At 66.2% G+C, this 56468-nt stretch carries 55 protein-coding genes and 1 tRNA gene (2 of these 56 only partly in view); 25 read left to right on the top strand and 31 right to left on the bottom strand.

Features of this window, described 5'->3' with window-relative positions:
* Positions 1-1471 carry the 5' end (the start) of a DNA-directed RNA polymerase subunit beta' gene (locus tag ACNQPB_RS02875; RefSeq protein ID WP_498748935.1) on the bottom strand. 2429 nt of this gene lie to the left of the window's left edge, so 1471 of the gene's 3900 nt are visible here — the first part of the coding sequence; its start codon is at positions 1469-1471; the stop codon falls past the left edge of the window.
* Positions 1472-1568: 97 nt separating this feature from the next.
* Positions 1569-5090 carry a DNA-directed RNA polymerase subunit beta gene (rpoB, locus tag ACNQPB_RS02870; protein WP_498748934.1) on the bottom strand — a complete coding sequence of 1174 codons (3522 nt, stop codon included), beginning with the start codon at positions 5088-5090 and terminating at the stop codon, positions 1569-1571.
* A gap of 405 nt (positions 5091-5495) precedes the next feature.
* Here rpoB and ACNQPB_RS02865 point away from each other — a divergent pair, with 405 nt between their 5' ends.
* Complete coding sequence (locus ACNQPB_RS02865; protein WP_498748933.1) at positions 5496-6695, top strand: acetyl-CoA C-acetyltransferase; 1200 nt, start codon at positions 5496-5498, stop codon at positions 6693-6695.
* A gap of 49 nt (positions 6696-6744) precedes the next feature.
* A complete protein-coding gene (locus ACNQPB_RS02860; RefSeq protein ID WP_498748931.1) occupies positions 6745-7212 on the top strand; it encodes an aminoacyl-tRNA deacylase in 468 nt (155 codons plus the stop codon).
* 68 nt (positions 7213-7280) lie between these two features.
* Here ACNQPB_RS02860 and rplL read toward each other — a convergent pair whose 3' ends face one another.
* The 9 genes from rplL to ACNQPB_RS02815 all read right to left on the bottom strand — a co-directional run bounded on the left by rplL (position 7281) and on the right by ACNQPB_RS02815 (position 13710).
* The gene (gene rplL / locus ACNQPB_RS02855; protein ID WP_133202388.1) at positions 7281-7658 is read right to left on the bottom strand and encodes a 50S ribosomal protein L7/L12; all 378 of its coding nucleotides are present in this window, start codon (positions 7656-7658) and stop codon (positions 7281-7283) included.
* Between the two features lie 77 nt (positions 7659-7735).
* Positions 7736-8329 carry a 50S ribosomal protein L10 gene (rplJ, locus tag ACNQPB_RS02850; RefSeq protein WP_498748929.1) on the bottom strand — a complete coding sequence of 198 codons (594 nt, stop codon included), beginning with the start codon at positions 8327-8329 and terminating at the stop codon, positions 7736-7738.
* Between the two features lie 312 nt (positions 8330-8641).
* Positions 8642-9784, bottom strand: a complete 1143-nt coding sequence (locus ACNQPB_RS02845) for a GNAT family N-acetyltransferase (protein WP_498748927.1) — start codon at positions 9782-9784, stop codon at positions 8642-8644.
* Entirely contained in the window at positions 9763-10842 is a 1080-nt protein-coding gene (locus ACNQPB_RS02840) for a GNAT family N-acetyltransferase (RefSeq protein ID WP_498748925.1), read from the bottom strand. Before ACNQPB_RS02840 ends, ACNQPB_RS02845 begins: the two co-directional genes overlap by 22 nt.
* A 150-nt stretch (positions 10843-10992) precedes the next feature.
* Positions 10993-11700: a 50S ribosomal protein L1 gene (gene rplA, locus ACNQPB_RS02835; protein ID WP_074587835.1), complete on the bottom strand. Its 708-nt coding sequence runs from the start codon at positions 11698-11700 to the stop codon at positions 10993-10995.
* Between the two features lie 142 nt (positions 11701-11842).
* A complete protein-coding gene (gene rplK, locus ACNQPB_RS02830) occupies positions 11843-12274 on the bottom strand; it encodes a 50S ribosomal protein L11 (protein ID WP_003803853.1) in 432 nt (143 codons plus the stop codon).
* 129 nt (positions 12275-12403) lie between these two features.
* Entirely contained in the window at positions 12404-13165 is a 762-nt protein-coding gene (gene nusG / locus ACNQPB_RS02825; RefSeq protein ID WP_498748923.1) for a transcription termination/antitermination protein NusG, read from the bottom strand.
* Positions 13166-13281: 116 nt separating this feature from the next.
* A complete protein-coding gene (gene secE, locus ACNQPB_RS02820; protein WP_498748921.1) occupies positions 13282-13563 on the bottom strand; it encodes a preprotein translocase subunit SecE in 282 nt (93 codons plus the stop codon).
* Positions 13564-13637: 74 nt separating this feature from the next.
* Positions 13638-13710 (bottom strand) — tRNA-Trp (locus ACNQPB_RS02815).
* A 254-nt stretch (positions 13711-13964) separates the two neighbouring features.
* On the opposite strand from ACNQPB_RS02815, the gene ACNQPB_RS02810 reads away from it, so the two are divergent.
* Positions 13965-15194, top strand: a complete 1230-nt coding sequence (locus tag ACNQPB_RS02810) for a pyridoxal phosphate-dependent aminotransferase (protein WP_498748919.1) — start codon at positions 13965-13967, stop codon at positions 15192-15194.
* 70 nt (positions 15195-15264) lie between these two features.
* On the opposite strand, the gene ACNQPB_RS02805 is transcribed toward ACNQPB_RS02810, so the two are convergent.
* Positions 15265-15930 carry a LuxR C-terminal-related transcriptional regulator gene (locus tag ACNQPB_RS02805; RefSeq protein ID WP_498748918.1) on the bottom strand — a complete coding sequence of 222 codons (666 nt, stop codon included), beginning with the start codon at positions 15928-15930 and terminating at the stop codon, positions 15265-15267.
* A complete protein-coding gene (locus ACNQPB_RS02800) occupies positions 15927-17249 on the bottom strand; it encodes an ATP-binding protein (protein ID WP_498748917.1) in 1323 nt (440 codons plus the stop codon). The genes ACNQPB_RS02805 and ACNQPB_RS02800 overlap by 4 nt, the downstream gene beginning before the upstream one ends.
* 126 nt (positions 17250-17375) lie before the next feature.
* Here ACNQPB_RS02800 and ACNQPB_RS02795 point away from each other — a divergent pair, with 126 nt between their 5' ends.
* The 5 genes from ACNQPB_RS02795 (at position 17376) to ACNQPB_RS02775 (ending at position 21442) form a co-directional block, all read left to right on the top strand.
* Positions 17376-18737 carry a PspC domain-containing protein gene (locus ACNQPB_RS02795; RefSeq protein ID WP_498748915.1) on the top strand — a complete coding sequence of 454 codons (1362 nt, stop codon included), beginning with the start codon at positions 17376-17378 and terminating at the stop codon, positions 18735-18737.
* Between the two features lies 1 nt (position 18738).
* Positions 18739-19032 (top strand): hypothetical protein, encoded by a 294-nt coding sequence (locus ACNQPB_RS02790; RefSeq protein WP_498748913.1) that lies wholly within the window; start codon positions 18739-18741, stop codon positions 19030-19032.
* A gap of 85 nt (positions 19033-19117) precedes the next feature.
* Entirely contained in the window at positions 19118-19375 is a 258-nt protein-coding gene (locus ACNQPB_RS02785; protein WP_498748912.1) for a PspC domain-containing protein, read from the top strand.
* A 190-nt stretch (positions 19376-19565) separates the two neighbouring features.
* On the top strand, positions 19566-20591 hold the full coding sequence (locus ACNQPB_RS02780) for a 6-phosphofructokinase (RefSeq protein WP_498748910.1): 1026 nt from the start codon (positions 19566-19568) through the stop codon (positions 20589-20591).
* Between the two features lie 119 nt (positions 20592-20710).
* Positions 20711-21442, top strand: coding sequence for a GNAT family N-acetyltransferase (locus ACNQPB_RS02775; RefSeq protein WP_498748909.1), 732 nt, complete (start codon positions 20711-20713; stop codon positions 21440-21442).
* Here the strand turns inward: ACNQPB_RS02775 and ACNQPB_RS02770 are convergent.
* The 7 genes from ACNQPB_RS02770 to ACNQPB_RS02740 form a co-directional block, all read right to left on the bottom strand.
* Positions 21420-22949: a DHA2 family efflux MFS transporter permease subunit gene (locus tag ACNQPB_RS02770; RefSeq protein ID WP_498748908.1), complete on the bottom strand. Its 1530-nt coding sequence runs from the start codon at positions 22947-22949 to the stop codon at positions 21420-21422. The two genes, ACNQPB_RS02775 and ACNQPB_RS02770, sit on opposite strands and share 23 nt — an antisense overlap.
* Before the next feature lie 8 nt (positions 22950-22957).
* On the bottom strand, positions 22958-23557 hold the full coding sequence (locus ACNQPB_RS02765; RefSeq protein ID WP_498748906.1) for a PadR family transcriptional regulator: 600 nt from the start codon (positions 23555-23557) through the stop codon (positions 22958-22960).
* A 114-nt stretch (positions 23558-23671) separates the two neighbouring features.
* The gene (locus ACNQPB_RS02760; protein ID WP_498748904.1) at positions 23672-24073 is read right to left on the bottom strand and encodes an ankyrin repeat domain-containing protein; all 402 of its coding nucleotides are present in this window, start codon (positions 24071-24073) and stop codon (positions 23672-23674) included.
* Complete coding sequence (ygfZ, locus tag ACNQPB_RS02755; RefSeq protein WP_498748902.1) at positions 24070-25155, bottom strand: CAF17-like 4Fe-4S cluster assembly/insertion protein YgfZ; 1086 nt, start codon at positions 25153-25155, stop codon at positions 24070-24072. The genes ACNQPB_RS02760 and ygfZ overlap by 4 nt, the downstream gene beginning before the upstream one ends.
* A 22-nt stretch (positions 25156-25177) precedes the next feature.
* A complete protein-coding gene (locus ACNQPB_RS02750) occupies positions 25178-25900 on the bottom strand; it encodes a flavodoxin family protein (protein ID WP_498748900.1) in 723 nt (240 codons plus the stop codon).
* Between the two features lie 118 nt (positions 25901-26018).
* Positions 26019-26618: a nitrobindin family protein gene (locus tag ACNQPB_RS02745; protein WP_498748898.1), complete on the bottom strand. Its 600-nt coding sequence runs from the start codon at positions 26616-26618 to the stop codon at positions 26019-26021.
* Between the two features lie 165 nt (positions 26619-26783).
* Positions 26784-27518, bottom strand: a complete 735-nt coding sequence (locus tag ACNQPB_RS02740; protein WP_498748896.1) for a permease — start codon at positions 27516-27518, stop codon at positions 26784-26786.
* Positions 27519-27810: 292 nt separating this feature from the next.
* On the opposite strand from ACNQPB_RS02740, the gene ACNQPB_RS02735 reads away from it, so the two are divergent.
* The 4 genes from ACNQPB_RS02735 to ACNQPB_RS02720 all read left to right on the top strand — a co-directional run bounded on the left by ACNQPB_RS02735 (position 27811) and on the right by ACNQPB_RS02720 (position 33083).
* Complete coding sequence (locus ACNQPB_RS02735; protein WP_498748895.1) at positions 27811-28509, top strand: winged helix-turn-helix transcriptional regulator; 699 nt, start codon at positions 27811-27813, stop codon at positions 28507-28509.
* Positions 28510-28765: 256 nt separating this feature from the next.
* Positions 28766-29737: a mycothiol synthase gene (gene mshD, locus ACNQPB_RS02730; RefSeq protein ID WP_498748893.1), complete on the top strand. Its 972-nt coding sequence runs from the start codon at positions 28766-28768 to the stop codon at positions 29735-29737.
* Positions 29738-29840: 103 nt separating this feature from the next.
* Positions 29841-32090, top strand: coding sequence for an RNA degradosome polyphosphate kinase (locus ACNQPB_RS02725; RefSeq protein WP_498748891.1), 2250 nt, complete (start codon positions 29841-29843; stop codon positions 32088-32090).
* 9 nt (positions 32091-32099) lie between these two features.
* The gene (locus ACNQPB_RS02720; RefSeq protein WP_498748889.1) at positions 32100-33083 is read left to right on the top strand and encodes an NUDIX hydrolase; all 984 of its coding nucleotides are present in this window, start codon (positions 32100-32102) and stop codon (positions 33081-33083) included.
* A 76-nt stretch (positions 33084-33159) separates the two neighbouring features.
* On the opposite strand, the gene ACNQPB_RS02715 is transcribed toward ACNQPB_RS02720, so the two are convergent.
* Entirely contained in the window at positions 33160-33669 is a 510-nt protein-coding gene (locus tag ACNQPB_RS02715; RefSeq protein WP_498748888.1) for a hypothetical protein, read from the bottom strand.
* Between the two features lie 384 nt (positions 33670-34053).
* On the opposite strand from ACNQPB_RS02715, the gene ACNQPB_RS02710 reads away from it, so the two are divergent.
* The 7 genes from ACNQPB_RS02710 (at position 34054) to asd (ending at position 39124) form a co-directional block, all read left to right on the top strand.
* Positions 34054-35688, top strand: a complete 1635-nt coding sequence (locus tag ACNQPB_RS02710; RefSeq protein ID WP_498748886.1) for a hypothetical protein — start codon at positions 34054-34056, stop codon at positions 35686-35688.
* Positions 35685-36077: a GntR family transcriptional regulator gene (locus tag ACNQPB_RS02705; protein WP_498748885.1), complete on the top strand. Its 393-nt coding sequence runs from the start codon at positions 35685-35687 to the stop codon at positions 36075-36077. Before ACNQPB_RS02710 ends, ACNQPB_RS02705 begins: the two co-directional genes overlap by 4 nt.
* A 9-nt stretch (positions 36078-36086) precedes the next feature.
* Positions 36087-36890 (top strand): thymidylate synthase, encoded by an 804-nt coding sequence (locus tag ACNQPB_RS02700; protein ID WP_498748883.1) that lies wholly within the window; start codon positions 36087-36089, stop codon positions 36888-36890.
* Positions 36887-37450, top strand: coding sequence for a dihydrofolate reductase (locus ACNQPB_RS02695; protein WP_498748882.1), 564 nt, complete (start codon positions 36887-36889; stop codon positions 37448-37450). Before ACNQPB_RS02700 ends, ACNQPB_RS02695 begins: the two co-directional genes overlap by 4 nt.
* A 3-nt stretch (positions 37451-37453) precedes the next feature.
* On the top strand, positions 37454-37678 hold the full coding sequence (locus ACNQPB_RS02690; RefSeq protein WP_498748880.1) for an NF038396 family protein: 225 nt from the start codon (positions 37454-37456) through the stop codon (positions 37676-37678).
* A 40-nt stretch (positions 37679-37718) separates the two neighbouring features.
* Positions 37719-37910, top strand: coding sequence for a hypothetical protein (locus ACNQPB_RS02685; protein WP_498748879.1), 192 nt, complete (start codon positions 37719-37721; stop codon positions 37908-37910).
* Between the two features lie 71 nt (positions 37911-37981).
* Positions 37982-39124, top strand: a complete 1143-nt coding sequence (gene asd / locus ACNQPB_RS02680; RefSeq protein ID WP_498748877.1) for an aspartate-semialdehyde dehydrogenase — start codon at positions 37982-37984, stop codon at positions 39122-39124.
* Positions 39125-39209: 85 nt separating this feature from the next.
* Here asd and ACNQPB_RS02675 read toward each other — a convergent pair whose 3' ends face one another.
* Positions 39210-40346 (bottom strand): winged helix DNA-binding domain-containing protein, encoded by a 1137-nt coding sequence (locus ACNQPB_RS02675; protein WP_498748875.1) that lies wholly within the window; start codon positions 40344-40346, stop codon positions 39210-39212.
* A gap of 71 nt (positions 40347-40417) precedes the next feature.
* On the opposite strand from ACNQPB_RS02675, the gene ACNQPB_RS02670 reads away from it, so the two are divergent.
* Complete coding sequence (locus ACNQPB_RS02670) at positions 40418-40906, top strand: hypothetical protein (protein WP_498748873.1); 489 nt, start codon at positions 40418-40420, stop codon at positions 40904-40906.
* On the opposite strand, the gene ACNQPB_RS02665 is transcribed toward ACNQPB_RS02670, so the two are convergent.
* Positions 40868-41794 carry a LysR family transcriptional regulator gene (locus tag ACNQPB_RS02665; protein WP_498748871.1) on the bottom strand — a complete coding sequence of 309 codons (927 nt, stop codon included), beginning with the start codon at positions 41792-41794 and terminating at the stop codon, positions 40868-40870. The two genes, ACNQPB_RS02670 and ACNQPB_RS02665, sit on opposite strands and share 39 nt — an antisense overlap.
* A 174-nt stretch (positions 41795-41968) precedes the next feature.
* Here ACNQPB_RS02665 and ACNQPB_RS02660 point away from each other — a divergent pair, with 174 nt between their 5' ends.
* Positions 41969-43270: an MFS transporter gene (locus tag ACNQPB_RS02660; protein ID WP_498748869.1), complete on the top strand. Its 1302-nt coding sequence runs from the start codon at positions 41969-41971 to the stop codon at positions 43268-43270.
* Positions 43271-43281: 11 nt separating this feature from the next.
* The gene (locus ACNQPB_RS02655; protein ID WP_498748867.1) at positions 43282-44742 is read left to right on the top strand and encodes an amidase; all 1461 of its coding nucleotides are present in this window, start codon (positions 43282-43284) and stop codon (positions 44740-44742) included.
* An 83-nt stretch (positions 44743-44825) separates the two neighbouring features.
* Here the strand turns inward: ACNQPB_RS02655 and ACNQPB_RS02650 are convergent, their stop codons facing one another.
* The 8 genes from ACNQPB_RS02650 to ACNQPB_RS02615 form a co-directional block, all read right to left on the bottom strand.
* On the bottom strand, positions 44826-45893 hold the full coding sequence (locus ACNQPB_RS02650) for a UDP-N-acetylmuramate dehydrogenase (protein ID WP_498748865.1): 1068 nt from the start codon (positions 45891-45893) through the stop codon (positions 44826-44828).
* 9 nt (positions 45894-45902) lie between these two features.
* Positions 45903-47159: an MFS transporter gene (locus ACNQPB_RS02645; RefSeq protein ID WP_498749088.1), complete on the bottom strand. Its 1257-nt coding sequence runs from the start codon at positions 47157-47159 to the stop codon at positions 45903-45905.
* Positions 47160-47224: 65 nt separating this feature from the next.
* Complete coding sequence (locus tag ACNQPB_RS02640) at positions 47225-47680, bottom strand: MaoC family dehydratase (protein WP_498748863.1); 456 nt, start codon at positions 47678-47680, stop codon at positions 47225-47227.
* A gap of 2 nt (positions 47681-47682) precedes the next feature.
* On the bottom strand, positions 47683-48144 hold the full coding sequence (locus ACNQPB_RS02635) for an FAS1-like dehydratase domain-containing protein (protein ID WP_498748861.1): 462 nt from the start codon (positions 48142-48144) through the stop codon (positions 47683-47685).
* Between the two features lie 45 nt (positions 48145-48189).
* Positions 48190-48414 (bottom strand): DUF3188 domain-containing protein, encoded by a 225-nt coding sequence (locus tag ACNQPB_RS02630; RefSeq protein WP_498748859.1) that lies wholly within the window; start codon positions 48412-48414, stop codon positions 48190-48192.
* Between the two features lie 82 nt (positions 48415-48496).
* Positions 48497-49441: a DUF2797 domain-containing protein gene (locus tag ACNQPB_RS02625; protein WP_498748858.1), complete on the bottom strand. Its 945-nt coding sequence runs from the start codon at positions 49439-49441 to the stop codon at positions 48497-48499.
* A gap of 2 nt (positions 49442-49443) precedes the next feature.
* Positions 49444-50307 carry an HpcH/HpaI aldolase/citrate lyase family protein gene (locus tag ACNQPB_RS02620; protein WP_498748856.1) on the bottom strand — a complete coding sequence of 288 codons (864 nt, stop codon included), beginning with the start codon at positions 50305-50307 and terminating at the stop codon, positions 49444-49446.
* A 104-nt stretch (positions 50308-50411) separates the two neighbouring features.
* Positions 50412-53396 (bottom strand): hypothetical protein, encoded by a 2985-nt coding sequence (locus tag ACNQPB_RS02615; RefSeq protein ID WP_498748854.1) that lies wholly within the window; start codon positions 53394-53396, stop codon positions 50412-50414.
* 368 nt (positions 53397-53764) lie between these two features.
* On the opposite strand from ACNQPB_RS02615, the gene ACNQPB_RS02610 reads away from it, so the two are divergent.
* The 3 genes in view from ACNQPB_RS02610 to ACNQPB_RS02600 are tightly spaced (each overlapping or abutting the next) and all read left to right on the top strand, a layout consistent with a single transcriptional unit that may run on beyond the window.
* Complete coding sequence (locus ACNQPB_RS02610; RefSeq protein WP_498748852.1) at positions 53765-54796, top strand: ABC transporter substrate-binding protein; 1032 nt, start codon at positions 53765-53767, stop codon at positions 54794-54796.
* A complete protein-coding gene (locus tag ACNQPB_RS02605; protein ID WP_498748851.1) occupies positions 54793-55692 on the top strand; it encodes an ABC transporter ATP-binding protein in 900 nt (299 codons plus the stop codon). The genes ACNQPB_RS02610 and ACNQPB_RS02605 overlap by 4 nt, the downstream gene beginning before the upstream one ends.
* A protein-coding gene (locus ACNQPB_RS02600) for an ABC transporter permease (RefSeq protein ID WP_498748850.1) crosses the window boundary here: on the top strand, positions 55692-56468 show its 5' portion. 135 nt of this gene lie beyond the right edge of the window; only the first 777 of its 912 coding nucleotides appear in the window; its start codon is at positions 55692-55694; the stop codon falls past the right edge of the window. The genes ACNQPB_RS02605 and ACNQPB_RS02600 overlap by 1 nt, the downstream gene beginning before the upstream one ends.

Here is a 56468-nt window from a genome sequence, read left to right as displayed (position 1 = left end):
TGATCTCTTCCAGCACGTCCCAGACCTGCGGACGGTAACGCTCGACCATGCGCTTGGCCGACTTGATGTTCTGGGCGTGGTTGAGGTCAACCAGGCGCTTCATCACGAACGGCTTGAAGAGCTCCAGAGCCATCTGCTTGGGCAGACCGCACTGGTGCAGCTTCAGCTGCGGGCCGACGACGATGACCGAACGGCCGGAGTAGTCGACGCGCTTGCCGAGCAGGTTCTGGCGGAAACGGCCCTGCTTGCCCTTGAGCATGTCGCTCAGGGACTTCAGCGGACGGTTGCCCGGACCCGTGACCGGACGGCCGCGGCGGCCGTTGTCGAAGAGGCTGTCAACAGCTTCCTGAAGCATGCGCTTCTCGTTGTTGACGATGATCTCCGGGGCACCGAGGTCAAGCAGTCGCTTGAGTCGGTTGTTGCGGTTGATCACGCGGCGGTAGAGGTCGTTGAGGTCGGAGGTCGCGAAGCGGCCACCGTCCAGCTGGACCATCGGGCGCAGTTCCGGCGGGATCACCGGGACGGCGTCCAGCACCATGCCGAGCGGGCTGTTGTTGGTGGTCAGGAACGCGTTGACGACCTTCAGGCGCTTCAGGGCGCGGGTCTTGCGCTGGCCCTTGCCGTTCTGGATGGTGTCGCGCAGCGACTCAGCCTCTGCCTGCATGTCGAAGTTCTCAAGGCGCTTCTTGATGGCTTCGGCACCCATGGAGCCTTCGAAGTACATGCCGTAGCGGTCACGCAGTTCGCGGTACAGGGCCTCGTCACCTTCAAGGTCGGCGACCTTCAGGTTCTTGAAGCGGTCCCAGACCTGCTCGAGGCGCTCGATCTCGGCGTCGGCACGCTTGCGCACGTTCGCCATCTGGCGGTCGGCGGAGTCGCGGGCCTTCTTCTTGTCGGCGGCCTTGGCGCCTTCGCCCTCGAGGCGGGCAAGCTCGTCCTCAAGGTCGCGGGCGATCGTGGCGATGTCGCTGTCGCGGTTGTCGACGAGCTGCTTCTTCTCGAGGTCGTGCTCCACCTGGAGGTTCGGCAGTTCCGCGTGGCGGCTCTCGGTGTCAACGCTGGTGATCATGTACGCGGCGAAGTAGATGACCTTTTCGAGGTCCTTCGGCGCGAGGTCAAGGAGGTAGCCCAGGCGGGAGGGAACACCCTTGAAGTACCAGATGTGGGTTACAGGCGCGGCCAGTTCGATGTGGCCCATGCGCTCACGGCGCACCTTGGCGCGGGTGACTTCGACGCCACAACGCTCACAGATGATGCCCTTGAAGCGGACGCGCTTGTACTTGCCGCAGTAGCATTCCCAGTCGCGGGACGGGCCGAAGATCTTCTCGCAGAAGAGGCCGTCCTTCTCGGGCTTGAGCGTGCGGTAGTTGATGGTTTCCGGCTTCTTAACCTCGCCGTAAGACCAGCCACGGATGTCTTCCGCGGTGGCGAGGCCGATCTGCATGAGGCCGAAGGAGGATTCGCTGGACATATGGTCCCTGTTCTCTCTTGTTCTCTAAATTCTGAAGTCTTGGTTTACGGAAAGAGGAGGAGCGCGACGGCGGCGGGAGGCCGCCGTCGCCGGCTCGCTAGACCTCTTCTACGGAGCTGGGCTCTGCACGAGACAGATCGATGCCCAGTTCTTCCGCAGCCGTAAAGACTGCGTCATCAGAGTCACGCATTTCGATCGTCGTGCCGTCGGTGGAAAGGACTTCCACGTTCAGGCACAGCGACTGCATTTCCTTGATCAAGACCTTGAAGGATTCCGGAACGCCAGGCTCGGGGATGTTCTCGCCCTTGACGATGGCTTCGTAGACCTTCACGCGGCCGTGGATGTCATCCGACTTGATCGTGAGCAGTTCCTGGAGCGTGTAGGCAGCGCCATAGGCCTCAAGGGCCCACACTTCCATTTCACCGAAGCGCTGGCCACCGAACTGAGCCTTACCACCAAGCGGCTGCTGGGTGATCATGGAGTACGGGCCGGTGGAGCGGGCGTGGATCTTGTCGTCCACCAGGTGGTGGAGCTTCAGGATGTACATGTAGCCGACGGAGATCGGGTCCGGGAACGGCTCGCCGGAGCGGCCGTCGAACAGACGGGTCTTACCGGAGGAGTCGATCAGGCGGTCGCCGTCGCGGGTCACGTTGGTCGAATCCAGCAGGCCCGTGATTTCCTCTTCGCGGGCACCATCGAACACCGGGGTGGCGAGGGTCTGGTTCGCGGAAGTCTCGCGCGGCAGGTTCGGCAGGTTCTTGACCCACTCCGGCTCGCCTTCGATCTTCCAACCGGTCTTGGCAACCCAACCGAGGTGGGTTTCCAGGACCTGGCCGACGTTCATACGGCCCGGAACACCCAGCGGGTTCAGGACGATGTCCACCGGGGTGCCGTCGGCGAGGAACGGCATGTCCTCGACCGGCAGGATCTTGGAGATGACACCCTTGTTGCCGTGGCGGCCGGCGAGCTTGTCACCGTCGGTGATCTTGCGCTTGGCGGCGACGTAGACGCGGACCAGCTGGTTCACGCCCGGGGGCAGCTCGTCGTCGTTGTCGCGGTCGAAGACGCGGACGCCGATGACGGTACCGGACTCGCCGTGGGGCACCTTCAGGGAGGTGTCACGCACTTCGCGGGACTTCTCGCCGAAGATGGCGCGCAGCAGGCGCTCTTCCGGAGTCAGTTCGGTTTCACCCTTCGGGGTGACCTTGCCGACCAGGATGTCGCCGGCCTCGACCTCGGCACCGATGTGGATGATGCCTCGCTCGTCCAGGCCCGCCAGGACTTCCTCGGACACGTTCGGGATGTCACGGGTGATTTCCTCGGCACCAAGCTTGGTGTCGCGGGCATCGATCTCGTGCTCCTCGATGTGGATGGAGGACAGGACGTCCTCGGCCACGATGCGCTGGGACAGGATGATGGCGTCTTCGAAGTTGTGGCCTTCCCATGACATGAATGCCACGAGCAGGTTCTTGCCGAGGGCGAGTTCACCCTGGTCCGTTGCCGGGCCGTCGGCGATGATGCCGCCGACTTCCAAGCGCTGGCCTTCGCTCACCAGGACGCGGTGGTTGTAGCAGTTGCCCTGGTTGGAACGGGCGAACTTACTGATCCGGTAGCTGGACTCGGTGCCGTCGTCGTTGAGCATGGTGACGAGGTCGGCGGAAACTTCGCCCACCACACCGGCCTTCTTGGCGATCACAACGTCGCCGGCGTCAACGGCTGCCGCGCGCTCCATGCCGGTACCCACGAACGGGGCCTCGGAACGGACCAGCGGCACTGCCTGGCGCTGCATGTTCGCACCCATGAGGGCGCGGTTGGCGTCGTCGTGCTCGAGGAATGGAATCAGGGCCGTAGCCACGGACACCATCTGGCGCGGGGAAACGTCCATGAACTGGACGTCGTCGGCGGGAACGAGCACGGGCTCGCCTCCACCACCACGGGCACGGACAAGCACGGTCTCTTCGGAGAACTTGTTGTTCGGGTCCAAGGGTGCGTTGGCCTGGGCGATCAGCACCTCGGCTTCGTCGTCGGCCGTCAGGTACTGGACCTCGTCGGAGACAACACCGTTGGCAACCAGGCGGTACGGAGTTTCGATGAAACCGAAGGGGTTGATGCGGCCGTACGACGCCAGCGAACCGATCAGGCCGATGTTCGGGCCTTCAGGGGTTTCGATGGGGCACATACGTCCGTAGTGCGACGGGTGGACGTCACGGACTTCCATGCCGGCGCGGTCACGGGACAGACCACCCGGGCCAAGGGCCGACAGGCGGCGCTTGTGGGTCAGGCCCGAAAGCGGGTTGTTCTGGTCCATGAACTGGGACAGCTGGGAGGTTCCGAAGAACTCCTTGATGGCTGCTACCACCGGGCGGATGTTGATCAGGGTCTGCGGCGTGATGGCCTCGACGTCCTGCGTGGTCATGCGTTCGCGGACGACGCGCTCCATGCGGGACAGGCCCGTGCGGACCTGGTTCTCGATCAGTTCGCCGACGGCGCGGATGCGACGGTTGCCGAAGTGGTCGATGTCGTCGATCTCGACGCGGATCTCGTGGTCTTCGCCGTCGCGCTTGCCGATGATGGTCTTCTCGCCGGCGTGCAGCGCGACGAGGAACTTGATCATGGCAACGATGTCTTCAACGTGCAGGACCGAAGCTTCCTTGTCGCCAAGGGAGCGGTCGATGCCGAGCTTGCGGTTGATCTTGTACCGGCCGACCTTCGCAAGGTCGTAGCGCTTGGGCTCGAAGTAGAGGTTGCGCAGCAGGGCCTCGGCAGCTTCGACAGTGGGCGGCTCGCCCGGGCGCAGCTTGCGGTAGATGTCCAGGAGCGCGTCTTCGCGGGTTTCGGTGGTGTCCTTCTCCAGCGTTGCACGCATGGAGTCGTACTGGCCGAACTCTTCGAGGATCTGGCCGTCGGTCCAGCCGAGGGCCTTCAGCAGCACGGTGACGGACTGCTTGCGCTTGCGGTCGAGGCGGACGCCGACCTGGTCGCGCTTGTCGATCTCGAGCTCGAACCATGCACCGCGGGACGGGATGATGCGCGCGGTGAAGATGTCCTTGTCACTGGTCTTGTCCGCGGCACGCTCGAAGTAGGCGCCCGGGGAACGGACCAGCTGGGAAACGACGACACGCTCGGTGCCGTTGACGACGAAGGTGCCCTTCTCCGTCATGAGGGGGAAGTCGCCCATGAACACGGTCTGCTGCTTGATTTCGCCCGTGTTGTTGTTCATGAACTCGGCCTTGACGTACAGCGGCGCCGAGTAGGTGGCGTCGCGGTCCTTGCACTCGGCCATGGTGTACTTGGGGTCAGCGAACTCCGGCTCGGAGAAGCTCAGGGACATGGTGCCCTGGAAATCTTCGATCGGGGAGATCTCTTCGAAGATGTCGGCAAGTCCGGACGTGGTGGCGACGCTCAGGTCGCCTTCCTCGACGGCCTTCGCAACCCGCGCCTGCCAGCGTTCGTTTCCGACGAGCCAGTCAAAGCTGTCCGTCTGCAGAGCGAGAAGATTCGGAACATCAAGCGGTTCGTGAATCTTTGCGAATGAGAGCCGGCGAGTGGCACCGTCGGTGCTGTCGGCATTGATAGCGGTTCCTGCGTTATTTACATTAGAGGTGCTCGAGGCGACCAAGAGGGATCCTTCCACAGACCTTCAGGCGTTTTCAGATCTCCCCCGTTTTGTTTCCCGCGGGCACAAAGTCCGCAGGGCACCAGTCCGGTTCCGCTATATGACCCGGGCCCCTGCCGGCCGTGATTTGCCTGGTGAAAGGCACGTCAATGGCGCAGCTGAGAGGTAAAGCCCACCGCTATATGAAGGCTGAAGGTTAACAGGGAAGACGCAAATATCCACAATACGGCAAATGGGGCTACGTGTCTACCCCACTTGCCCGCCGATTGCAAGCAAGGTTGCCGCAGGCACCTACCGGGCATCCCCGCTTGTCCGCTGGAATGCCCCGACCGCTCCGGACGTTGACATTGTGAGGCACACCATGCGTTGTAGCCTTGGCTCACTGGTTTCCTGAACGGAAGAGAGAAAATGAGCAACGCAAAAGGCAACAATGACGTTGTCATCCTGGCCGCGGCACGCACCCCACAGGGGCGGCTGAACGGCCAGCTGGCAGGATTCACCGCCGTCGAGCTCGGTGCGCACGCGATTTCTGCGGCCATCGCGGCCAGCGGAGTCGCCGCCGGCGAAGTCGACGCCGTCATCATGGGGCAGGTCCTGCAGGCAGGCGCCGGCCAGAACCCCGCCCGGCAAAGCGCGATCGCAGCCGGTGTCGGCTGGGACATTCCGGCGGTCACGATCAACAAGGTCTGCCTGTCGGGACTCACCGCGGTGATCGATGCGGCCCGGTTGATCCGCAGCGGAGACGCCGCGGTGGTGGTCGCAGGCGGCCAGGAATCCATGACCCGGGCACCGCATCTGCTCCCCGGCTCACGGCAAGGCTGGACCTACGGGGCCATCCAAGCCCTGGACGTCGCCGCCCACGACGGCCTCACCGATGCCTTCGACGGCCAGTCGATGGGCTTGTCCACCGAAACCCGGAATGTCACCCTCGGCATCGACCGCAAGTCCCAGGACGAAGTGGCGGCGGCCTCCCACCGGCGCGCCGGCGTCGCCGTAAAGGAAGGCGTGTTCGACGACGAAATCGCCCCCATCAGTGTGAAGCAGCGCAAGGGGGAACCGGTGGTGGTGACCGAGGACGAGGGGATCCGTCCTGACACGACGCTGGATACCCTGGCGCCGCTCCGGCCTGCGTTCGCCAGCGACGGCACCATCACTGCGGGCAACTCCTCTCCCCTGTCCGACGGCGCCTCCGCACTTGTGCTGTGCAGCCGCGCCTATGCGGAGGAGAAGGGTTTGGAGTACCTCGCGGTCGTCGGCAAGCCCGGCCAGGTGGCCGGCCCGGACAACTCGCTGCACTCCCAGCCGTCAAACGCCATCAAGCGGGCCCTCGCGAATGCGGGCTGGGAGGCCGAAGACCTGGACTTCATCGAAATCAACGAGGCGTTCGGCTCGGTGGCCGTACAGTCGCTGAAGGAACTGTCCTACCCGCTGGAAAAGTGCAACATCCACGGCGGAGCGATTGCCCTGGGCCACCCGATCGGGGCTTCCGGCGCCCGGCTTGCACTGCACGCGGCCCACGAGCTCAAGCGGCGCGGATCGGGCAAGGCGGCAGTGTCGCTCTGCGGCGGCGGCGGGCAGGGCGAAGCGCTCCTGCTCTACCGCGACTGAAACTGCCGGAAATCCATGCGGGCCGGCAGGGCCCGTGGAAGGAAGAAACGTGAACGGTACCGACCGGTTCCTCGCCGATGCCCAGGCCCGCGGGCTGGACGTCCAGCTTGTGGAGCGTCAGGCCGCCCGAAGCCTGGAGGAGGCAGCCGGGATCCTCGGGATCACCCCGGCGGACATCGTGAAGTCGCTGGTGGTCAAGCACCGCGACGGCAGTTTCCTGTTCGCTCTGATTCCCGGAGACCGGCAGATTTCCTGGCCGAAGCTGCGGGCCTTGCTGGGAGTCAACAAGCTCTCGCTGCCGCATGCCGACGTCGCGCTGGAAGCCACCGGCTACGAGCGCGGAACCATCACCCCATTGGGCAGCACCACCGCCTGGCCCGTCTACGCGGACGCCAGCATTGCCGGCAGGCGGGTCTCAATGGGCGCGGGCGCCCACGGCTACAGCGCCTTCGTGGATGCCGATGCACTGGTGGCCGCGCTGGGTGCGGTGCTGGCGGACATCAGCGAACCCAACTAACTGGCAGTTGGGTTAACGCAGGAAGCCCCGCCCGGCGAACCGGACGGGGCTTCCACGAGCAAAACGAGTTACTTGATGGTAACCGTTGCGCCAGCTTCTTCGAGCTGAGCCTTGGCCTTCTCGGCAGCTTCCTTGTTGGCGCCTTCGAGGACAGCCTTCGGAGCACCGTCAACCAGGTCCTTGGCTTCCTTGAGGCCGAGGGAGGTGATGGCGCGGACTTCCTTGATCACTGCGATCTTCTTGTCGCCAGCGGCTTCGAGGATGACGTCGAATTCGGTCTTCTCTTCAGCCTCTTCAGCGGCGCCGCCAGCGGCGGGGCCTGCAACTGCAACAGCAGCAGCGGTAACTTCGAAGGTCTCTTCGAAGAGCTTGACGAACTCGGAGAGCTCGATGATGGTCAGTTCCTTGAAAGCTTCAATGAGCTCTTCGTTGCTGAGCTTCGCCATGGTTGGCGTCCTTCCTTTAGGTGGTGCCTGCGCGGGCCGTGCCCGTTGCTGCACCGGAGTTTGATTGGGGGGAGAACTTAGTTCTCTTCGCTTGCAGCTTCGGCCTCGGCCGGAGCGGCAGCTTCTTCTGCAGCCGGAGCTTCTTCAGCGGCCGGAGCTTCTTCAGCGGCCGGTGCCGGAGCGCCGCCCTCTTCTTCAAGCTTGAGGCGCAGAGCGTCGATGATGCGTGCAGCGGCGGCGGCAGGAGCCTTGAGGACACCGGCAACCTTGGCGAGCTGCAGCTCACGGGACTCGAGAGCTGCCAGGGCGGCAACTTCGCTTGCGTTCAGAGCCTTGCCCTCGAAGTAGCCGGTCTTGATGATCAGCTGCTTGTTGGTCTTGGCAAAGTCCGTCAGGCTCTTGGCGGCGGCAACCGCGTCACCCTTGATGAACGCAATTGCGGTGGGGCCTGCAAGCTGGCCGTCGAATGCTTCGACACCGGCTTCCTTGGCAGCAATCGCGGTCAGGGTGTTCTTGACGACCGAGAACTTGGTGTCCTGGCCGAGAGAAACACGCAGCTGCTTGAGCTGTGCAACAGAGAGCCCGCGGTATTCGGTCAGGACAGCGGCGGTCGATTCCTTGAAATCGTTCGTGATCTCAGCTACTGCGGAGATCTTGTTGGGCGTTGCCATAACCCTCCTTCCGGGGAATAGTGCCGGTCTTCCGGGTCCCCGCTCAAGAAGAGCTGCAACGAAAAACGCCCCGCGCAGATGCACGGGCTTGGCTCGACGCGGTCCATGACCACGGAGACTTGCTTCGTTCACCTGCGCCGGCCGCCCTTTGTCAGGGTCCTTCGTCCGGGAATCCGCGGATCCTTCCGGGCGCAGCTGCACTGTTGAGCTTTGCCTGGAAAGTGGATTCCCATCAACCGACGGTCTTTGGTACCTCAAGGTTACGGGACGACGCCGCGCTATTCCAAATCGGCCCGGTTCCGGACCCCGCGCTCATTCCGAGGACGTGGTGCCGGCCCGGGCGGGAAGTTCCTTCTGCCACAGACCGGTGACTCCCGCCGTCGTGAATCCAAGCTGCTTGTTGACGGTCAGCAGGTAGCGGTTTTCCGGTGCGTTCCACGTGTAGATCACGCGGGCGTCGGGGAACTGTTCGCTCAGGCGCTGCATGTTTGCCACCTTGATGAGCAGGCCAAGCTTGTTCCCGCGGTGCTCCTGCAGCACCGTGGTGTCGTCCTGGAACACCACGTCCTGGCGCTGGGCGAGCACCCCGATGGTGGTCAGCCCGACGATGCGTCCGCTGGCGATGTGCTCGACGGCGGTGACAACAGTCCGGCGGCCCTGCGCGATGGCGGCGTCCTCCGCCTCGCGCAACATGCCGCCGTCGAACACCAGTTGCTCTTCCATTGCACCCGCTGCGTCGTCGTCGACCGATTCGCCCGCGGCGTTTTCCAGTGCGGCGACGGCGTCCAGCCACTCTTCGGGGCAGCGGTCAGTCCAGTGGTGGATGCGGTACCGGCCCCCGTTGGCGGCGTCTGCCTCCGCTTCGAGCTCGGACACGAGCTTCGAATCAAGGGGAAGGGTGCACGAGCTGAACTGTTCAATGTGCTGCAGGGTGTAACCGGCCCGCTGGGCGAAGTCGACTTCGCGGCTGGCCGAGGGGACAAAGCCCAGTCCGCTGCCCGGAACGAGCTGGCCGCCCGCGTCACCCTGCAGTGACGCCGCGGGATGGTTGGTGTCCACCATGGCCATGGTGCGGCCTTCGGCCCTGGCAAGCTGCTCCGCGGCTTCGAGGAGCCGCCGGCCGGCACCGCGCCGCTGGAATTCGGGGAGGATGTCCAGCGTGAATTCGGCGAGGTCGAGGTTGTCTGCCAAAGGCAGGGCAATGTCGACGATGCCGATGATCCGGCCGTCGATCCGGGCGACCAGGATGATCTGGCGCTCGTAGGGATCCTCGAGTTCGAGGAGTTTTTCCAGCGGGGTGTAGGCGAGGTCGTCGCTGCCCCAAAGCTGCATGCGGACCTTCCGGCTCACCTCAACGGCTTCGAGGAAGTCCTTGGCGTCGGTTCCTTCCAGCGAGTCGGGAATCCACAGCTGTCCGATCTCCACGTTGTCCGTCATCCGGTCCTCTTCTGCCATTCGCCGTAGGCACCCGAAGGTGCGAAGCCAAGCGCCACGTTTATCGCCAGCATGTAGCGGTTCTCTTCCGCATTCATGGTGGTCACCCGTTCAACCCTGGGATATTCCAGTTTCAAGCGTCGCAGATTGGCGATCTTCAGCCTCATTCCGAGACGGTGGCCACGGTGGCCTGCTGCCACAAGCGTATCGTCCTGTTCGCCCAGCCACGGCTTAAGCGGGTCCACATAAAGTGCCGTGTAACCGCCGAGCACCCCGCTGGCCCGGTGGCGGGCAGCAACCACCAGGCACGCCTGGCCTTCATCAGCAGTCTCCTTCTCGAGGGTGCGCACCCGCGCCCGGTCCCACGCCTCAGCTTCATACTCCAGGCCGCCCACGGGGGCGTCCGTGCTCATCCGGCCCATCAGGAGCGCGAACTCGTCCACCAGATCCTCGGGGCAGTTGTTGGTCCAGCTGAGGAGCTCGTATTCGGAGGACGCCATTTCCGCCTCGGCCATCAGTCCGGACCAATCCGGCGCGCCGTCCAGGACCAAAGTGCTGTAACGAGTGGCCTGGGCCAGCAAGTAGCCGTGCCGGAGGGCAAAAGCAGTGCCGGGCGCTTTCCTCGGCACTGCTCCCGAGCCGACCGGGGACAACAGGACGTCGGTCCCGTATTCCGGTCGTTCGGGATCCCCCGAACTCGCCATCAGGACTCCCCTGCCCTCGTCCCGGGCCACGGCCTCAAGGTGCCGGAGCAGCGTGCTGCCAAGCCCCCTGCGGCGGTAGGGTGCGGCGATGTCAACGCGCAGCCATGCGCTGCCCAGGTTGTCTTTCAGGGAGAGCTCGACGAATCCGCGGCCAATGATCTTTCCGTCCGCGCGGAGGTAGAAATTCCGGAGCCTGCGGTAGTCGTTGTCGGCCCAGCCGGCAAGCCGTGCGGGGAGTGACGCCGCTAGGTCCAGATTGCCCCAGTGCTCCAGCAGGATCCCGTCCAGGGCTTCGCAGTATTCGCGGAACTCCGCGGCCTCCGCAGAATCCAGGCTGCGCGGCAGACGAAGTTCGTGGATGGTGGCGTCGACCATGGCCCAAGCCTAGCCCGCGCGGGGTCCCCGGCCGAGCTTGCGAGGCCGGGGAGCGGGTTGGGCGCTAGCCCGCGCGCGGGGTCCCCGGCCGAGGGTGCCAAAAGGCCGCCCGGCGTCTGCCGGGCGGCCTTTTGAGTGGAACTGTGAAGCTTAGGCTTCGGTCAGGACCTTGGTGACGTTCGGGTCGACCGAGATGCCCGGGCCGAACGTGGTGGTGACGGTAGCCTTCTGGATGTAGCGTCCCTTGGAAGCGGACGGCTTCAGGCGGAGGACCTCTTCGAGGGCTGCGGCGTAGTTCTCGGCCAGCTTGATGGCGTCGAAGGATGCCTTGCCGATGATGAAGTGCAGGTTCGAGTGCTTGTCGACGCGGAAGTCGATCTTGCCGCCCTTGATGTCGTTGACGGCCTTGGCGACATCCGGGGTAACCGTGCCGGTCTTCGGGTTCGGCATGAGGTTACGCGGGCCGAGGACCTTACCGAGGCGGCCAACCTTGCCCATGAGGTCAGGGGTGGCAACGGCTGCGTCGAAGTCGGTCCAGCCGCCTGCGATCTTTTCGATCAGGTCGTCGGAACCAACGAAGTCGGCGCCGGCAGCGATTGCTGCTTCGGCCTTGTCGCCGGTTGCGAAAACCAGGACGCGGGCGGTCTTGCCCGTGCCGTGGGGAAGGTTGACCGTGCCGCGGACCATCTGGTCAGCCTTGCGGGGGTCAACGCCGAGGCGGAAAGCGACCTCAACCGTTGCGTCAAATTTGGACGGGTTGATTTCCTTTGCCAGGCTGATTGCCTCGAACGGGGCGTAGACCTTGCCAGCCTCGATCTTGGCTACGGCTGCCTCATATGCTTTGCTGCGCTTTGCCATGCTGCTATTTCTCCTTGTGCAGTTGTGGTCTGCGGACCGCGCGGGGCCCTGCCACAGTTGGAAGTCCGGCGGTTTGTCCGTGCCGGCTTGCCAACATTTCTATGATTTCAAAAACCGGTTTCCCGGCGGTTGAAGGCTGTGATTAGCCTTCGACGGTGATGCCCATGGAACGGGCGGTGCCGGCGATGATCTTCGCAGCACCTTCGAGGCTGGTGGCGTTGAGGTCTTCCATCTTGGTGGAAGCGATCTCGTTCACCTGCGCCTGGGTCAGCTTGGCAACCTTGACGGTGTGCGGCGTGGCGGAACCCTTGGCAACGCCTGCAGCCTTCTTGATGAGCTCTGCAGCCGGCGGGGTCTTGGTGATGAAGGTGAAGGAACGGTCTTCGTAGACCGTGATTTCAACCGGGATAACGTTTCCGCGCTGGGCTTCCGTCGCAGCGTTGTACGCCTTGCAGAATTCCATGATGTTGACACCGTGCTGGCCAAGCGCAGGACCGATCGGCGGGGCCGGGTTGGCGGCACCTGCCTGGATCTGCAGCTTGATGAGGCCGGTGACCTTCTTCTTGGGAGCCAATGTAGGGTCCTTCTCTAAATAGCGTCCTGGGACACAGGAGCGTGCCTCAGGTTGTTGGCCGCCATGGCGAGGCGGCCGGCCGCCCCGCCACCGCTAAGCAGGCGGAAGCAGGGCGAAATCTTGGGTGGATCAGATCTTGGTGACCTGGTTGAACGCCAGGGTGACCGGGGTTTCGCGCTCGAAGATGGAAACCAGCACCACAAGGGTCTGGGATTCGGGCTTGATCTCGGAAATCGTGGCCGGGAGGGTCTCGAAGGGGCCTTCCTTGACGATGACCGATTCGCCGACCTCGAAGTCCACGGCAACCGGGGCAGCGCTCTGCTTGACCGGCTTGCCCTTCTCGGCCTGCTCCTCCTCGAACACCGGGGCGAGCATGGAGAAGACCTCGTCGAGGCGCAGCGGCACGGGGTTGTGGGCGTTGCCCACGAAGCCGGTGACGCCGGGGGTGTGGCGGACGGCGCCCCAGGAGGCATCCGTCAGGTCCATGCGGACCAGGACGTAACCGGGGATGCGGACGCGGTTGATGACCTTGCGCTGGGCGTTCTTGATCTCAACGACTTCTTCCATGGGCACCTGGATTTCGAAGATGTAATCTTCCATGTCCAGGGTCTGGATGCGGGTCTCGAGGTTCGCCTTCACGCGGTTTTCGTAGCCGGCGTAGGAGTGGATGACATACCAGTCACCCTCCTGGCGGCGCAGCTTGGCTTTGAATTCCTCGGCCGGATCGGCCGGTGCAACGGCAGCCGCGGCGGCAAGGGCGTCGTCGCCGGACTCTTCTCCGGCGGTTTCAGGCGCAGCAGACTCAGCCTCGGACGTATCCACGGCCTCCGCCGCGGCGTCCGTGCTTCCATCCAGCTCAGTCTCGTTTACCTCGAGCTCCTGCTCAGACACTTGGTCTCCTGCTTCCTCATTGCCTAACATGCCTATTTAAATGGCTCAATTCCGCAAACCCTGCAAAATCCCTTGAATTTCCGGGGATTTTCCGCACGGCTTACGGAGCGATCCGCTTAGCGGTCCGTGGCGCCTGACCCGCCAAGCAGCCAGCCGACTCCGGTACCGAAGGCCAGGTCCAGCAGCGTGACGACGAGCATCATGACGGCCACGAAAACCAGCACCACAAGGGTGTAGTTGATCAGTTCCTGGCGGGTCGGAGCGACCACCTTCTTGAGTTCGCCGATTACCTGGCGGACAAAGAGGGTGATTCGAGCGAAGAAGCCGGCGTTGGCTTTCCTGGCAGGTCGGCCCTTCGAGCTGCTTGCAGCTGTTTCGGTCACCCGGTCCTCACTCATCCAACGTTGTTGACCCGGTTCTGATCAGAACCGTTGCCGCGTCTGCCCCGGACTAAATACCGGAACAGCCTGCGCAGGGCAGACAGGACTCGAACCTGCAACCTGCGGTTTTGGAGACCGCTGCGCTACCAATTGCGCCACTACCCTATGGAACGAATCCATGTTTTTTGATCCCACCAGAGGCGCGGACCATTGTGATGTTTTTCAACACCGGTGAACCAGTCTACGCAAGAACTTCGCGATAGTCGAACCGGGATGGTTCCGGCGTGTCCGGGCATCCAGGTTCCCGCCGCAACCGTCACTTTCGCAAGGCGGCCCGCGGGGCGTCCGCTGAACAGCATAGAGTAGATCACGTCGTTTCCCATCATCCAGCTCATGCTGCCAGCGAAGAACGGTCCCACATGCCTGCCGGAACAGCTCCCGCCCGCGTTTCACAGAGAATTTCCGCCATTGCCGAATCCGCCACCCTTGCCGTTGATGCCAAGGCGAAGGCGCTCAAGGCCGCCGGCCGTCCCGTCATCGGCTTCGGCGCAGGGGAACCGGACTTCCCCACCCCGGACTACATCGTCAAGGCTGCCATCGAAGCCGCGGGCGATCCCAAGAACCACCGTTACTCCCCCGCGGCCGGGCTGCCGGAACTGAAGAAGGCCATTGCGGAAAAGACGCTCCGCGACTCGGGCTACCAGGTCGATGCGTCCCAGGTCCTGGTGACCAACGGCGGCAAGCAGGCCGTTTACAACGCTTTCGCCACCCTGCTCGACCCGGGTGACGAGGTCATCATCCCCACTCCGTTCTGGACCACCTACCCCGAGGCCATCCGGCTTGCCGGCGGCGTGCCCGTGGAGGTTTTCGCCGGCCCTGAGCAGGGTTACCTGGTGACCGTGGACCAGCTCGAAGCCGCCCTCACGGACCGCACGAAGATCCTGCTGTTCGTCTCCCCGTCCAACCCCACCGGCGCCGTCTACAGCCCGGAACAGGTCGCCGAAATCGGCAAGTGGGCAGCTGCCAAGGGCCTGTGGGTGGTCACGGATGAGATCTACGAGCACCTGACCTACGACGGCGTGCCGTTCACGTCCATCGCGACCGCCGCCCCGGAACTCGGTGACAAGGTTGTCATCCTCAACGGCGTGGCCAAGACCTACGCCATGACCGGTTGGCGCGTCGGCTGGATGATCGGCCCGGCCGACGTCGTCAAGGCGGCCACCAACCTGCAGTCGCACGCGACGTCCAACGTCTCCAACATCATGCAGCTCGCTGCCCTCGCCGCGGTCTCCGGCCCGCTGACCGCCGTCGACGAAATGAAGGTTGCCTTCGACCGCCGCCGGAAAGCGATCGTGGCCGGCCTGAACGCCATCGAAGACGTTGACTGCCCGACGCCGGCCGGCGCGTTCTACGTCTACGCCGACGTCCGTGCGCTGCTCGGCAAGGAATTCCCGACGGCGAACGGCCCGGTCCGTCCGTCGACTTCGGCTGAGCTGGCCTCGCTGATCCTGGACGAAGTTGAGGTCGCGATTGTTCCGGGCGAGGCCTTCGGCCCCTCGGGATACGTCCGCCTTTCCTACGCGCTGGGTGACGAAGACCTCGCAGAAGGCGTCCGCCGCCTCCAGGACTTCCTCGGCAAAGCCAAGTAGGTCCACCTGAAGAACGCCCCCTCCGCGGAGAACTGCCGCAAAGGGGGCGTTCTTCGTGCCCTCCTCGGCATCACAGCAGGCGGCGTTCGGCGGCCCATTTGGTCAGTTCATGACGGTTGGAGAGCTGCAGCTTGCGCAGCACCGCGGAGACATGGGTTTCCACGGTCTTGATGGAAATGAACAGTTCCTTGGCCACTTCCTTGTAGCTGTAGCCGCGGGCGATGAGCCGCATGACTTCGAGTTCGCGGGCGGACAGGCGGTCCAATTCGCCGTCGGCTATTTCCGCCGGCGAGGTACCGAAGGCGTCCAGCACGAAACCCGCCAGGCGCGGCGAAAACACGGCGTCGCCGTCGGCTACGCGGATGACAGCGTCGGAAATCCCGGTCCCGGAAATGGTCTTGGTGACGTACCCGCGTGCCCCTGCCCGGATCACGGCCACCACGTCCTCCGCGGCGTCGGAGACGCTCAGTGCGAGGAAGCTGGTGCTGCCCAGCAGCTGCGCCGACTTGCTGATGACCTCGCGTCCGCCGCCACCCAGCCCGCCGGGGAGGTGGACATCCAGCAGGACCACTTCGGGCAGCTGTTCGGCGATGACCCGGATGGCGTCGTCAACCGAGCCCGCTTCGCCGACGACATCGATCCGGGAATCAAGGTCCGCTTTCAGCCCGGAACGGAAGATTGCGTGGTCATCGACGATCACCACCCGGACCGTGCGGGCGGCTCCTGCGTTGTTCATGGTCTTCCCTCTCCATTGCGTTCGTCCGGGCCGGCCGCCGCCGGAAGGCTGAGCCGCACTTCGGTTCCCGACGGGCCACTGGTGATGGCTGCAGTGCCACCGTGCCTTTTCATGCGCCCGATGATCGATTCCCGTACGCCCAGCCGGTCCTGCGGGACGGCCTCCGGGTCAAAACCGGCGCCGCGGTCCTTGATGAAGATCTCGCTGCCTGTGTCCGAATTCTCCAGGTAGACGGACACCGTTCCGCCGCCGTGCCGGGCCGCGTTAAGCATCGCCTCCCGGGCTGCCTGTACCAGCGCCTCGTGCCGCTCGCTCATGGGTGCGTCCCCGACGCTGACGACGTCGACCACGTGTCCGTGGGTGTCTTCCACCTCGGCCGCGGCGGCCTTGATCCGGTCGGCGAGGTGGCCGGCGTCGGCGGTCTGGTCCCGGTACAGCCAGCCGCGGAGTTCGCGTTCCTGGGCGCGGGCCAGACGGACGACATCCTGCTCCGAGCCCGCGCGGCGCTGGATCAGGGCCAACGTCTGCAGCACGGAATCGTGCAGGTGGGCGGCGATTTCCGCCCGTTCCGTTTCCCTGACCCGGCCTGCGCGCTCGGTCTCCAGATCCTTCCAGAACTTCAGGCCCCACGGCAGCAACACCAAGGCCACGCCGCCAAGCACGGCCACCGAAGCCAGCAGCGCCAGCCAGGTCTGTTCCCAGGAGCCCGAGCCGGACACCATGACCAGCACCCCGGCCATCACGAGCGCCAGCCCTGCGGCCAGGCGGACCCAGCCACCGGCCTGGTCCGCCTTGGTCTTATCCACCAGGCCTGCCCGGCGGCTTTCGTCCAGCTGCATCCAGGCGATGGCGGCACCTCCGAGGATGGCGGCTGCCGGAATCAGCGTGCCCAGTGGCACGTCCATGCCCAGTTGCCGCGCTACGAGGATCCCGGCCACGAAAAGCAGCCCCGCTCCCAGCAGCAGTTCCTTGCCGTACCGGAACCGGCCGCCGGTGAACCAGGGGGCGGGCCGGCCCGGGAGCGATGCCGGTCCGTAGCTTTGCGGAGCGGGCGCCGGTGAGGGCGAACTCACCGCCGGAGCAATCGGCGACGCCGGCCGCCGCGCAGCACGCCGGGCTCCGTCGTCCGCGGTGGGCACCAGGATCCAGAGCCAGGCATAGAACACCAGCCCCGCCCCGCTGGCAAGGGTCGCCAGGCCCATCCCGAGCCGCAGGTACTTCACGGGCCAGCCCAAGTGCGTCGCAAGACCGCTGCAGACGCCGGCAATCACGCGGTCGCCGCCGCGCACCAGGGGCGGACGCTGGGCAGGGCTTGTCATGCCTCCATCCAAACACGGATCAGGGGTCCGGGACCCCTGGAACCGGGGTATCCCAGGGGTGCCTCAGGGACCGTTCAGGGTATCCCCCAGTAGAGGACGGTGCCGTCCGGGCGGCAGGATCGAGGTATGAACTCGAACAGCACACCCGGAACCCCGGGGCAAGGCAATCCGGGGCAAGGCGAGGAGACCGGCCACAGCGCCGAACCCGGCGCCCGGTCCCCGCAGAATTTCTTCGCCTGGATCCGCAGCCAGGGCGTGGCCCGGGGGCAGGACCGGTGGATCGGCGGCGTTGCCAGCGGCATCGCCCACCGTTTTGGCATCGACCCGCTGATTGTCCGCGGCATTTTCGTCGTACTGGCGATCTTCGCCGGCGTCGGCGTCCTGCTTTACGGCGTGGCCTGGGCTCTGCTGCCGGAGCCGGACGGGCGCATCCACGCCCAGGAGGCCGGCGCCGGCCGATGGACGGCGGGAATGACAGGGGCGGTGATCACCACGGTCATCGGCCTTCCCGGACTCGGCCGGGGTGTCTGGGGCTGGGGCTGGAACGGCCTTCCCGGACTCTTCTGGGCTCTTTTCTGGGTAGGCGCGATTGCCTGCCTGGTCTACTTCCTGGTCCAACGGAACAGGAACAGGAACGGGGGAAACAGTATGGGGAACCCGTACCACGCAGGGGCAGCTCCGGCAGCTCCACACGGCGGCACTTTCGCAGGGACGCCAGGCATGAACGCTTTCGCCACCCCCGCCACAGGGAGCCTGCCGCTCCCGGGTGAGGCACCGCCGTCGGGCGTTCCGGCAGGGCCCGGATTCCCGGGCGTCCCGGCCCAGCCGCAGTGGAAGGGCGGGCAGCCCCGCGGGCCGCGCAGGCAGGGACCGGGAGCCGCGATCATCGCGGTTTCCGCGGGAGCGGCGCTCCTGGTGGGCGGCACCCTCAAGCTGCTCGACGCCGGTGGCACTATCCAGCTGGGCGACGCCGCCAATGCGGTGGTCTGGGCGAGCGGCGCGGCCGTGCTCGGGCTGGGCATCCTGATAGCCGGGCTCCGTGGACGGACTTCGGGGTTCCTCGGCTTCCTTGCAGTGGTGGCGTTGGTGATCGGCGGGATCTTCAACGTGATTCCCCGCGGCGACCACCTCGCCCTGCAGAACACCCAATGGACTCCGCTCACCATCGCGGACGCCCATAACGGCTACGACATCACCGGAGCGAACGGAACGGTTGACCTCACGAAAGTAAAGCTCGACGAGCCCCTGGAATCCGGGCTGGTAGTGCCCCTCAAGATCACCGCGAGCAACATCAGGGTACTCATTCCCGAAACGGTGCCCGTGGAGATCAAAGCGGACATGATCTTCGGAAATCTCAAGGGGGCCGGCAGCAGCAACAGCGGCCAGTCCGAGGGGCAGCAGGTCTTCAACTCAGGCAAACCGGGGGCCAGCATGGTCATCGAACTGGACGGCACCTTCAGTAACGTCACCATCCAGGAAGGGAACTGACATGGCAACGCAGGAACCAGGGCCGCTCTACGGAGCCAGCGGGAGCGGCACCGGACAAGCACCGGGACCACGGGTCGGCACTGTGGTGTGGGGCCTGGTCATCGTGGCCCTCGCGGCCCTGATCATCATCTCCAAGCTGGGCCTGGTTGCCCTCAATGGGAACTACGTCCTGATCGGGCTCATGATCGGAGCCGGCGCGGCGCTGGTCATCGGTGGCCTCGTGTCGGCCCGTTCGCGCAAGTCCAAGGCCGGGCCAGCGGAAACGGATCCCGGGAACGGAACCCTCCACGGGTGACCAGTCCTTTGAAAATTCCCAGCGGGTGCCGCCCAGGCACCCGCTGGGGCGTGACAAAGCACCTCCGACAAGGAAGGCTCGAACCATGAACAAATTCTTCAGCATCATCCGAAGCATCGGCCTCAAGCGCGGGCCGCAGCGCTGGCTCGGCGGAGTCTGCGGCGGCATCGCGGCCAAGCTGCATGTCGACGTCGCGTATGTCCGGGTGGCATTCCTGCTCTTCTGCCTCCTGCCGGGACCCGCGATCGTTTTCTACGTGGTGGCCTGGCTGCTGCTCCCGGCACAGAACGGGAGCATCGCACTGGAATCCTTCCTCGCGCAACGCGGCAGCAACCGCTCCTGAATCCACGGCAGGCGTCCGCGCGAGGATTGCGCGCGGAGGCAGGCGCGGCCAAATGTTGCGGCTTTGTTTCCGGGGGCTCATCCCTGCCGGCGGCCCCGGTTTGTGTCCTACCCCACATTGCCGCCTACAATCTAGGGGAGCTCAGCGTGGCGCTCTGCACGTGTACCTCCTAGCCAGGATTTGAGCGCTCATGAAAATTGGAATCCTCACCAGCGGCGGCGACTGCCCCGGACTTAATGCCGTCATCCGCGGTGCAGTCCTGAAGGGCATCGCCATCCACGGCCAAGAGTTCGTCGGTTTCCGCGACGGCTGGCGCGGCGTGGTTGAGGGCGACATTGTCGAGATCCCCCGCACAATGGTCCGCGGCATCGCCAAGCAGGGCGGCACCATCCTGGGCACTTCCCGCACCAACCCCTTCGAAAACGGCGGCGGCCCGGAGGTCATCAAGGGCCACATGGACCGGCTCGGCATCGACGCCATGATTGCGATCGGCGGCGAAGGCACACTGGCCGCGGCCAAGCGGTTGACCGATGCGGGCCTCAAGATCGTCGGCGTGCCCAAGACCGTCGACAACGACCTCGACGCCACCGACTACACGTTCGGCTTCGACACGGCCGTGCAGATCGCCACCGAGGCAATCGACCGGCTGCGCACCACCGGCGAATCCCACCACCGTTGCATGATCGCCGAGGTCATGGGCCGGCACGTCGGGTGGATCGCCCTGCACGCCGGCATGGCCTCGGGTGCCCACGCCATCCTCATCCCGGAACAGAAGGTCTCCATCGACCAGATCACGGAATGGGTCAAGGAAGCCCACGACCGTGGCCGCGCTCCCCTCGTTGTAGTAGCGGAAGGCTTCGTGCCGGATCACATGGAAGCCCCGCACTCCGAGCGCGGCCTGGACACCTTCGGCCGCCCCCGCCTGGGCGGCATCGCAGACCAGCTGGCGCCCGAAATCGAGGCCCGCACCGGCATCGAAACCCGCGCCACGATCCTGGGCCACATCCAGCGCGGCGGTGTGCCGTCGGCGTTCGACCGGGTCCTGGCCACCCGCCTCGGCATGGCAGCCATCGACTCCGTGGTGGAGGGCCGCTGGGGAACCATGGTCTCCCTCAACGGCACGGACATTGTGCACGTCGGTTTCGAGACCGCCCTGGGCAGACTGAAGACAGTTCCGCAGCACCGTTACGACGAAGCCGCTGTGCTTTTCGGCTAGAGCTGTACTTTTCGTCTAATGCCACGCTCTTCGGCTAAAAACAGGAAAGGGACCGTGCCTTCGGGCACGGTCCCTTTCTGCGTCTTCGGGGCGGTTCCCTCTTTGCCTAGACTCAATGCATGGGATTTGCTGAGGGATCTGCCGACATCGTCTTGCTGGCCTGGGCGCGGCATCTTGGATTCGACGACGCCGCCTTCGCCCACGTGCGCTTCTCCGCCACGACCGCCGGCAGCGAACGGCTGGTCCGGGAGGATGACGGAGCGGATTCGATCACCTTCGTCAGGCTTTTCGGGCATTCGGCCCTCGTGGGTCCCGCCTGGGCCACCGAAGAAGCCGGCGGATACAGCGACGAGGAACTCAGCGAGCACGCCACCCTGATGCGGCTGAGCCGCGAACACGGTGGCCATGGCCTGGGCACTTCGGCCCTGCTGTTCGCCGACGATCTCCCGCTCGCCCAGCCCGGCGGTGAAGTGACCGTCTCCCACGGGCACCCGGAGGCCATCGAGCTGGAGGGCATGTGCCCGCCCGACGACGCCAACGAGGCCCGCCTTGGCTCCATGAGCCACTGCTTCACCCTGATGGACGGTGCGGACGATGCCGGAAACCCCGTGGCCTGCGGTGCCTACGCGGAGTGGGAGGGCATCCTGGCGGACATGGGCGTCCTGGTCCGGCCGGAACTGCGCCGCCAGGGACTGGGCACGCTGGCCGCCTCGATCGCATCGCACGAGGCCCTGGCCTCCGGCCTGACCCTGCAGTGGCGCGCCGCGCTGGATAACCGCGGCGCGCTTGCCCTCGCCAGGAGCCTGGGATTCGCCGACGGCGGCACTGTCACTTCTGTGCTGCTGCGTTGACTTCCGTGGTCCCCTCCGCGGCCTGCGGCGCCTTGGCCCCCCAGTCCTGGACCGCCTTCGGCTTGCCGAACAACAGTGCCGCCACGGCGCCCAAGAGGATCGCAAAGGCGGGTAGCAGCACCGACTGGGACATCGCCGTCGAGAATCCCGCGTGCAGGAATTCCGGCAGCCGCCCGCCCATCGGCCCCTCCCCTGCCGGAGCGCCGCCCGGAATCGCCGGGAGTTCGGCAGCGAGGCGGGCCTGGATCAGCGAGGCGATCGCCGCAGAGCCCAGCACAGCCCCGATCTGCCGTGTGGTGTTGAAAACGCCCGATCCGGCACCGGCCTGGCGCGGCGGAAGGTTACGGGTGGTCGCGTTGGACACCGGGCCCCAGATGAAGCCGTTGGCCACGCCCTGCAGCGCGCTGGGAAGCAGGAACATCCAGATGGGGGTCTCGGGCTTGAGCAGGGCACCGGTCCAGAAGAGCGCCCCGGACAGGCACACGAGGCCGAACGCGGCGAACCAGCGGGGGTTGATCCGGTCGATCAGCTTTCCCACGAAGGGCGCCAACGCACCGGAGAGCACCGCCATGGGAATCATCAGCAGGGCTGACTGGGTGGGAGTCAGGCCGCGGACCACCTGGTAGTAGAAGATGGTGGGAAGCGGGAACGCGGTGATGGTGAAGCCCACCGCCATGATGGTGGTGTTGCCCAGGGAGAAGTTCCGTTCCTTGAACAGTCCCAAGGGCAGCAGCGGCTCCCCGCCGCGGCGCTCCAGCACCCACTGCCACACCACGAAGAGCGCCAGGACCACGATGCCCGCGGCGATCAGGCCCCAGACGGTGACCGGGCCGACGACGGTCCCCCAGTGGTACGTCTGGCCCTCCTGGATGCCGAACACCAGCAGGAACATCCCGACGGCGGAAAGCAGCACGCCCGGGATGTCGAAGCGGTGGCTGTGCGTGGCGAGGGAGGGGACGAAGCGGGTGACTGCCAGGAAGCCGATCAGGCCGATCGGCACGTTGACGAAGAAGATCCATTCCCAGCCCAGGCCGTCCACCAGCACGCCGCCCAGGATCGGGCCGACCAGGATGGCCATGCCGGCGGTGGCGCCCCAGAGGCCCATGGCTGCGCCGCGGCGGTCCGGCGGGAAGATCCGGGTGATGACGGCCATGGTCTGCGGCGTCATCATGGCAGCACCGAAGCCCTGCACGGCGCGGGCGGCGATCAGCATGCCGACGTCGCCGGCAAGTCCGCACCAGAGCGAGGCAAGGGTGAAGACGACCAGTCCGGAAAGGTAGAGGTTCTTGGGGCCGAAACGGTCCCCGAGCCGGCCGGTGATGAGCAGCGGCACGGCGTAGGCCAGCAGGTAGGCACTCGTCACCCAGATGACGGCGTTGATGTCTGCGTTGAGCCCCTGCATGATCCGCGGGTTCGCCACGGAAACGATGGTTGAGTCGATCAGGATCATGAAGAACCCAATGACGAGGGACCATAGGGCGGGCCAGGGTTTGGCGACTTGTTCCATGGTTTTCCTTAGTCTGTGCTTGTGGCGTAGTTGTCTTTGGCGTGGACCTGCCAAGGCAGTTCCCCGCTGCGGAGTTCGGCCTGGAAGCCGCGGATCCAATCAATCTCGGTCCGCAGCATGGCTTGCTGGAACTCGACGTCCACCCAGTATTTGCGCTCGACCCCCTTGGCGATGACGCCTTCGCGTCCCCGCTCCAGGGACGCCAGCTGCTCCTCGAGCGCGCCGAGCCGCGTGTCCAGCAGTTCGAGGACGACGCCGGAAGGCAGGTTGTGTGCCTCGGCAATCGCATGCGGGAAAACCGGGTATTCATTCACCGCGTCGGAAAGCATCCCCGCCAGCCGCTGTGACAGCGCGGTCCTCCCGGACTCCGTGATCCGGTAGGTGGTGCGTTCGGGCCGGCGGCCGTCCCGGTCCGTTCCGGTGGCCTCGAGCAGGCCGTCCGACTCGAGCCGCGCCACCGCATGGTAGAGCGTGCCCGGGCGGACCTTCACCAGACGGTCCTCATGGCGCGCCATCAGCAGTTGATACATCTCGTAAGGGTGCATGGGCGCTTCCACCAGGAGTGCCAGGACGGCGACCCCGAGCGGGGACAACTGTGAGCGAGCCATCCGTGGTCCTTTGGGTGCGAGAGTTATTCCACTACGACTATTCCACGTGGAATATTAGGCCGCAAGACTACGGGACTGTGGTTCCGGACACCTCAGCCGCGGAGCAAGGCGACGTCACCCCAGAAGCTGCAGGATCTCCGCGCGGGCGAACATCCGGGCGGCTTCCCGGGCAGTCGGGGAACCGGCGTCGGGATCCGCCCCGGCGTCGATCAGGACCCGGGCGACATCCGTGTAGCCCTTGAAAACCGCACCGGCAAGGGGCGTCTGGCCGCGGCTGTTCGGGGCGGAGGCATCGGCGCCGTGGTGCAGCAGGAGCTGGACGGTCTCCGGATGGCCGTGGTAAGCGGCGAGCATCAGCAGCGAATCACCGGCGGGGTTGGAGATCCCGGCCGGAGCCCCGGCGTCGAGGTAGCTGCGCAGCACGGGGTCGTTGCCCTCGCGGGCGGCGTCAAACAAGGCATCCGCAAGGGCGGCGTCCTCGTCCGCCTCGCCTTGGGTTTCGGGAGTTTCGCTCATCGGTGTGGTCCCTTCAGGAATCCGCTCTGACGCCCCACCACCTGGCCGGCATCGGGCGCGACAATCACTTCCTGGGCGGCGGCGTAACTTTCGTCGCCGTCCTGCACGGCCAGCATTTCGGACGGGTCCACGGACCTTTTGACCAAGGCCAGCCCCACCGCGCCCATCTCATAGTGCTGGGCCACGGAAGTCAGCGTACCCACTTTGCGGCCGCCGGCAAGCACGTCGCTTCCGGCCAGGGGCAAGGTGTGCAGGGAACCGTCCAGCTGGAGGAAAACGAGCCGGCGCGGCGGATGGCCGAGGTTGTGCACCCGGGCGATGGTTTCCTGCCCCTTGTAGCAGCCCTTGGCCAGGTGCACCGAGGTGCGCAGCAGGTCCAATTCGTGCGGGATGACACGGTCGTCCGTCTCCGCACCGAGCCGCGGACGCCACGCCGCGATGCGCAGGGCCTCGGAGGCCAAAGTGCCGGCCAGTGCCAGGCCTTCCACGGAGCTTTCGAGTTCGCCCGCCGGGATCAGGTATTCGAACCAGGGCCTCTCCAGACCCGGATGCAGGTCTTCGGCGACCACGCTGTAGGAGTATCCGCCCGCGCCCACGTGCGGCCAGGGATCCTCCCAGACGATCCGGCCTGCCCAGGCGTCCACCGGCTTGGTGGAGCCGACCGTGGCCCACTCCTCCGAGACATCTGCGACCTCCACCCGCAGCATGAACTTCATCTTGGTCAGCCATTCCGCCAGCGGGGCGGCCTCCGCGGCTTCGACCAGGAGCCAGGCGGTTTCGCCGTCGTCCACGATCCTGGCGTCGAACTCGATCCGGCCCTGCACCGTCAGCAGCAGCAGTTCGCTCGAAACCCGCGGCGGCAGGCTGGTCACCTGCTGGGAGGACAGCGTGTTGAGCCAGCTGAGCCGGTCCGGTCCGCTGACGGTGACGACGCCGCGGTGCGAGAGGTCGACGACGGCGGTTCCGGCTGCCAGGGCGCGCTGCTCGCGCAGGGGCTCGCCGTAGTGGGCCGCGACGCCGGAATCGGCGCCCCCGCCTTCGACGGCGCCGGGGCGCGACAACAGAGGGCTTGTGTAAGTCATATCCAGTAGAAGTCCTTTGGGCCTATCGGTATTCCGGGTTTTCAAAGTCGAAGCGCGTTCCGGCCTTCCACTCTGCCGGGAGGTTGCCGTAGGCAGGAATGCCGCCGGCGTCCTTGAGCAGTCGGGCCATATGCAGGAGGTTCCAGGTCATGAAGGTGGTGTTCCTGTTGGTGAAGTCGCTTTCCGGGCCGCCGGATCCTTCGTCCAGGTAGCTGGGCCCCGGACCCACGGGGCCGATCCAGCCGGCGTCGGCCTGGGGCGGAATGGTGAAACCGACGTGCTGCAGGCTGTACAGCACGTTCATGGCGCAGTGCTTGATCCCGTCTTCGTTGCCCGTGATCAGGCAGCCGCCGACCTTGGGATAGTACGCCCATTGGCCCTTGCTGTTGAACTGGCCGGAGTGGGCGTAGAGGCGTTCGATGACCTTCTTGGTCTGCGAGGAGTTGTCGCCCAGCCAGATCGGCCCGGCCAGCACCACGATGTCCGCTTCCTGGACCGCAGGGTAGAGTTCCGGCCATTCATCGCTGGCCCAACCGTGTTCGCGCATGTCCGGGTAGACGCCCGGGGCGATGTCGTGGTCCACCGTGCGGATGAGGCGGGTAGTGACGCCCTGCTTTTCCATGATGCGCCGGCTGACCTCGATCAGGCCTCCGGTGTTGCTGAGCTGCGGCGAAGGCTTCAGGGTCCCGTTGAAGAAGAGGGCCTTGAGGCCGGCGTAGCCGCCCGGTTTGGTGTTTTCATCCATCGATCGCTCCCTTGGCCTTGTGAGCTTGGATTTGAGCCAGCTTGCACATGAACCCATGGTGCCCGGGATCGACCGGTCAGGGAACGCTTTTGGGAGACCTCGTTCAGGAGACCTTGTTTCAGGAGACTTTGTTCAGGAACGCCGAGGCGTGGGCTTCGAGGGACTTGCCGGCGGCGGATACGTCCCAGCGCCACAGCAGGTTGCCGTCCACCAGGCCGAAGATCCGGGTGGCCGCCGCGTATTCCTTCGAATGGCTGCCGCGCATCACCATGTCGGTGCTGAGCTGGATCTGCGGGCCTTTGATCTGGCCGTAGTAGAGCTCGGTGATGCCGCCCGGATGCGTGATGGTGACCGAAAGGTCGAAGCCGCCGTCGGCATTGCGGCGAGCCTCGACGTCGTCGGCGTTTTTTAGCACGGGAACCATCTCCGCGGGAATCAGCCCGGGACCGCCGTCGGCTTCGACCAGTTCGCGCTCGAGCGCCCAGAACCCGGTTTCCACGGTGAGCGGCCGCAGCTTGGTGCCTTGCTCGTCGCTGAGCCAGCTTTCGGCACGGTACTGCAGGTAAGGCAGGCCGTTGTGCGTAAAGGAGACGTGCTGGATGAAGTGTTCGGAATCCTCTTCACCGCTTCCCAGCCGTCCGCGGCCTTCCCACTCACCGATGAGCCAGGACAGGGGGACGAGTTCGGGTGTCAGATCCGTGGGAATCTCAATGGGCACGGCAGTTCTACCTCAGCGCGACAGGAAAACGACTACTACTTCTGGCCCTTGAAAAGGCGGTAAACGACGAATCCGGCGAACCAAGCCATGGAGATGCCGGCCAGGCCGAGCAGGACAAGGAAGAAGATTTCAAAGGCAAGAACAGACATGATGCCATCCTAACGGCTAGTAGATGAGTAGTTTGTCGATGAAGTAGCAAAGTGAACCGACGGCCCACACCGGCGCCACGCCCATGCCCAGCACGGCCGGCAGGTTCAGGCGCCCCGGACGCAGCGTGACCATTCGCCGGAAGCTCAGGAGCACCGAACCCATCACCACGCCCACCACTGCGGCGGCGGGGACGGAAATCGTTGAAAACACCAGCCCGGCAAGCGGGGCAACCAGCCCGGCGACGGCGATGCCCAGCGGGGCCACCACCCGGTCCGGCCAGCGCAGCAGCCCTGTCAGCAACGCCACAGCCGCACTGAGGCCGGCCACCAGCACCATCTCCTGCACGCCGTTGAAGCGGACACTGGCGATCCAGCCGGCCCCGAGGCAGCTGAGCAGGACTCCGGCGCAACTGCCCAGGGTCGATTCGAGCCGCTGGGCCTGGCCCGTGCCCCGGACCAACTGGACAATGAAGACCGCGATGACGCCGGCGGCGATGAAGGCGGGCACATAGTCAAGGAACCCGGGTGCCGGGGCGTAGGCGGCCGCGAAGGAGGAACCGATTCCACTGAGGGCGATGACCGCGGCCAGGGTCTTCTTCGCGGGAACGGCCAGGAAGTGGGGCCAGCCGATGCCGATGACGGCGGCAGCGACAATCCCGACACCCACCATCACCCCGGCGGGGGCATACGATCCAGCGACGATGACCGCGAGTGTGACGAGGCCGACGACCCCGATGCTCCAAGACTTCAATGCGTTCCTGACTTCATTGCGGCCTGCGTTCTGCGGGCGGACCCGGCGTTGAATTTCCTTCGCCCATCCTGCCCTATGCGGCCGAAATATGTCGCCGAAGTTGCCGCAGACGGCCCCAATCCATGTTGCGGATTCGCCCGGCGGGTATACTCAAATGTCAACAGCGATCGTATTGCCGGGCCGTTCCGAAGGTCCTTTCCTCTCGGAGTAACCAGCCGTATGACGCAGTCAGACGCCGGTGGAAGCCCGGTCCAGACGCCCGATGATGCGCGGCCCGCCCCTTGGAGGAACTATGTCGCACATCCTGCTACTGACGAACAGCCCCGGCTCGTCCGTGGACATCCTGCCGGCGCTGGAACTGTTGAACCATCGCGTGCACATCCTGCCCGCAGAACCCACGGCGCTGCTTGACACCGACCCCACCGACGTCGTCTTCCTCGACGCCCGCAAGGACCTGGTGGGCGCACGGTCGCTCACTCAGCTTCTGAAGGCCACGGGCCTGAGCGCTCCCCTGATGCTGATCCTGACCGAGGGCGGCATGGCCGCCGTGTCCTCGGCTTGGTCCGTGGACGACATCGTGCTCGATTCCGCCGGCCCCGCGGAGGTGGAGGCCCGCATCCGCCTGGCAATGGCCCGCGCGGTACCCGGGGAAGAAGAGACGCAGACCGAAATCCGGGCGGCCGGCGTCGTCATCGATGAAGCGAGCTACACGGCACGGGTCAGCGGACAGCCGCTGAACCTGACGTTCAAGGAATTCGAACTCCTCAAATACCTGGCGCAGCATCCGGGCCGCGTCTTCACCCGGCAGCAGCTTCTGACCGAGGTGTGGGGCTACGACTATTACGGCGGCACCCGCACGGTGGACGTTCACATCAGGCGCCTGCGCGCCAAGCTGGGCGCAGACCACGAGAACCTCATCAGCACGGTGCGCAACGTGGGCTACCGCCTGACCCTTGTCCGGCTGCCGGACGACGAGCTTTCAGAGGCTTAAGAGCCGTCCCGTCGCCTGAACAGCGGCCCGCTAAGCAGGCGCAAAAAGAAAGGAAGGCCCGGACTGAGTCCGGGCCTTACTGGGTTTCATGGTGGAGGACATACGGGTCGAACGTATCGAGGCCGCCCCACTGGCGGATCCCCCTCATATCCCGTTCCGAAGAACCGGACGAAACATAGACCTTACAGGGCAACCGCTGTTCGGGCAAAACGGCTCCCGCGGGTGCAATCCGCCGCAGGACGTATAGCCTTGCTGCATGAGTCTTGCGCATCCCGAGAAATGGCCGGTCCTCGCCGTCAACGGCGCCGCGGACCCGGAACTGTTCAGGGACATCAAGGACCTGGCCGCAGCCGCCGAAGAGGCGGACGGCAACCCCCCGCTTTCCGAACAGACCCTTGTGCTGTTGCGGGGCGCCGGCTCCGCTGAACATCCGCTCAGCACCCTCGCCCTCTACGCCCCGGACGAGGACAGCGATCCGTCCACCGGCGAGGACCTGGCGGGGGTCGCCGTCGTCGTCGGGGAACAGGACGGCACCGGAGTCCTGGAAATGGCGGTGCACCCCAGCTACCGCAGCCAGGGTGTCGCCGGACGCCTGCTCGACTACTTGCGGGACACCCGCGGCCTGGGCGGGCTGAACGCCTGGTCGCACGGGGATCACGCCGCTGCCGCCCGGCTGGCCGCCCGCTTCGGGTACCGCCCGGTGCGGGAGCTGTGGAGGATGCGCCTCATGGCGTCCACGGCGGACCTGCCCGACGCCGGCCTCCCGGCCGGGGTGACCCTGCGCACCTTCGTGCCCGGCCAGGACGAGTCCGCCTGGCTCGCGGCGAACAAGGCCGCATTCTCGCACCACCCCGAGCAGGGCTCCATGGCCTTGGCCGACCTCGAGGCTCGCATGGCCGAGGACTGGTTCGACCCCGCCGGCTTCCTGCTGGCGGAGAACGACGCAGGTGAACTGCTCGGCTTCCACTGGACCAAAGTGCACCCGAGGCACGGCGGGCACCCGCCCATCGGCGAGGTGTACGTGGTGGGGGTGACTCCCGCGGCACAGGGCCTGGGCCTCGGCAAGGCCCTGACGATTGCGGGGATCCGGCACCTGGAACAGCACGAGCTGCACGCGGTGATGTTGTACGTGGATGCAGACAACACGGCAGCCGTGACGCTATACCAGAAACTGGGGTTCGTCCGCTGGGATACGGACGTCATGTACGGGCCGTTAACAGAGAATTAACGTGCCGCGGGGTTCCGGCTTAATGCAGCAGTCATGCGGAATTCCGCATCGCGGAGATACTTGTAGGGTTGAAGCAGCCCGCTGAAGAATGAAGGAGAATCCGATGAACCCGGAACCGGCAGGAACGGCCAAAACCGAGGTCAAAGGCTCCACATTGCCTTCCCGCTTTGGCTCCTCCGAGGTACCCGCATCCAGGGCCACCCAGGACCGCATTGACATCCCCGAATTCGCCCCGTCCCTTGAGCCGGAAGGCGACATTTCGCCGGACCGCTTCCTGGACCGGGAATTGAGCTGGCTTGCCTTCAACGCCCGCGTCCTGGAGCTTGCCGAGGATCCGGATCTGTTCCTCCTGGAACGGGTCAGCTTCCTTTCGATCTTCGCCTCCAACCTGGATGAGTTCTTCATGGTCCGGGTGGCGGGCCTCAAGCGCCGCATCGCCACCGGACTGGCCGTGCCCTCCCCCGCCGGGCTGAGCCCCATCGAGGTCCTGGAGCAGATCGGCGAGGCCGCGCACAAGCTGCAGGAACGCCACGCGCGGGTCTTCGCCGAGCAGATCCGCCCGGCACTGGCCTACGAGCACATCCACCTCATGCACTGGAACGAGCTCGACGACGAGGCCCGGCACCGCCTGAGCACCATGTTCAGCGAGAAGGTCTTCCCGATCCTGACCCCGCTCGCCGTGGACCCGGCACACCCGTTCCCCTACATTTCCGGCCTGTCCCTGAACCTCGCGGTGATCGTCCGCAACCCGGTGAGCGCCAAGGAACTGTTCGCCCGCGTCAAGGTACCGGACCAGCTCCCCCGGCTCATCTCCATCGACGGCCCGCGCGCCGGCGCCGTCCCGGGGCGCGTGGCCCGTTTCATCGCCCTCGAAGAGGTCATCGCCGTCCACCTGGACAAGCTCTTCCCCGGCATGGAAGTCATGGAACACCACAGCTTCCGCGTTACCCGCAACGAGGATGTCGAGGTTGAAGAGGACGACGCCGAGAACCTCCTGCAGGCCCTCGAGAAGGAACTGCTGCGCCGACGTTTCGGCCCGCCTGTGCGCCTGGAAGTCACCACGGACATCAACCCGAATATCCGGGCACTCCTGATCCGCGAACTCGGCATCGAGGAATCCGAGGTTTACTCGGTTCCGGCCCCGCTGGACCTGCGCGGACTGTCCGTGATCGCGGGGATCGACCGCGCAGACCTGCACTATCCGAAGCACGTGCCGCACACTTCCCGGTACCTGAACGAATCGGAAACGTCCAAGGCCGCCAACGTCTTCGCGGCGATGCGCCGCCGGGACATCCTGCTGCACCACCCCTACGACTCCTTCTCGACGTCGGTCCAGGCCTTCCTGGAGCAGGCCGCCGCGGACCCGAAGGTCCAGGCCATCAAGCAGACCCTGTACCGCACCTCCGGCGATTCCCCGATCGTTGATGCCCTGATCGACGCCGCCGAAGCGGGCAAGCAGGTGCTGGCCCTGGTGGAAATCAAGGCCCGCTTCGACGAGCAGGCCAACATCTCCTGGGCCCGCAAGCTCGAACAGGCCGGCGTGCACGTGGTGTACGGCATCGTGGGCCTCAAAACGCACTGCAAGCTCTCCCTCGTGGTCCGCCAGGAAGTGGACGGGCTGCGCCGCTACTGCCACATCGGCACGGGCAACTACCACCCGCGCACGGCCCGCTACTACGAGGACCTCGGCCTGCTCACCTCCAACGACCAGGTGGGCGAGGACCTGTCCAAGCTCTTCAACCAGCTCTCCGGCTACGCGCCGAAGTCCACTTTCAAGCGGCTCCTGGTCGCACCGCGCTCGGTCCGCTCCGGGCTGATCGACCGGATCGAAACCGAAATCAGCAACGCCCGCGCCGGCCTGCCTGCCCGGGTCCAGATCAAGGTCAACTCCATGGTGGACGAGGCCATCATCGACTCCCTGTACCGGGCGTCGCAGGCCGGAGTGAAGGTGGACGTGCTGGTGCGCGGCATCTGCTCGCTCCGCCCCGGCGTTCCCGGCCTGAGCGAAAACATCACCGTCCGCTCGGTGCTGGGCCGCTTCCTGGAACATTCCCGGATCTTCGCCTTCGCCAACGGAAACGAGCCTGTCGTGTACATCGGCTCGGCGGACATGATGCACCGCAACCTCGACCGCCGCGTCGAGGCCCTCGTGCAGCTGTCCAGCCGCGAAGACACCGCGCAAGTCCTGGACCTGCTGAAGCGCTACCTCGACCCCGGAACCGCCAGCTGGCACCTGGACAACGAAGGCAACTGGACACGGCACCACCTGGGTGAAGACGGAACGCCGCTGTTGGACATCCAGTCCTGGCTTCTGGCATCTCGATCCCGCCAACGGGCCGCTTCGCGACTCTAGGCAGCAGCAGTGAAGAGCGATACGCCAATTGCAGATCAGACCGACCATCCCGGTGAGGAAGTCGCGGTCACGGCGGCGGGGGCCATCCCTTGGCGCCTCAACAAGGGCGCCCTTGAGGTGCTGCTGATCCATCGGCCCAAGTACGACGACTGGTCGTGGCCGAAAGGCAAGACCGATCCCGGGGAGACCATCCCCGAATGCGCGGTCCGCGAGGTCTCCGAGGAGATCGGCATCCGGGCAACCCTCGGGATTCCCCTGCCGCCGATCCACTACCACGTCACCGCCGGCCTGAAGGTGGTCCACTACTGGGCCGTGCACCTTAACTCTGCGGTGCTCAACGGCAACGGCATCCAGCCCGACGGCAAGGAAGTGGACGCGGTGATGTGGGCCGGCCCGGAGCGGGCGGCCCAGTACCTGAGCAACCCCAGCGACGTTGCCCCGCTCAAACAACTCGCCAAGGCCCATGCCAACGGCGAACTGGAAACCTGGCCCCTGATCCTGGTCCGGCATGCCAAGGCGAAACCGCGGTCCTCGTGGACCAAGGCCGAAGGCAGCCGGCCCCTTGCGGCCACCGGCCAGCGGCAGGCACTCGCCGTGCAGCGGCTGCTGCAAGCGTGGAAACCGATGCGGATCGTCAGCAGCCCGTGGACCCGCTGCGTTGCCACGATCGCGCCCTACGCCAAGGCAGCAGGCGCCAAGGTGAAGCTGGTGGAGGCCCTGACCGAGCACGCCCACGAGCGCAAGCCCAAGAAGACCGGCGACGCCGTCTCCAGCCTGTTCGACAAGCAGCAGGCGGTCGCCGTCTGCACGCACAGGCCGGCGCTGCCGACCATCCTCAAAACGCTGGCCCGGCACATGGGCCCGGAACTCGGCGAACTCCTTCCAAAGGAAGATCCGTACCTGGCACCGGGCGAAATGATCGTCTGCCAGGTGTCGCGGGCCAACGGCGGGCGAATCGTCGCCGTCGAGCAGGTCAAGCCCTTCGACGACTGAGCCGGACGTCCGGACGACAAATGCCCGGCCAGTGGTCCTGGCTGGGCATTTTCTTTTTTCGGACTTCAAGCCAACGTCAGGGCGCAACCTGAAGCTGTGAGAATCCCAACGAGGTAACCGCAGGCGGGAACGGGAGAGTCAGGAACGAGCCGATCGATCCGCTGTAGTGGCCGTATGTGTCCGGCACCGTAATCGTCGTGGGGTAACCACCGAGGCCGTTGAGCACGACGCCGTTAATGGTGATCATCCCGTTGGAGTCCCACCAGGTGACTTCCCCCTTGTTGCCCGCGGCGCCGCTTCCACCGCTTCCGTGCCCGCAGTCGGCACCGGCGTAGTCGCCGGTGTGGTCGCCGCTGAGTTCAATCCATAGCCACACGCCGCCGCCCTCCCCGCCGAGCAGTCGGCTGTCCTTGCCGACGAGGTTCGCCGACAATTCGATCTGGTAGACAGCGGACTTGCCGTACTCAGCCGAGGCCGGCACTGCTGCCGCCAGCGTTCCGGCCAGCAGGCAAAGCAATGCCGACAACGCGATCAGAACTCTTCTTACCGATGCTGGTGCCTTCCTGGCACCGTCAAGATCTTTCATGGCTTTCTCCAAAGGGAGATCCAACAATGTTGGAACGCGCTTCCATGCAGGAACAGGACCGTGGAATTCCCAGCGATTCCGCCCCTTTGAACACAGGGACGCGTTCAGGAATGTCGCCGAATTGGGGCGGCACCAGGCGGCACGGCCTCGAGACAGGTGTAGCCCATCCTGCAGCCGACGAAGCGCGGCGGCTCCGGACGGCCGGCTTGAGTAGAGCCGCCAAACATGCTCACGTGCCCAGAGTAGGCCGCTCGGATTCCCATGACCCGAGTGATTTGTACTCGTTTTCGCACCGGAGCCATGCGCGGCCATCATGAGCGCTTGACGCGCACCAACTTTGTATCAAACACTTAGTACATTGATACAAAGTTGGGGGTTGTCATCATGGAGTTCAATCTGCCGCCCTTGGCCGTCCTGGTACCTGCCGGCGGCGCGGCCATCGTCTACCTGTTCCTGCGCTTCGTGGTGTGGGCACCGCGCACCGGCAGCACGGCCGCTTCGGTTTCGCAGCACGCGCTATGGGTGGGCATCATCGGCTGGATGGCCAGTTCCCTCCAGGGCGCCATGAATGCCGGAATCATCCAGACCAACAGGGTCCCCGGCAACTACCCGGACCGGCCGGACGAACTCCTGACGGCCTTGGGCTGGCCGGTGGCCGCCGCCCTCGCCGTGCACGCGATCGGCCAATGGAGCTACCCGGCACCCCGGCAAAGCCGCAGGCATGCCGAGCTGTCCGTGCGGCGCATCCGCGATTTCCTGCCCCGCGGCCTGGCCTGGACGACCGCCGCTATTTTCGCCGGTGCTGCGGCGGCGATCATCTGGATCCCCACACTCCCGGGCTTCGACCCGGCGCAGCCGGTTACGGCGCCGGATGGAAGCTACAGCCGCACGGGGCAGGACGGCAGGATTCCGGGGGCGGAACTGGCAGCCTGGCTGGGTGGCGCGCTGCTCCTGCTGGCGGCCGGAACGTTGCTGATCCTGTGGCTGATCGCCCGGCGGCGCCAGCTTGAAACGCTCGACGCCGGAGACAACCGGGCGCTGCGGACGCTCGCCATGAACCGGCTGCTCCGGACGGCGGCGACCATCGCCTCCGGGCTGGCGGCCATCGCGGGGAACTTCGCCGCGCGTCCTGCTCCCGGCGAACAATACAATTCCTGGTTCAACGTCCTGGGACTGTTCAACGTCGTCGTGCTGCTCGTGATGTGGTGGTGGCGCCCCGGGAAGCTGCCCTCCGTCGCCACAATCGACAAACAGCGTGAAGCCTCGCTCAGCCCGGACCGACACGCCCATCCCGCGGCCAGGTTGTCGGCTTCGATCGGAGTGTGGCTCGGCATCATCGCGGCCTTTCCGCTGTTCACCGGCCTGTTCTTCATTCCCGAGATGTCGGCAGCGGGCGGCTGGGGCCTGCCGGCATGGGTAGCGGTGGTCGCGGCGCTGCTCCTGCTCGCCATTGCCACTGGCGAGCTCCTGACGAGCACAAACTACGGCAGCCCGGGCACCACCGTTGACTGGCCGCGCCAGCCCGTTTCGCGCGGCCTGCTGGGCACGGGAATCATTGGCGCGCTGCTGCTAAGCCTTGTCTTGATCTTCACCGCCGTGGGCCAAGGCATGCTCTATGAAGCTCCTGCCTGGCCAGCCGTCGCCGCGCTCACCGTAGGTGTGCTCGCTGCGGGCGCCACAGCGCTCTGGGCAGCTCGCCACCGGCGGGCCATCCCCGCGCCGGGGGAAACCGCCGGCCTGGACGGGGTACTGCGCGCGATTACTGTCTACCGCATCGCACGCACCCTCGCTGCTTACTGCTTTGTGCAGGCCGGGCTGCTCCTGATGACCCTGAGCCATGCGCTCGTGCCGCTGTTCCAGGAGCCGGCAAGTTTCGTGCCGCAGGATGCGCCGCTCTCCATCGCTGCAGGCGTCATCGCTGCCGCGTTGGGTCTCGCCATCGCGGTGACCCCTGTGCGGCTCCTGCTGGGTGCATTGCCCCGGTCCGCGAGGCCCCGCCTTGAGGGCGCTGCACCGTGACCGGAATCTCGCTCGAACTGCGCTCGGCCGTCCCACCCTACGAGCAGATCCGTTCGCAGATCAGCTCGCTGATCGCCGTCGGCTCCTTGGCGCCCGGCAGCAAGCTGCCCACGGTCCGCAGCCTCGCCGCAGATCTCGGCATCGCCGCCGGAACAGTCGCCCGGGCCTACAAAGAGCTCGAGGCCGCTGGACTGATTGAATCCCGACGGCGGAACGGAACCGTGGTGCTCGGCCCGGCCGCCCCTGCGGGAGGCTCCGGCTTCCGGAGTCCGGGCGACACGCCGACATCGGAGGTGTTCGCGGCCGTCGACCGCTTGGCGGAAGCGGCACGCAAGGCAGGATTGGACGCGGAGGCTGTGATCGGGCTCCTGCGCGGGCGGCTAAAGTAAGCTGGACCCGTGAGCATCCCCACCCCTTACGAAGACCTCCTTCGCGATGTCCTGGCCAACGGAACCCACAAGTCGGACCGTACAGGCACCGGCACCAAGAGTGTTTTCGGCCGCCAGCTGCGGTTCGACCTGAGCCAGGGTTTCCCGCTCATCACCACCAAGCGGGTACATTTCAAGTCCCTGGCCCTTGAGCTGCTGTGGTTCCTCCGGGGCGAGTCGAACGTGAAATGGCTCCAGGAGCAGGGCGTCAGCATTTGGGATGAATGGGCGGACGCCGAGGGCGAGCTCGGTCCCGTCTACGGTGTGCAGTGGCGGAGCTGGCCCACTCCCGACGGCGGGCACGTGGACCAGATCGCCGAGCTCATGAAGGGCCTGGCGGAGAACCCCGATTCCCGCCGGCACCTCGTCTCCGCCTGGAACGTCGCCGAAATCAAGGACATGGCCCTGCCGCCGTGCCACGCCTTCTTCCAGTTCTATGTGGCGGACGGCAGGCTGTCCTGCCAGCTCTACCAGCGTTCGGCCGACATGTTCCTGGGCGTGCCCTTCAACATTGCTTCCTACGCCCTGCTCACGATGATGGTGGCGCAGCAGCTTGGCCTGGAGGCCGGCGACTTCGTCTGGACCGGTGGCGACGTACACATCTACGACAACCACCTGGAGCAGGTCACCGAACAGCTCGGCCGCGAACCCTATGAGTACCCGCAGCTGCGCTTCACCCGCAAACCGGACTCCATCTTCGACTACAAGCTCGAGGACTTCGAAGTGGTCGGCTACCAGCACCACCCTGCCATCAAGGCGCCGGTGGCAGTATGAGCGACCCAGGATCCCAGGACGGCCGCGAATCGGCCACACAGATCGGCCTGGTCTGGGCACAGACCACCAAGGGCGTCATCGGACGGGACGGCACCATGCCCTGGCACGTCCCGGAGGACATGAAGCATTTCAGCGCCCTGACCACCGGGCATCCGGTCATCATGGGCCGCAAGACCTGGGAATCGTTCCCCGAAAAGTACCGGCCGCTGCCCGGTCGGACAAACATCGTGGTGACCCGGCAGGAAGGCTGGGCCGGCACGCCCGAGGCAGCTGGCGCCGTCGTCGTCTCTTCACTGGATGAGGCCCTGCTGGAATCGCAGTTCGCGCCCGGCAACGCACAGGTCTGGATCGTGGGCGGCGGGGAAATCTACCGGCAGTCCATGGACCTGGCCGACCACGCCGTGATCACCGTCATCGATTCGGAAACCGGCGGCGACACCTATGCCCCCGAGCTCGGAGAACGCTGGGCGGTTGAGTCCACGGAGCCCGCCGAGGGCTGGCTGGAATCGAAGAACGGCACCAAGTACCGGATCACCACGTGGCGCCGGGCGGAAGACTGAGAAATGCTGAAGAAACCTGAAACCCTGTTCGTCCTGGGCTACATGCTGCTACCGCTGTTCGCCCTCCTGTCCGCGATCGTGGGGCTGACCATGATCCTGGGCGGCAACAAGATCGTGGGCATCATCGTGCTGGTAGTGGTGACCCAGGTGTTCGCCTTCGGCGCCTTCTTTGCCCTGCGTGCGCGCAAGTCCGCGCTGCTGGAAGAAAAAAGCGACACCGCGCAATAACGCCGAACTGCGGGCCGCCGAGCGGGACTAGGCTCACCTCATGGAGTTTCTCTGGGGGATCGCCGTGCTTGCGGGGGCCATCACTGCGCTGTCCATCTACTGGAGCAGGCGGGACCGAAAACGCCGGGCACTCGGCCTGGGCCGGCACCGCGGCAGCTTCCGCTCGCAAAAAGGTCGTGCTTACGGCAACGCCCCGAGCCACAACGCCTACCCCAGTGACGGGACCGGATGAGCCGCCGTCGTACATTTCCCGGGTGACGTAACCGACAGCACCGCAGGAGCGCAAAAGTCTAGACTGGTCCAATGACTACAGCAGCTAATCCGTCCGTTGGACTGGTCGGTTGGCGTGGCATGGTCGGCTCCGTCCTGATGCACCGCATGCAGGAAGAGAACGACTTCGCCAACATCAACCCGGTGTTCTTCTCCACCTCGAACGCAGGAGGTGCCGCCCCATCCTTCGCTGATGGGGCCGGCAAGCTCGAGGACGCGTTCGATATTGAGACGCTGGCCAAGCTGCCCATTATTGTGACCGCCCAGGGCGGCGACTACACCAAGCAGGTCCACGGCGAGCTGCGCAGCCGCGGCTGGGACGGCCTCTGGATCGACGCCGCTTCCACCCTGCGCATGAACGATGACTCGATCATCGTCCTGGACCCCATCAACCGCGACGTCATCGACGCCGGCCTGTCCGGCGGCGTGAAGGACTTCATCGGCGGCAACTGCACCGTGTCCTGCATGCTCATGGGCCTGGGCGGACTGTTCAAGAACAACCTGGTCGAGTGGGGCACCTCCATGACCTACCAGGCTGCCTCCGGCGGCGGCGCCCGCCACATGCGTGAACTGCTCAACCAGTTCGGTACCCTCAACAACGAGGTCAGCAGCGAACTGGAAGACCCCGCCTCGGCGATCCTGGAAATCGACCGCAAGGTGCTGGCCACCCAGCGCACCGGCGTGGACGCCACCCAGTTCGGCGTGCCGTTGGCCGGCTCCCTGATTCCGTGGATCGATGCCGACCTCGGCAACGGCCAGTCCAAGGAAGAGTGGAAGGCCGGCGTGGAGACCAACAAGATCCTCGGCACCGGCAAGGGCACCGAGGGCAAGGACTACGTGACCATGGACGGCCTGTGCGTCCGCATCGGTGCCATGCGCTCCCACTCCCAGGCCCTGACCCTGAAGCTGCGCGAGGACCTGTCCGTCGCAGAGATCGAAAGCCTCCTGGCCAAGGACAACGAGTGGGCCAAGGTGGTTCCGAACACCAAGGAAGCCTCTATGGCCGACCTCACCCCCGTGGCAGCTTCCGGCACCCTGGAAATCCCGGTGGGCCGTATCCGCAAGCTCGAAATGGGCCCCGAATACATCAGCGCCTTCACCGTGGGCGACCAGCTCCTGTGGGGCGCGGCCGAACCGCTGCGGCGCATGCTGAACATCGCCACCGGCAAGCTGTAAGCCACACCTTCGGGTCCCCGGCCCGCCTTTTCCGTAGCCGCGCGCAACGGAACAGGCGGGCCGGCGGCGTTAACCGGCCAATGAACTAACCGGCCATGAACTTCAAGTACTTCTCCCCCTGGAGTTCGAAGGACCGTGCGGCCGCCGGTGGCAGCCCTTCCGGATCAAAGGGTTCAGGCACGACGGCGGCATTGCGGCCGGCGCCGTTTCTCGCCCAGGTGCCGGTCACCAAACCGCCGGAGACGATTACCCGCTTGAAGACTCCGTTACCGCCGGGAACGACCTTCTGGGCATGCTCCGGGGCAAGGACCAGGCTGCGGTCCTTGTAGCCGAGCAGGAATTCGTCGAAACCCGGCAGCGCGAGGAGCGTACGGGCGCCGGGAACGCCGTCGTCGAGCAGTGATGCTGTCTCCGGCGGAATCCAATAGGAGGTCCCTTCAAACTCCAGCTCCTCCAACTGCGTGCTGATCCGGCTGAGCGCGGCTTTCGCTTCCGTCTTGGGGATCTGCGTCCACCAGCAGAAGTCGTCTAGCGTTGCCGGGCCGTGGCTGCGCAGGTACCGGTGCAGCAGTTCGCTGATGGCCGTGTCGCGGTCAAGCTCCCGCGATTCCGGAATCCATTCCTCGAACGGCATGAACAGCTGTTGGCCTGCTGCTTTGCCGTTGGATCCCGCGATCGGGCCCTGTACCAGCCAGGCGCGCAGGCACAGGGTCCACAGCAGGTGGACCCCGCGTTGGGCCTTGGTGATCTGTCCGTTTTCCTCGAAGGCTTCGAAGAGCTGCTCACGGGTGGCGCCCCTCCCCTCGGCCAGCGCTTCCCGGGCGATGTCCCGGCAGTGCGCAACGTCCTCGGAGGTGATTCCGAGTTCGCGGTGCCGGCCTGCGACGGCACGGACCATGCGCCCGCCGGTAATCTCCAGCATCCAGTGCAGGTCCTGCGCCGGGACCAGGTGCAGGGTGCCGCGGAAAGGCCACGAACGGACCACCGTTCCCGAGTCGAGGGCCGCCCGCACATCCGATGCCTTGCTGCCCGGTACGCGTTGCCCCACCGCCCACAGCGTCGAAGCCAGGTCCTGGGCCTGCATGGCTGTCATGTGGCGGACGCACTCCTCCACCGAGGCGAACCCGGCAGGTTCCCCGGGAGCGCTGCCCAACAGGCCCTGGCTGGCAAGCCTCAGGCGGCCCATCACTTTGGCGGTAACACGGCTTTTCGTGGAGACCATGCCTTCATCCTAGGGGCTGCCACCCACCGGACTTCCAGCCTCCGCACAGGCGTACTTCGTACGCTGAAGGCATGCTTTTCGGTGAGAGCGGCACGCTCCTGCGGCCCCTGAGCCGGCGCCTGGCGGCCTGTGCCTGGGGCCTGGCCGGCGTCGGGCTGGTTTGCGGGCTGGCCGTCGCCATCGGCTCGGGGGTACGGCTCAGCCCGGCCATGCAGGCCGTGCAGGCCACCGGACTTGCCGGAACCGGCGCGTCCGCTTTGTTGCTCGTCCTGGCTATCTGCACCCAGCCGGGGCGCGGACGGCAGGACCGGCCGGAACGAAGCGGAACAGACGAGCAGACACGCAGCTTCCTGCTGGCCGCCGTCGTCATGCTGGTCGCAGTGGCGGGCTTCGCGGCCGCCGGTTGGGCGTCCCCCACCGGCCCGTCGCCGCAGAGCACCGCGTTCAGCCAGCTCTTCCTGCTGGGTGCCGTGGATTGCGGCCTGACTTTCCTGCTGTTGAGGAAGGCGCGCTCGGAACCGTCACTTAGCCGGTCCGGCAAGGATGCCGACAATGCCTGACACCAGCGTCTTGAACGCCTGAGCCTTGGCCGAGAGCGGAGCCGGCTCCGGAGACACCAGGCACAAGGCCGCCGCCGGGAGCTCTTCCTCGATGCGCAGCGGAACGATCCGGCGGCCTGAATGGGTTTCCAGGGTCTGGTGCTGGTGGTGCAGGATCGAATAGCCAAGGCCGGCCGCCACGTAGGAGCGGATAACCTCGTAATTTTGGGAGGTGTGGCGGATCGTCGGCGTCACGCCGACCATCCTGAAGAAGTCGGTGTACCTGCTGAGGGAATGCGGACTCGCCAGGAGGACGGCCGGTTCGTCGGCCAAGGCACGCAGTGACACGCTGTGTTGCCCGGACCGCGCAAGGTGGTGGTCCTCGGCGACCACCACGTGGGGGTGGAGCTTCGTGAGCGGGTGGACGCCCAGCGTGGTGTCCAGGCCGTCGTCGTACATGATGGCAAGGTCCAGCTGCCCGCGTTTCAGGGCCTCGGGAAGGCTTTCGAGATCCCCCTCGCTCAGCCTGATGTCGAGCAAGGGAAGGCGCTCGGCGGCTTGCGTCAGCAGGGCGGCCGAATAGATCGGGGCTAGAGGTGCGTAAACACCCACCGAGAGCTCACCTTCCAACGGTTCTTCGCTTCCCCGCGCAACACCGCCCAGGCCTCTCGCGGTGTCCAACAAAGGCTCCAGAGCCTTCATCAACCGCCGCCCCGCGAGAGTCGGCTCCACCCCTTTACGAGGTATGCGGGCCAGCAGTTTGACGCCGTAAGTTCCCTCGAGGCGGGCCACCGCGGCCGAGAGCGTGGGCTGGGTGACGTTAAGGGCCTCCGCGGCCTTGGTCAGGCTCCCCCGCCGGACAACCGCGCGGAAGTACTCCAATTGGACAAGTGAGACGTCATCGCTCATTGACAGCTCCTATCCATAGATTTTTCAAATACTAACGTCAAAAAGCATTGATTGGTCAAGGGGGATAGTGCCGAAGCAGACTGTGATGGTCCTCATATTCCGTCGATCCCGGAGCCCCCAGTGAACCGATATCTTTCAGCGGCAAACGTCCCGCGCGCCGCTTCGCCGGCACCGATGCAGAAGCGTGTTCTTGCCGGAGGCGCAGTTGGCCAGTTCATCGAGTTTTACGATTTCAGCCTCTACGGGCTGAGCGCCCTGATCCTGGCAAAGCAATTCTTCCCCGCGGAATCCGCCTTTGCCGGACTCCTGGCAACGTTCGCCGCTTTCGGGGTGGCCTTCGTGGTCCGTCCGCTCGGCGGCCTGTTCTTCGGCGCCCTGGGTGACCGGATCGGGCGCCGCCCGGTCCTGTTCATCACCCTCATGGCCATTGGCGTGGCCACTGCCGGCATCGGACTGTTGCCATCCTTCGCAACGCTTGGATACCTGGCTCCCGTGGTGCTGGTGCTCCTCCGGCTCGTGCAGGGCTTCTCGGCCGGCGGCGAGTCGGTCGGTGCCCCCGCCTTCGTCCTGGAACACGCGCCTGTGGAACGGCGCGGCCTTTGGCTGTGCATCACGCTCAGCGCGACCGCGCTGCCCGGGGTCCTCTCCGGCGGCCTGATCCTTGCGATCCACGGAATCTTCGGCGCTGCCGCCTACGCGGAATGGGCTTGGCGGCTGCCCTTCCTCCTGGCCCTTCCCCTGTCCGTCATGGGCTTCTGGATCCGCCGGCGGACCGAAGAATCCCCGGAATTCCAGAAGGTCCTGAAGACCGCGGCAGCCAAGGAGTACAGCCCGGTCCGGGAGGCATTCCGGAGCAACGGCCGGCGCATGCTGCAGGTCACCCTGGTCTGCGGTTTGACCGCGCTGGCCTTCTACAACCTGGCGGGCTACTTTGTGACCTTCCTGCAGACCGCGGCCGGACTCAGCCGGGAGGCATCCCTGGCCATCAATGCGTCCGTCATGGTCCTCCTTGCCCTGGTTTCGCCGTTTGCCGGCCTGCTGAGCGACAGGATCGGCCGCCGCCCCATGCTGCAAATCGGCTCCGCCGCCATGGCCGTGATCGCAGTGCCCGCGTTCCTGATGATCGTCAGCGGGCAACTGTGGCTGGTGATCGCAGGCCAGCTCCTGTATGTCCTGCCCCTGGCGTTCTACAGCGCCGGCAGTTCCACGGTGTTCGTGGAGATCTTCCAGACCAGTACCCGCTTCACCTCCGCCGCGGTGAGCTACAACGTCGGATACGCGCTGCTCGGCGGAACCGCGCCGATCATCGGCACCTGGCTGGTCCAAACCACCGGCTCGGCGGTGTCCCCCGGAATCTACCTCGCGGTCTACGCCGCCGCCGTCGCCCTGCTCGTCCGTTTCGGCGGGGTTCCTGAAACCCATCCGCTCCTCAGCCGCTCCACTGCTGACCGGACGCCCGCAACGATCACCAACTGAAAGGAAACCCCATGACTATCTCCAGCCAGGACCAGCGCCTTGCCTTCCTTACCGCATCCGAACTGCTCGAAGGCTACCGCGGGGGCGATTTCAAGCCCTCCGAGGTCCTGAACGAACACTTCGAACAAATCGACCGCGTCAACCTTCCGGACAAGCTCGGCATCAACGCCCTGACGGAGGAAATGCGGGACTGGGCCTTGAGCCAGGCCCAGGACGCCGACCGCGCCTACAGTGCCGGAGGGGACACAGCACCGCTGCTCGGCATTCCCCTTGTCACGAAGGAAAAGCACGCCATCGCAGGCAGGAGCCTCAGCTTCGGCCTCGCCTCCAAACAGGACAACATCGCAGAGGCCAACGACGCCGTCGTCGACCGTGTCCTGGCGGCCGGCGCAGTCGTCCACGCCCGCACCACCACCCCGGAATTCTCCTGCGCCTCTGTCACCCATTCAAAACTCTGGGGCGTGACCCGCAATCCCTGGAACCTGCAGGCAGGACCCGGCGGGTCCTCGGGCGGTGCCGGAGCCGCCATCGCAGCGGGCATGAGCACCCTTGCAACAGCCAGCGACATCGGGGGTTCGACCCGCATCCCGGCAGGTTTCAACGGCCTGGTCGGCTACAAGGCTCCATACGGCCGCGTCCCCGGGGCCGCTCCCCTGAGCGCTGACTGGTACCGGGGAGACGGCCCGCTGGGCCGCAGCGTCCGGGACGTGGCACTCCTGCATTCGGTGATGGCAGGGCGCCATCCTTCCGACCATTCCTCCTGGGGAGACCACGGCACGGACTACCTCCCCCACGTCGACGCCGGCGCTACCGGTGACCTGCGCGGAGTGCGGATCGCCTACAGTCCCACGCTCGGTGGATTCCCGGTCGCGGAGAGCATACGGAAGAACACCGAAGCACTGGTTGAGCGCCTGCGCCATGCCGGGGCACGGGTCGAGGTGGTGGAGCCGGCCTGGACCGTGGAGCAGGTCCTGGACACCATCTTCGCCCACTTCGGCAGCATCATGGGTGCTGCGCTGCAGAACGAAACGGATCCCGCCACCTTGTCGCCCTACGCACAGCGGTTCCTTGCAGACGCCGCGGCCGCCGCCGGGCGCGGCACCCTGGTGGACTCCCTCGCCAAGGACGCGGCCATCCAGCAGGAACTCGCCCGGACCATGGCCGGCTTCGATGCGCTGCTGGCCCCCACCCAGGGCGTCGAAATGCTCCCGGCCGACGGGAACTTCCTGGACGGCATCACTCTGGAGGGCAGGCATTTCGATATCTACATGGCGGCGCACCTGACGATGCCGTTCAATGTGGCCAACCGCTGCCCGGTCATGGCCCTGCCCAGCGGTCTTTCCGGCTGCGGAGTGCCGACCAGCGTCCAGCTCGTGGCCCATCCCTTCGGCGAAGCAAGTGCCTTCCGCATCGCCGCGGCCATCGAGGCCCTGACGGATCCGCTGGGAATCCCTGCCTCGCTTCGTTCCTGAGGACGGCCGGGAAACCGCGGGCACTGGACCATTAGGGCCGGTGCCCGCGGTTTCCACGCCGGGTCCGGGCCCGGTGCGGAACGTTAGAGCTCGACGCCGATCAGCAGCGGTTCGGGGTGCAGTTCGATTCCGAAACGTTCGACGACGCCGCGGCGCACCTCGCGCGCGACGGCAGCCATGTCCTCGGCGCTGGCGTTGCCCCGGTTGGTGATGGCCAGGGTGTGCTTGGTCGAAAGCGAAGCCCGGCCGCCCGAGACGCTGCCGGCGTCGAGCCCGTAGCCCTTCGCAAAGCCGGCGTGCTCGATCAGCCAGGCCGCGGAAAGCTTTACCAGGCCGTCCGCGCCGCCCGGGTACTGCGGGGCGCCTTCCGGGAGTCCTGTGGCGTCAGCGGCGGGAACCACCGGGTTCGTGAAGAAGGAGCCGGTGGAATAGGTGTCACGGTCCGCGGGGTCGAACACCATGCCTTTGGAGGCGCGCAGGCGCAGGACCTCGCGGCGGACATCGTTGGCGTAGGCACGCTTGCCCGGCTCGACGCCGAGGGCCCGGGCAAGCTCGGCATAGCGGACGGGCGCGCTCATGCGGCCCAAGGGCAGCTGGAATTCGACCGTGAGCACCACGTACCGCGGCGAGCCCTCGTTGGTGGTCTGTTTGAGGATCGAGTCCCGGTAAGCGAACTTCAACTCCGAGTTGCTGAACGTCGTCACGGCGTTGTTCACGCGGTCCCAGGTCCGCACGGAGGCTATGGTCTGCGAGACGTCGGTGCCGTAGGCACCCACGTTCTGCACCGGCGTCGCGCCCGTCGCCCCGGGGATGCCGGACAGCGCCTCGACGCCGGACCAGGCGTGCAGGACCGCGTGCTCGACGAAGGCGTCCCAGTTGTGGCCGGCCTGGACCACCACTGACACTCCGCCGCACGTGTCCTCGGAGCTGACGGTCAAGCCCTCGGACGCAATCTTCAGGACGGTGCCCGGGTATCCGGCGTCCGCGACCAGCAGGTTGGAGCCGCCGCCGACAATGAGCAGCTTCTCCCCCGCTGCATCGGTGGAACGGACGGCGTCGATGATTTCCGCTTCGCTGCGCGCCTCGAGATAGCGGGCAGCGGGTCCGCCCACGGCGGCGGTGGTCAGTTCGGAAAGCAGCGTCTGGGTCACCAATCGAGTCTAGCCTGCGGCGGGTGCCTGCCGTTTGCGCAGGACCGGGGCGAGGAAGAAGCTCAGCGCCTGGAACAGCAGCACGGTCAGCAGGGCATGCAGGATGCCGAAGTGCTGGCCGAGGAAGCCCAGCACGGGCGGGCCGCAGAGGAAGGCACCGTACGCGATGGTCGACGCCACCGAGACCCGGGCCGCCGCGTGGACGGGGTCGTCGGCCGCGGCGGACATGCCCACGGGGAAGCCCAGGGACGTGCCCAGGCCCCACAGTCCAAGGCCCACGAAGGCGATCCACGGCACGGGCGCGAACACGAACGTTCCCACCCCGAGGAAGGCCGTCGCCGCGCAGCACCGCATGACGGCGACCCGGCCGAAGCGGTCCAGCAGGAAGGTCCCGGCGAAGCGGCCCACGGTCATGAAGGTCACGAACACTCCGTAGCCGGCCGCGCCCGCCGCCTCGCTCTGGCCGTGGCCGTCCGCCAGTGCCAGGGCCGCCCAGTCCCCGGCAGCGCCCTCCGAGAGGGCCAGCCCGAGCACCATCAGCCCGAGCATCACCGTGCGGCGTTCCCGCCAGGCCATCGCGACCAGGCGCTTGCCGTGCAGCGATGCGGCTTCCGAGGCCAAGGCGGGGTTGATGATGGGCAGCGGGCCCGTGGTGGGGTCCTCGAAGGTATCCGTCTTCCGGGGCCGCACAGGTTTGCGTTGCAGGGTGGGGCCGCTCCGGCCGGCACTTTCGCGATCCGCCCTGAAGGACAGGCTGGCGGTCAGCACCGCGGCGATCGCGACGGCGCCCACCAGGCCCAGGTGCCACGCGACGGGCAGCTTCGCGGCAGCGGCCCAGGCACCCGCCGCGGCTCCGGCCACTGTGCCCAGGCTGAAGGAACCATGCAGCCAGGGCATCACATGTTTGCCCAGCGCCCGCTCCACGGCGGCCCCTTCGACGTTCAGGGCGGTGTTGTAGCAGCCGTTCGCCAGGCCCAGCAGTGCGAGGCCGCACGCGGCCACCACCAGGCTGGAAAGCACCGAAGTGCCGAGGCCCAGCAGGAACAAGCCGGTGCCGCTCAGCACGCAGGCGATCCGCGCCGCGCGGGCCGAACCGAGCCGCAGCACCACCAGCCCGGAAACGGACACCGAGGTGAAGGACGCCGCCGTCAGGCAGAGCAGGATGAGCCCGACGGCGGCCGGGCCGAGTTCCAGCCCGTTCCGAACCGCCGGGAGGCGGGAGACCCAGGACGCGGCGGCGATGCCGCTGGCGCCGTACGCGGCCATGACAGCAAAGCGCCACCGCGCAATGTCTGCTGCGGTGGCGCCTTCGCCTCGTTTAAGAATGGTGTTCAAGCGAGCTTCGCTGTTCGGTCCAGCTTCACAACGGCTTGGGACTTCATCAGGACCTTCTGCCCATCGAAGGTGACTGTGAGGTCGATGCGCGCGGTTCCGGCGTCGGCGTCGAGGGCTCCCACCACGCCGGCCACCTCGATCACCGCACCGGGCTCGGCGGTTCCGGTGGTGTCGGTGACCAGGACGGGTTTGGTGAACCGGGTCTGGTAGTCGACGACGGCGGCGGGATCGCCTGCCCAGTCGCTCACCAGTTGCACCGCCGAACCCATGGTGAACATGCCGTGGGCGATCACGCCGGGCAGGTCCACGCCGGTGGCGAAGGCTTCATTCCAGTGGATCGGGTTGAAGTCGCCGGAGGCGCCCGCGTACTTGACGAGGTCCTGGCGGGTGACGTCGATGCTGCGCGTGCCGATTTCCTGGCCGACGGTGAGGTCTTCGAATTTCAGGCTCATGCTTACTGTCCCTCTCCGCGGACCAGGATGGACGAGGTGGTGGTGGCGACGGGGTCGCGCTGCAGGTCGTCGCCCACAGTGAAGATTTCGGCGCGGGTGGTGATCATCGCTCCCCCGCCCATGGCGCGGACGCCGTCGACGTGCAGTTCGGCGCGCAGCTGGTCACCGGCCACAATGGCGCGGTGGTGGGTGAAACGCTGGTCGGCGTGGACCACGCGGCTGAAGTCGATTCCCGATTCCGGGTCCTCGATCAGCTGGGCGTCGGCGCGCTGCGCGACGATGATGGCGAAGGTGGGCGGCGCCACGAGGTCGCTGTGGCCGAGCGCCCTGGCTGCCTCGACGTCGAAGTGGGCGGGGTGGGTGGCCTTGACCGCCCGGGCGAACTCACGGATCTTTTCGCGGCCGACGTCGTACACCTCAGCGGCAGGGTAGCTGCGGCCCTGCAGGTCGGGATTGATTGTCATGAAAACAAGGGTATCGGGCCAGCGGACCACAACCGCAGTTGTGACTTACTTCCTGAGCGTCCGGCGGATCTGCTGCCCGCGCACCACCAGGCCCACCACATGCAGCACCAGGCCCAGGCCGATCACGCCGAGCGAAGCGAATGCCATGCCCTGGTTCTGGGTGGTGTTTCCGACGATGGTGAGGATGATCCCGACGGCGATCAGGCCCATCGCGCTGAAAACCAGCGTCTTGTAGGTAGTGGAGGCCGTGGCCCAGAATTCGTTCAGCACCCGATAAGTCTATCGACGCGTTGTGAGGCCCGCTTTACGTACTTTGGCGGCGCCATTGGACGTAGAGCAGGCCTCACAACATTCAGAACAGGGAGTCCTGGAGCGCCGGAATGTCCGTGCGGTAGTCCCCGAACTCAATCCGGCGGCCTTTGAGGGCACCCAGGCCGGCGATGAAGCCGGATTCTTCGGCCGGCAGGGACACCAGGGCAGTGGCGCCGCTTAGGGAGCGGACCGTGAAGCCGTGGGCGCCGCCGTCGAACGCTTGGGGGTAGGGGTGCCGCCTCCGCCCGCTGACAAGGCCGCAGGCTTCCTCCGCGAAGGCGGGCCGCTGCCACTCTTCCTCAACGGTGGAAAAGCCGCCCAGGGCGAGCCCGTCCAGGAACTCGCGCGTACGGGCGGCGGCCCGTTTGTTGATGGCGGAAAGCTCGACGTCGGGAAGCGGCTCAAGCAGCGACGCCGCCTTGGCAGCGGACCTGACGAGCTGGACCGTTCCGAGCTCCTGCGTGACGAGGTCTTCGAGGATGCGCACCACGCGGCCGTCCTCGGCATGCGCCACGTACGTGGCCCGCACCGCGCCCTGTTCCGCGAGCCGCTGCCATTTGCGCACCGCCGATGCCGTGCCGACCTTCGTGGCGCCGCCGGCGAACGTCGCCAGGTAGAGCCAGTGCGGCTGCATCAGGTAGGAGCGCAATCCCGCCGGAACGGAGCCACCCCGGTGGAAATCATGCATCAGCCGGAAATCGTCACGGGCGAAGCACTGTCCGCATTGCTTGCCGCGTTCGGCTGGCGCCGCGTCCGGGCAGGGCACCTGAAGGCGTTCCGTTGGTCCGTGGACCCTGCTGTGGCCGAGGCACCACAGCCCGTCGAGCACGCGGAAGCCAAGGCCGGAACCGGCGGCCAGCGGAACACCGGCGGGCTCCCCGGAAGGTGCCCGCAGGCGCAGCACCGGGGAACCGCCGTCGGGCATGACTCCCGACGGCGACGGACCGCCGTGTGTCCAGTCCCAGGCGACGCCGTGAACGAGCATGGCTACAGCGAAGGCTGAACCCCGAAAGCCACGGCAAGCTTCATGATCTTCTCCGCACGGCCAAGGCGCGGCAGGTCGGAGCCGTCACGGATGACGCGGCCGTTGGCCTCGAAGTCGTTCATGAAGTCGGTTGCCCAGGCGACGTCCGAGGGCGTGGGGCTGATGACTTCGTTGATGACGGTGGTCTGGTCGATGGCAAGGCAGAGCTTGCCGGTCATGCCCATGGTTACCGTGATGCCCGTCTGCTCGCGCAGGATGGGGTGGTTGGTGCCGACCGTGGGGCCGTCAATGGGGCCCGGCAGGTTGCCGACACGGCTGGCGACGACGAGTTTGGCGCGGGGGTACGCCATGGCCTCGGGGGTTGCGGCCATGCCGGTGTCGCGGCGGAAGTCGCCGGAACCGAAAGCGAGGCGGAAGCAGCCCTGGCCCTTGGCGATGTTGTTGGCTTCTTCGATGCCGACGGCGGACTCCACCAGGGCGATCACGGGGGTCTTGCCGTCCATGCGGTGGTAGGACTCGGTGACCTGGTCAGCGGACTCGGTCTTGGCGAGCATCACGCCGAGCAGGCCCGGGGTGCCGCGCAGGCCGGCGAGGTCGTCTGCCCAGAAGGAGCTGGTGGCGTCGTTGATGCGGACCCAGGCCTGACCGCCACCGGAGAGCCAGTTCACCACGTTGTTGCGGGCGTGGTCCTTCTGGGACGGGTCAACGGCGTCCTCGATGTCCAGGATGATGGCGTCCGCACGCGAACTGGCCGACTGGTCGAAAAGCTCCGTCTTCATGGCGTTCACGAGGAGCCAGGAGCGGGCAATGTCGGCGGGAATGCTGCGGGTGGGGCGCACGGATTCGGCGGTGATGCTGGACGTCATGGATCTACCGTATCCGCCCGGCGGGGGCAATGGCCAAGAAAGAGCCCTCTATGTGATCTTCACTATGAACAAAACCAATGTGACTTTCGACGGCGGCAGGGGCGTCACTTGGATACCGCGCCTTGCGCCGCGGACAGGACCGCGAACAGCTTTCCGAGCCCGGGTTCGGTGCCGGAGGTGCCTTCCGTCAGGGTCAGGTCGTCTTGGAGGGCCTCGTCCATCAGCCTTTGCGAAAGCATCGAAAGCGTCCAGCCCAGCGGCGGATCGACCGCCGGGCGGCTCTTCGGGGCGACCACCACCGAGTGGCCGCCCAGGGCGTCCAGGACTGCCTTGCTCGCCGCGTCGCACTCATGGCCCAGGCAGACGTCCGCCGACTGGCCCAGACGCTGCAGCCACGCACCGGCTTCGACCTGGTTTGCCTTCGCTTTGAGCCCGGCCAGTGGAACGGCAAGCTCCGCAACCGGCGCCGGCACTTTGGCCGCAAGGTCCACCCCCGGCGAATTGCGGATATAGACGAACACCGGGACCACGTAGGGATGCTCTGCCGTGCCGGCTTCGGGCCCGTTGTTGTACTCCTGGACGACCTCGCGCAGGCCGCCCCAGACATCGGAGACCGTCCCGAGCCCGGAGCCTTCGGCATAGCCGCCGTCGATGGCTTGGAAGGAACCAGCCGATGTGCAGCCGTCCTTCCCTTCCGCGCCAAAGGGGACCCGGCCTGCCGGGGAGATGATCGGGAACCTGGCCGAGATCATCGCCGCCGTGGACCAGCGGAGTGCCGTGTCGCAAAAGCCGTTCGCCGGGTCAAGGAAGTCAATGGACACCGGCGGACCGCCCTCCGATAGGCACTCCGGAGCCTTCCCCGGCGCCGCTTGGCCTCCCCCTGACGCCGTGAGCCTCAGCTGACTGAGGACCAGCCGGCATCCCGAGCCGGTGACCGTGGAATTGAGCATGACTGCACCGGCAGCACCCCGGGCCGCCGGGTCGAAGGGTGCATCCAGGAGCGGCGCCTGGCGCTCCCATTCGCGTTCCATCAGGGCGGCGCGATCGTGCCAGCCGAAATCGCCGCGGCTCCGGTTGGGGATCAGCAGGCCTGTGCCGCCGGCCACGAGGTCGGAGACAAGGGCGCCGCCGACGCTGACGGAGAGCGCTTCCGGCGATGCGACCGCACCGGCTGCGGTGGCCAGGCCTTTCCCTTCGCCACCTTCGCGCGGGGCATACCGGGTCACCAGCGCCAGCCCGAGCGACCCGCCGCTGACGCCGCTGGAAAGCAGCGTGGCGGTCTTGCCGCAGGCGGACTCTGCGAGCGCCCCGAAGACCTTGGTGGTCCAGCTCGCGGCGCGGATTCCGCCTCCTTCGGCCGCGACCAGGAGCATGGGACGCACCATCTTGCCGTTCCCGGCCGTCCTGTTGCACGCCGTGGATGCCTGGAGCCACGCACGGAATTCGACGTCGACCGTCCTCCGCTCCGCGGCGGCGGGCTGGCCGTCGGTGCGCGGCACGTGCATGGCGTCGCCGCCGCCGTTGATCTGGCCAAGGGCCAGCGCCGCTGCCATGAGGGACAGGAACGGGTTGGCCCGGAAACCCATCCGATGGAAGATCTCCAGCGGCTGGCGCTGCTGCGCCCAGACCACCACCGCGCCGAAAAGCAGGGCCCAGCAGCCGATGCCGAGCACCGCCGTCGCCGACACCCCCAGGAACGCGGTGAAGTACGACGGCGCCAGCAGCAACAGCAGCAGCGGCAGAGTTCCGATGGCGAGCACGGTGTGCTTCAAGTACGGCCACTGATCGATATCCCGGCGCGGATCGGGCCCGAACAGGCGCGGAACGCAGCGGAGCAGGAGGCTCCTGAGGGGATACGCGCCGGCCGCCAGGACCACTCCGAACGCCAGCAGTCCCCACACCTTGGGTTCCCAGCCTTCCGGCATTCCGGTGGTCAAGACCTCCCGGTCGACGAGGATCATGGCCGCCGGTCCGACGAAGCTGCGCACCAGGGACATGCCCGCCACCGCGATCAGCAGGACCGCCAGGCTGTCGCCGCCGCACCAGATGTCCATTGCCCGACGGCAGTCCCGCGCGTACGGGCGCATGTCCCATTTGGCGCGGAAAGAGAAGGGCGAGCCCACCACCGAAAGGAACTTCATGACGATGGACACGCCCAGCAGGAGCAGTGGAACACCAAGGAAGACCCAGAACTGCCACCAGTTGCTCACCACCAGGGGGAATCCGGACACGGCGGGGATGGCGAGTCCGGCGAGCAGCAGCAAGGGGCCCACAAGCCACAGCCGCCAGCTGGGAGGCTGATCCTGGGTGTAGGACTCCTTCCACAACTTCCAAGCAAGCACGGAACGCAGGCGCCCGATGTACTGCAGGCCCGCCGCGATGAGGGGTACCACCAGCGAACTGGCGATGAAGGGCCCGGGGGTGCCCTCGGCCCACAGCCGCTGGGAATCCGGCATTTGGTCGTTGACGCCCGGCACCGGCAGCAGGGCCAGGACCGCGACCAGGGCGACAGCCGTGACTGTCAGGCGGTGGAACTGAATTGCCCTGGCCAGCCGGAGCGAGCGGTCGAATATCCGGTTCCGCAGCAGCGGTGTGGCCAGGACGCTGAGGGCAAACAGTGCCAGGAACAGCCATTTCAGGTTGGAGACAACGCCCAGCACGGCCGCCACCGCAGGGATGGGGCCTGTATCGCGGATCGCGAGCCACAGGAGGGCACCTTCTGTGACATCCAGGGCGGCCGCAATGACCGCAATGGCCCTGGGGAGGATTGTGCCCTTCGCCAACCGGAAAAGCAGGGCTCCGTAGAGGAGTGCGAAAACAAAGTCGATGGACAAGTGGAGGGTGACCAGGGTTGTCAGCCGGGTGTGGGCCTCCGGATCCAACCCGGCCCAGACGGACCACGTATCCCGGGCGCCCCAAGCCCCGAAGCCGCTGAGGATGGTGACGCTGCTGTTCCCGCCGTCCGGGGTGACGATCCCGGCCACGAGCCGGTCGATCTCGGCCATCGCGATCCACAGGGTCACCGCCGAGACAAGCAGTGTTGCCGTAAGCCAGCGCGCCAAGCGCGGAGGTGTGGGTAGATCCGTCATGACAACCCCCAGCCGGGTGCCTCGTCCAGCGCCCCTGGGGAGACCGCGGGCGCGTGACTGAATAATGCGCCCGGCCCTAGTCCATGTCAATCGACTGTACGAACCGGTTTCCCGGGGCTGCCAGGCCGGCGGCGAGGACTCATGGAGTCACCGCGCTCAACCGGGCTTAACCGGCGCGACGCACAGCGAAATGCGTCCCCGCGTTGCCCGATGTTGCGCCGGATTTCCCCCGGTTTCCCGGGGTTTCCCGGGGTTTCCGAGCATTACCCGCTGGCTTCCCAGCCCCTTCCCCGATGCGCTTACATCGTTCCCACCGGTCCTTCGAACACGGGCCGGCTCCCCAAACCCCTAACCGGAAAGTAGCTCCCATGAAACTGCACCAGCCCCTGTTGAGCGTCGCGGCCGCCGTCGTACTTGCGCTGACGGTGAGCGGCTGCGGCGGCAACGCGGAGGCAGGCCCCGGCGGATCTTCCCAGGGCGGCAGCGAGGTGAAGGAACTGCGCTACCAAGGCTGGGCCAACTCGGTCACGTTGCCCGAACTCGCGCAGGACCTCGGCTACCTGGGCGACGTCAAGCTCAAATGGGTCGGCAACACCACCAGCGGCCCGCAGGACATCCAGTCCGCGGCCACCGGCCAGACCGACTTCGGCGGCGCATTCGCCGGTGCCGTGGTGAAGCTCATCGAGGCCGGCGCACCCGTCAAGGCCGTGGTCAACTACTACGGCGAGGACGAGAAGACCTTCAACGGCTTCTACGTCAAGGAAGACAGCCCCATCCGCTCCGCCAGGGATTTCATCGGCAAGAAGATCGCCGTGAACACCCTGGGTGCCCATGCCGACGCCGTGATCAACACCTACCTGCGCAAGAGCGGCCTGAGCGCCGAGGAGGCCAAGCAGGTCCAGCTGGTCCCGCTGCCGCCGAACGACACCGAAGAGGCGATCCGCCGCGGCCAGGTGGATGCGGGCGCGCTAGGCGGAGTGCTGCAGGACAAGGCGATCGCTGCCGGCGGGCTCCGCTCCGTCTTCAGCGACGTCCAGTTCTTCGGCAGCTTCGCCGGTGGACCCTACGTGCTGCGCACCGACTTCATTGCCAAGAACCCGACCACCACCAAAATCTTCGCCACGGGTGTTGCCAAAGCCATCGAATGGGAACGCACCACCCCCCGCAAGGACGTCATTGCCCGCTTCACCAAGATCATCAAGGAACGCGGCCGCAATGAAAGCACCGACGCCCTGCAGTACTGGAAGAGCGTCGGCGTTCCGGACGCCGGGAAGATCAAGGACGAGGACTTCACCCGCTGGGGCGAATGGCTGAAGACCTCGGGCATCGTCACCAAGGACCTCACCCCTGCCAACTACTACACCAACGACTTCAACGAGCTGGCAAAGGCAAAGCCATGACCGCCAAGATCAGCCTCAGAAATGTCACCAAGCAGTTCACCGTACGGGCCGGAAAGGGAACCGCCGCAACCACCCTCACCGCCGTCGACTCCCTGAGCCTGGACGTGCGCGACGGCGAGTTCCTCACCCTGGTGGGGCCCAGCGGCTCCGGCAAGACCACCTTGCTGGACCTCCTGGCTGGCCTGTCCACGCCCACCTCCGGCGAGGTATTGGTGGACGGCCAGCCGGTGACGGGCCCGGGCAAGGACCGGGCCGTGGTCTTCCAGCAGTACGCACTCTTCCCCTGGCGCACCGCTTCGGCCAATGTGTCGATCGGGCTGGAAGGCAAGGGACCGGACGGCCGTAAACTCAGCCGCCGCGAACGCGCCGCCAAGGCCAGCGAGTACCTCAAGCTGGTGGGCCTGGCCGGTTTCGAGGACCGTTTCCCGCATGAACTTTCCGGCGGCATGAAGCAGCGCGTCGCGATTGCACGGAGCCTGGCCTACGAGCCGGACGTGCTGCTCATGGACGAACCCTTCGCCGCCCTGGACGCCCAGACCCGCGAACAGCTGCAGGAAGAGCTCCTGCGGATCTGGCGGGCCACCGGCAAGACGATCGTGTTCATCACGCACGGCATCGACGAGGCTGTATACCTGGGCCAGCGCGTGGCCGTGCTCAGTGCCCGGCCCGGCCGGCTGAAGGCAATCGTGGACGTGGCGATCCCGGACCGCGACGGCGACGAGGACATCCGCTCCACACCCGCCTTCGTGGAGCAGCGGCACAAGGTGTGGACCCTCCTGCACGACGAGGTCCGCCTCGCCCAGGATGCCGGCCATCGCAAGATCCTGCCGGACGGCACTATTCATGACGAACCAGGCCCGGACGAGCCCGCCACCCCGGAAAGGAGCGCCGCCTGATGAGCGCAACACTGACCAAGACGGCCCGCCCCGCAGGCGGTCCGGACGCTGCCGCACGTCCCGCCGTCGGGCACGGCACTCCCCCGGGAAAGCCGGCGACGGCGGCCCTCGCGACCGTCGCTTCCGGCGCCAGGGGTGCGGCGTTCCGCGCCGGAACCTGGCTGTGGAAGGCCACCGGCATCCTGGCGTTCCTGGCACTGTGGGAAGTCGGCCCGCTATACCTCATTGCACCGTCCACCCGGGTCTTCCTGCCGCCGCTGCACGAGGTGCTGCTGGCCTGGGGAAAGCTCTTCGAAAGCGGTTCCATCCAGGGCCACCTGGCGGCGAGCCTGAGCCGCTCGGTGGCCGGCTTCGGCATCGCCGTGGCGGCCGGAGTGTCCCTTGGCCTCCTGATCGCCTGGTACGGCCGGCTCAACTCGGTACTCAACCCGCTGCTGGAACTGTTCCGCAACACGGCGGCCCTGGCGCTGCTCCCCGTGTTCACCCTGCTGCTGGGCATCGGCGAGGAATCCAAGGTGACAATCGTGGCCTACGCGGCGTTCTTCCCTGTGCTGCTGAACACGATCGCGGGTGTGAAGACCGTGGACCCGCTGCTCATCCGGGCGGCGAAGTCGCTGGGCCTGAACAGCTTCCGGCTCTTCCAGAAGGTGATCCTGCCCTCCGCGGTGCCGACCATCTTCACCGGCATCCGGATGGCCGGCACGGCGTCAATCCTGGTGCTGATCGCCGCGGAAATGGTGGGTGCCAAGGCAGGCCTCGGCTACCTGATCGTCAAT

It is taken from the genome of Curtobacterium sp. LFS079 (genome assembly GCF_047977865.1).
Lineage (GTDB): Bacteria > Actinomycetota > Actinomycetes > Actinomycetales > Micrococcaceae > Arthrobacter.
The sequence above is the reverse complement of the archived record's forward strand: the minus strand, read 5'-3'. Positions and strand labels throughout refer to the sequence as shown.

Bases quoted from the DNA above. Each gene is read 5' to 3' on its own strand.
- ACNQPB_RS02865 (WP_498748933.1), top strand. From the start codon at position 5,496: ATGAGCAACGCAAAAGGCAACAATGACGTTGTCATCCTGGCCGCGGCA.
- rplL (WP_133202388.1), bottom strand. From the start codon at position 7,658: ATGGCGAAGCTCAGCAACGAAGAGCTCATTGAAGCTTTCAAGGAACTG.
- rplJ (WP_498748929.1), bottom strand. From the start codon at position 8,329: ATGGCAACGCCCAACAAGATCTCCGCAGTAGCTGAGATCACGAACGAT.
- ACNQPB_RS02845 (WP_498748927.1), bottom strand. From the start codon at position 9,784: ATGGCAGAAGAGGACCGGATGACGGACAACGTGGAGATCGGACAGCTG.
- ACNQPB_RS02840 (WP_498748925.1), bottom strand. From the start codon at position 10,842: ATGGTCGACGCCACCATCCACGAACTTCGTCTGCCGCGCAGCCTGGAT.
- rplA (WP_074587835.1), bottom strand. From the start codon at position 11,700: ATGGCAAAGCGCAGCAAAGCATATGAGGCAGCCGTAGCCAAGATCGAG.
- secE (WP_498748921.1), bottom strand. From the start codon at position 13,563: ATGAGTGAGGACCGGGTGACCGAAACAGCTGCAAGCAGCTCGAAGGGC.
- ACNQPB_RS02810 (WP_498748919.1), top strand. From the start codon at position 13,965: ATGCCTGCCGGAACAGCTCCCGCCCGCGTTTCACAGAGAATTTCCGCC.
- ACNQPB_RS02805 (WP_498748918.1), bottom strand. From the start codon at position 15,930: ATGAACAACGCAGGAGCCGCCCGCACGGTCCGGGTGGTGATCGTCGAT.
- ACNQPB_RS02800 (WP_498748917.1), bottom strand. From the start codon at position 17,249: ATGACAAGCCCTGCCCAGCGTCCGCCCCTGGTGCGCGGCGGCGACCGC.
- ACNQPB_RS02795 (WP_498748915.1), top strand. From the start codon at position 17,376: ATGAACTCGAACAGCACACCCGGAACCCCGGGGCAAGGCAATCCGGGG.
- ACNQPB_RS02790 (WP_498748913.1), top strand. From the start codon at position 18,739: ATGGCAACGCAGGAACCAGGGCCGCTCTACGGAGCCAGCGGGAGCGGC.
- ACNQPB_RS02785 (WP_498748912.1), top strand. From the start codon at position 19,118: ATGAACAAATTCTTCAGCATCATCCGAAGCATCGGCCTCAAGCGCGGG.
- ACNQPB_RS02780 (WP_498748910.1), top strand. From the start codon at position 19,566: ATGAAAATTGGAATCCTCACCAGCGGCGGCGACTGCCCCGGACTTAAT.
- ACNQPB_RS02775 (WP_498748909.1), top strand. From the start codon at position 20,711: ATGGGATTTGCTGAGGGATCTGCCGACATCGTCTTGCTGGCCTGGGCG.
- ACNQPB_RS02770 (WP_498748908.1), bottom strand. From the start codon at position 22,949: ATGGAACAAGTCGCCAAACCCTGGCCCGCCCTATGGTCCCTCGTCATT.
- ACNQPB_RS02765 (WP_498748906.1), bottom strand. From the start codon at position 23,557: ATGGCTCGCTCACAGTTGTCCCCGCTCGGGGTCGCCGTCCTGGCACTC.
- ACNQPB_RS02760 (WP_498748904.1), bottom strand. From the start codon at position 24,073: ATGAGCGAAACTCCCGAAACCCAAGGCGAGGCGGACGAGGACGCCGCC.
- ygfZ (WP_498748902.1), bottom strand. From the start codon at position 25,155: ATGACTTACACAAGCCCTCTGTTGTCGCGCCCCGGCGCCGTCGAAGGC.
- ACNQPB_RS02750 (WP_498748900.1), bottom strand. From the start codon at position 25,900: ATGGATGAAAACACCAAACCGGGCGGCTACGCCGGCCTCAAGGCCCTC.
- ACNQPB_RS02735 (WP_498748895.1), top strand. From the start codon at position 27,811: ATGTCGCACATCCTGCTACTGACGAACAGCCCCGGCTCGTCCGTGGAC.
- mshD (WP_498748893.1), top strand. From the start codon at position 28,766: ATGAGTCTTGCGCATCCCGAGAAATGGCCGGTCCTCGCCGTCAACGGC.
- ACNQPB_RS02725 (WP_498748891.1), top strand. From the start codon at position 29,841: ATGAACCCGGAACCGGCAGGAACGGCCAAAACCGAGGTCAAAGGCTCC.
- ACNQPB_RS02715 (WP_498748888.1), bottom strand. From the start codon at position 33,669: ATGAAAGATCTTGACGGTGCCAGGAAGGCACCAGCATCGGTAAGAAGA.
- ACNQPB_RS02710 (WP_498748886.1), top strand. From the start codon at position 34,054: ATGGAGTTCAATCTGCCGCCCTTGGCCGTCCTGGTACCTGCCGGCGGC.
- ACNQPB_RS02695 (WP_498748882.1), top strand. From the start codon at position 36,887: ATGAGCGACCCAGGATCCCAGGACGGCCGCGAATCGGCCACACAGATC.
- ACNQPB_RS02690 (WP_498748880.1), top strand. From the start codon at position 37,454: ATGCTGAAGAAACCTGAAACCCTGTTCGTCCTGGGCTACATGCTGCTA.
- ACNQPB_RS02685 (WP_498748879.1), top strand. From the start codon at position 37,719: ATGGAGTTTCTCTGGGGGATCGCCGTGCTTGCGGGGGCCATCACTGCG.
- asd (WP_498748877.1), top strand. From the start codon at position 37,982: ATGACTACAGCAGCTAATCCGTCCGTTGGACTGGTCGGTTGGCGTGGC.
- ACNQPB_RS02675 (WP_498748875.1), bottom strand. From the start codon at position 40,346: ATGGTCTCCACGAAAAGCCGTGTTACCGCCAAAGTGATGGGCCGCCTG.
- ACNQPB_RS02670 (WP_498748873.1), top strand. From the start codon at position 40,418: ATGCTTTTCGGTGAGAGCGGCACGCTCCTGCGGCCCCTGAGCCGGCGC.
- ACNQPB_RS02665 (WP_498748871.1), bottom strand. From the start codon at position 41,794: ATGAGCGATGACGTCTCACTTGTCCAATTGGAGTACTTCCGCGCGGTT.
- ACNQPB_RS02660 (WP_498748869.1), top strand. From the start codon at position 41,969: ATGCAGAAGCGTGTTCTTGCCGGAGGCGCAGTTGGCCAGTTCATCGAG.
- ACNQPB_RS02655 (WP_498748867.1), top strand. From the start codon at position 43,282: ATGACTATCTCCAGCCAGGACCAGCGCCTTGCCTTCCTTACCGCATCC.
- ACNQPB_RS02645 (WP_498749088.1), bottom strand. From the start codon at position 47,159: ATGGCCGCGTACGGCGCCAGCGGCATCGCCGCCGCGTCCTGGGTCTCC.
- ACNQPB_RS02640 (WP_498748863.1), bottom strand. From the start codon at position 47,680: ATGAGCCTGAAATTCGAAGACCTCACCGTCGGCCAGGAAATCGGCACG.
- ACNQPB_RS02635 (WP_498748861.1), bottom strand. From the start codon at position 48,144: ATGACAATCAATCCCGACCTGCAGGGCCGCAGCTACCCTGCCGCTGAG.
- ACNQPB_RS02625 (WP_498748858.1), bottom strand. From the start codon at position 49,441: ATGCTCGTTCACGGCGTCGCCTGGGACTGGACACACGGCGGTCCGTCG.
- ACNQPB_RS02620 (WP_498748856.1), bottom strand. From the start codon at position 50,307: ATGACGTCCAGCATCACCGCCGAATCCGTGCGCCCCACCCGCAGCATT.
- ACNQPB_RS02615 (WP_498748854.1), bottom strand. From the start codon at position 53,396: ATGACGGATCTACCCACACCTCCGCGCTTGGCGCGCTGGCTTACGGCA.
- ACNQPB_RS02610 (WP_498748852.1), top strand. From the start codon at position 53,765: ATGAAACTGCACCAGCCCCTGTTGAGCGTCGCGGCCGCCGTCGTACTT.
- ACNQPB_RS02605 (WP_498748851.1), top strand. From the start codon at position 54,793: ATGACCGCCAAGATCAGCCTCAGAAATGTCACCAAGCAGTTCACCGTA.